The 57,428-nt window shown below is 64.8% G+C and carries 53 protein-coding genes (2 of these 53 running past the window's edge); 30 read left to right on the top strand and 23 right to left on the bottom strand.

What is annotated here, in order from left to right:
* The 7 genes from WI560_RS10470 to WI560_RS10440 all read right to left on the bottom strand — a co-directional run.
* Positions 1–779, bottom strand: partial view of a YeiH family protein gene (locus tag WI560_RS10470; RefSeq protein WP_375307930.1) — the 5' portion only. Its footprint begins 280 nt before the window's first position; only the first 779 of its 1,059 coding nucleotides appear in the window; it begins with the start codon at positions 777–779; the stop codon falls past the left edge of the window.
* A gap of 110 nt (positions 780–889) precedes the next feature.
* Positions 890–1,108 carry a hypothetical protein gene (locus WI560_RS10465; RefSeq protein ID WP_028135498.1) on the bottom strand — a complete coding sequence of 73 codons (219 nt, stop codon included), beginning with the start codon at positions 1,106–1,108 and terminating at the stop codon, positions 890–892.
* A gap of 163 nt (positions 1,109–1,271) precedes the next feature.
* The gene (locus WI560_RS10460; RefSeq protein ID WP_375307929.1) at positions 1,272–1,985 is read right to left on the bottom strand and encodes an ABC transporter ATP-binding protein; all 714 of its coding nucleotides are present in this window, start codon (positions 1,983–1,985) and stop codon (positions 1,272–1,274) included.
* A complete protein-coding gene (locus WI560_RS10455) occupies positions 1,982–2,737 on the bottom strand; it encodes an ABC transporter ATP-binding protein (protein ID WP_257177608.1) in 756 nt (251 codons plus the stop codon). The genes WI560_RS10460 and WI560_RS10455 overlap by 4 nt, the downstream gene beginning before the upstream one ends.
* 2 nt (positions 2,738–2,739) lie before the next feature.
* Positions 2,740–3,759, bottom strand: a complete 1,020-nt coding sequence (locus tag WI560_RS10450) for a branched-chain amino acid ABC transporter permease (RefSeq protein ID WP_375307928.1) — start codon at positions 3,757–3,759, stop codon at positions 2,740–2,742.
* On the bottom strand, positions 3,756–4,658 hold the full coding sequence (locus tag WI560_RS10445) for a branched-chain amino acid ABC transporter permease (protein WP_375307927.1): 903 nt from the start codon (positions 4,656–4,658) through the stop codon (positions 3,756–3,758). The genes WI560_RS10450 and WI560_RS10445 overlap by 4 nt, the downstream gene beginning before the upstream one ends.
* A gap of 90 nt (positions 4,659–4,748) precedes the next feature.
* On the bottom strand, positions 4,749–6,008 hold the full coding sequence (locus tag WI560_RS10440; protein WP_257193846.1) for an ABC transporter substrate-binding protein: 1,260 nt from the start codon (positions 6,006–6,008) through the stop codon (positions 4,749–4,751).
* Between the two features lie 171 nt (positions 6,009–6,179).
* Here WI560_RS10440 and WI560_RS10435 point away from each other — a divergent pair, with 171 nt between their 5' ends.
* The 3 genes from WI560_RS10435 to WI560_RS10425 are packed head-to-tail and all read left to right on the top strand — an operon-like array spanning position 6,180 to position 10,227.
* Positions 6,180–7,673 (top strand): AMP-binding protein, encoded by a 1,494-nt coding sequence (locus WI560_RS10435; RefSeq protein WP_375308810.1) that lies wholly within the window; start codon positions 6,180–6,182, stop codon positions 7,671–7,673.
* The gene (locus WI560_RS10430; protein ID WP_375307926.1) at positions 7,670–8,311 is read left to right on the top strand and encodes a TetR/AcrR family transcriptional regulator; all 642 of its coding nucleotides are present in this window, start codon (positions 7,670–7,672) and stop codon (positions 8,309–8,311) included. The genes WI560_RS10435 and WI560_RS10430 overlap by 4 nt, the downstream gene beginning before the upstream one ends.
* On the top strand, positions 8,308–10,227 hold the full coding sequence (locus WI560_RS10425) for a flavin-containing monooxygenase (protein ID WP_375307925.1): 1,920 nt from the start codon (positions 8,308–8,310) through the stop codon (positions 10,225–10,227). Before WI560_RS10430 ends, WI560_RS10425 begins: the two co-directional genes overlap by 4 nt.
* A 169-nt stretch (positions 10,228–10,396) precedes the next feature.
* Here WI560_RS10425 and ald read toward each other — a convergent pair whose 3' ends face one another.
* Positions 10,397–11,512, bottom strand: a complete 1,116-nt coding sequence (gene ald / locus WI560_RS10420; RefSeq protein WP_375307924.1) for an alanine dehydrogenase — start codon at positions 11,510–11,512, stop codon at positions 10,397–10,399.
* A gap of 143 nt (positions 11,513–11,655) precedes the next feature.
* Between ald and WI560_RS10415 the strand changes: the two genes are divergently transcribed.
* The gene (locus WI560_RS10415) at positions 11,656–12,135 is read left to right on the top strand and encodes an Lrp/AsnC family transcriptional regulator (RefSeq protein WP_375307923.1); all 480 of its coding nucleotides are present in this window, start codon (positions 11,656–11,658) and stop codon (positions 12,133–12,135) included.
* 121 nt (positions 12,136–12,256) lie between these two features.
* Here WI560_RS10415 and WI560_RS10410 read toward each other — a convergent pair whose 3' ends face one another.
* Positions 12,257–12,469: a hypothetical protein gene (locus WI560_RS10410; protein ID WP_375161095.1), complete on the bottom strand. Its 213-nt coding sequence runs from the start codon at positions 12,467–12,469 to the stop codon at positions 12,257–12,259.
* 133 nt (positions 12,470–12,602) lie between these two features.
* The gene (locus WI560_RS10405) at positions 12,603–13,652 is read right to left on the bottom strand and encodes a hydroxyacid dehydrogenase (protein ID WP_375307922.1); all 1,050 of its coding nucleotides are present in this window, start codon (positions 13,650–13,652) and stop codon (positions 12,603–12,605) included.
* 259 nt (positions 13,653–13,911) lie between these two features.
* Here WI560_RS10405 and WI560_RS10400 point away from each other — a divergent pair, with 259 nt between their 5' ends.
* The 3 genes from WI560_RS10400 to WI560_RS10390 all read left to right on the top strand — a co-directional run bounded on the left by WI560_RS10400 (position 13,912) and on the right by WI560_RS10390 (position 15,540).
* Entirely contained in the window at positions 13,912–14,481 is a 570-nt protein-coding gene (locus tag WI560_RS10400) for a decarboxylase (protein ID WP_375307921.1), read from the top strand.
* Between the two features lie 8 nt (positions 14,482–14,489).
* Positions 14,490–15,086, top strand: coding sequence for a thiamine pyrophosphate-dependent enzyme (locus WI560_RS10395; protein ID WP_375307920.1), 597 nt, complete (start codon positions 14,490–14,492; stop codon positions 15,084–15,086).
* A gap of 76 nt (positions 15,087–15,162) precedes the next feature.
* On the top strand, positions 15,163–15,540 hold the full coding sequence (locus tag WI560_RS10390; RefSeq protein ID WP_375307919.1) for a VanZ family protein: 378 nt from the start codon (positions 15,163–15,165) through the stop codon (positions 15,538–15,540).
* A gap of 46 nt (positions 15,541–15,586) precedes the next feature.
* Here WI560_RS10390 and WI560_RS10385 read toward each other — a convergent pair whose 3' ends face one another.
* From WI560_RS10385 to WI560_RS10335, 11 genes are all read right to left on the bottom strand, one after another.
* Positions 15,587–15,970: a DUF1236 domain-containing protein gene (locus WI560_RS10385; RefSeq protein WP_375307918.1), complete on the bottom strand. Its 384-nt coding sequence runs from the start codon at positions 15,968–15,970 to the stop codon at positions 15,587–15,589.
* Between the two features lie 114 nt (positions 15,971–16,084).
* Positions 16,085–16,972, bottom strand: a complete 888-nt coding sequence (locus tag WI560_RS10380; RefSeq protein ID WP_375307917.1) for a 2-hydroxy-3-oxopropionate reductase — start codon at positions 16,970–16,972, stop codon at positions 16,085–16,087.
* A gap of 99 nt (positions 16,973–17,071) precedes the next feature.
* Entirely contained in the window at positions 17,072–17,857 is a 786-nt protein-coding gene (gene hyi, locus WI560_RS10375; RefSeq protein WP_375307916.1) for a hydroxypyruvate isomerase, read from the bottom strand.
* Between the two features lie 10 nt (positions 17,858–17,867).
* Positions 17,868–19,658: a glyoxylate carboligase gene (gene gcl, locus WI560_RS10370; RefSeq protein WP_375307915.1), complete on the bottom strand. Its 1,791-nt coding sequence runs from the start codon at positions 19,656–19,658 to the stop codon at positions 17,868–17,870.
* Positions 19,659–19,810: 152 nt separating this feature from the next.
* Entirely contained in the window at positions 19,811–21,613 is a 1,803-nt protein-coding gene (locus WI560_RS10365; protein ID WP_375307914.1) for an adenine deaminase C-terminal domain-containing protein, read from the bottom strand.
* A 91-nt stretch (positions 21,614–21,704) separates the two neighbouring features.
* The gene (locus WI560_RS10360; protein ID WP_375307913.1) at positions 21,705–22,505 is read right to left on the bottom strand and encodes an NYN domain-containing protein; all 801 of its coding nucleotides are present in this window, start codon (positions 22,503–22,505) and stop codon (positions 21,705–21,707) included.
* Positions 22,506–22,658: 153 nt separating this feature from the next.
* On the bottom strand, positions 22,659–24,158 hold the full coding sequence (locus tag WI560_RS10355) for a tripartite tricarboxylate transporter permease (RefSeq protein WP_375307912.1): 1,500 nt from the start codon (positions 24,156–24,158) through the stop codon (positions 22,659–22,661).
* Positions 24,158–24,643 (bottom strand): tripartite tricarboxylate transporter TctB family protein, encoded by a 486-nt coding sequence (locus WI560_RS10350; protein WP_375307911.1) that lies wholly within the window; start codon positions 24,641–24,643, stop codon positions 24,158–24,160. The genes WI560_RS10355 and WI560_RS10350 overlap by 1 nt, the downstream gene beginning before the upstream one ends.
* Positions 24,640–25,608, bottom strand: coding sequence for a Bug family tripartite tricarboxylate transporter substrate binding protein (locus WI560_RS10345; RefSeq protein WP_375307910.1), 969 nt, complete (start codon positions 25,606–25,608; stop codon positions 24,640–24,642). Before WI560_RS10345 ends, WI560_RS10350 begins: the two co-directional genes overlap by 4 nt.
* A gap of 108 nt (positions 25,609–25,716) precedes the next feature.
* Positions 25,717–26,559: an IclR family transcriptional regulator gene (locus WI560_RS10340; RefSeq protein WP_375308809.1), complete on the bottom strand. Its 843-nt coding sequence runs from the start codon at positions 26,557–26,559 to the stop codon at positions 25,717–25,719.
* Between the two features lie 167 nt (positions 26,560–26,726).
* Positions 26,727–28,856 (bottom strand): acetate--CoA ligase family protein, encoded by a 2,130-nt coding sequence (locus WI560_RS10335; protein ID WP_257177583.1) that lies wholly within the window; start codon positions 28,854–28,856, stop codon positions 26,727–26,729.
* 351 nt (positions 28,857–29,207) lie between these two features.
* Between WI560_RS10335 and WI560_RS10330 the strand changes: the two genes are divergently transcribed.
* The 6 genes from WI560_RS10330 (at position 29,208) to WI560_RS10305 (ending at position 35,387) form a co-directional block, all read left to right on the top strand.
* Positions 29,208–29,903, top strand: a complete 696-nt coding sequence (locus tag WI560_RS10330; protein ID WP_167380903.1) for a GntR family transcriptional regulator — start codon at positions 29,208–29,210, stop codon at positions 29,901–29,903.
* Between the two features lie 73 nt (positions 29,904–29,976).
* A complete protein-coding gene (gene oxc / locus WI560_RS10325) occupies positions 29,977–31,710 on the top strand; it encodes an oxalyl-CoA decarboxylase (protein ID WP_257177582.1) in 1,734 nt (577 codons plus the stop codon).
* 65 nt (positions 31,711–31,775) lie between these two features.
* A complete protein-coding gene (gene frc / locus WI560_RS10320; RefSeq protein ID WP_375307909.1) occupies positions 31,776–33,053 on the top strand; it encodes a formyl-CoA transferase in 1,278 nt (425 codons plus the stop codon).
* Positions 33,054–33,402: 349 nt separating this feature from the next.
* On the top strand, positions 33,403–34,092 hold the full coding sequence (locus WI560_RS10315) for a hypothetical protein (RefSeq protein WP_375307908.1): 690 nt from the start codon (positions 33,403–33,405) through the stop codon (positions 34,090–34,092).
* A gap of 132 nt (positions 34,093–34,224) precedes the next feature.
* Entirely contained in the window at positions 34,225–34,668 is a 444-nt protein-coding gene (locus WI560_RS10310) for an SRPBCC family protein (RefSeq protein ID WP_375307907.1), read from the top strand.
* Between the two features lie 293 nt (positions 34,669–34,961).
* On the top strand, positions 34,962–35,387 hold the full coding sequence (locus WI560_RS10305; RefSeq protein ID WP_257177578.1) for a cytochrome c: 426 nt from the start codon (positions 34,962–34,964) through the stop codon (positions 35,385–35,387).
* 40 nt (positions 35,388–35,427) lie between these two features.
* On the opposite strand, the gene WI560_RS10300 is transcribed toward WI560_RS10305, so the two are convergent.
* Positions 35,428–36,753 carry an Hsp70 family protein gene (locus tag WI560_RS10300; RefSeq protein WP_375307906.1) on the bottom strand — a complete coding sequence of 442 codons (1,326 nt, stop codon included), beginning with the start codon at positions 36,751–36,753 and terminating at the stop codon, positions 35,428–35,430.
* A 306-nt stretch (positions 36,754–37,059) separates the two neighbouring features.
* Between WI560_RS10300 and WI560_RS10295 the strand changes: the two genes are divergently transcribed.
* The 16 genes from WI560_RS10295 to WI560_RS10220 all read left to right on the top strand — a co-directional run bounded on the left by WI560_RS10295 (position 37,060) and on the right by WI560_RS10220 (position 56,047).
* Positions 37,060–37,197 (top strand): hypothetical protein, encoded by a 138-nt coding sequence (locus tag WI560_RS10295; RefSeq protein ID WP_194388353.1) that lies wholly within the window; start codon positions 37,060–37,062, stop codon positions 37,195–37,197.
* Positions 37,198–37,654: 457 nt separating this feature from the next.
* Positions 37,655–38,662, top strand: coding sequence for a Bug family tripartite tricarboxylate transporter substrate binding protein (locus tag WI560_RS10290; protein WP_375307905.1), 1,008 nt, complete (start codon positions 37,655–37,657; stop codon positions 38,660–38,662).
* Positions 38,663–38,748: 86 nt separating this feature from the next.
* Positions 38,749–39,246, top strand: coding sequence for a tripartite tricarboxylate transporter TctB family protein (locus WI560_RS10285; protein ID WP_375307904.1), 498 nt, complete (start codon positions 38,749–38,751; stop codon positions 39,244–39,246).
* Positions 39,247–39,289: 43 nt separating this feature from the next.
* Complete coding sequence (locus WI560_RS10280) at positions 39,290–40,789, top strand: tripartite tricarboxylate transporter permease (protein ID WP_375161116.1); 1,500 nt, start codon at positions 39,290–39,292, stop codon at positions 40,787–40,789.
* A gap of 410 nt (positions 40,790–41,199) precedes the next feature.
* Complete coding sequence (oxlT, locus tag WI560_RS10275) at positions 41,200–42,492, top strand: oxalate/formate MFS antiporter (protein ID WP_375307903.1); 1,293 nt, start codon at positions 41,200–41,202, stop codon at positions 42,490–42,492.
* Positions 42,493–42,744: 252 nt separating this feature from the next.
* Positions 42,745–44,067, top strand: coding sequence for an oxalate/formate MFS antiporter (gene oxlT, locus WI560_RS10270; protein WP_375307902.1), 1,323 nt, complete (start codon positions 42,745–42,747; stop codon positions 44,065–44,067).
* 178 nt (positions 44,068–44,245) lie between these two features.
* The gene (locus WI560_RS10265; RefSeq protein WP_257177572.1) at positions 44,246–44,674 is read left to right on the top strand and encodes a CBS domain-containing protein; all 429 of its coding nucleotides are present in this window, start codon (positions 44,246–44,248) and stop codon (positions 44,672–44,674) included.
* A gap of 104 nt (positions 44,675–44,778) precedes the next feature.
* Positions 44,779–45,798 (top strand): 2-dehydropantoate 2-reductase, encoded by a 1,020-nt coding sequence (locus tag WI560_RS10260; RefSeq protein ID WP_375307901.1) that lies wholly within the window; start codon positions 44,779–44,781, stop codon positions 45,796–45,798.
* A complete protein-coding gene (locus tag WI560_RS10255; protein WP_375307900.1) occupies positions 45,798–46,583 on the top strand; it encodes a fumarylacetoacetate hydrolase family protein in 786 nt (261 codons plus the stop codon). Before WI560_RS10260 ends, WI560_RS10255 begins: the two co-directional genes overlap by 1 nt.
* 482 nt (positions 46,584–47,065) lie before the next feature.
* Positions 47,066–48,472, top strand: a complete 1,407-nt coding sequence (locus WI560_RS10250; RefSeq protein ID WP_375307899.1) for a hypothetical protein — start codon at positions 47,066–47,068, stop codon at positions 48,470–48,472.
* A gap of 183 nt (positions 48,473–48,655) precedes the next feature.
* Positions 48,656–48,856, top strand: coding sequence for a hypothetical protein (locus WI560_RS10245; protein ID WP_049820038.1), 201 nt, complete (start codon positions 48,656–48,658; stop codon positions 48,854–48,856).
* Positions 48,857–48,914: 58 nt separating this feature from the next.
* A complete protein-coding gene (locus WI560_RS10240; RefSeq protein ID WP_375307898.1) occupies positions 48,915–49,565 on the top strand; it encodes a hypothetical protein in 651 nt (216 codons plus the stop codon).
* Positions 49,566–49,914: 349 nt separating this feature from the next.
* On the top strand, positions 49,915–50,910 hold the full coding sequence (locus WI560_RS10235) for an NAD(P)H-dependent flavin oxidoreductase (RefSeq protein ID WP_375307897.1): 996 nt from the start codon (positions 49,915–49,917) through the stop codon (positions 50,908–50,910).
* Positions 50,911–50,935: 25 nt separating this feature from the next.
* Positions 50,936–51,907, top strand: coding sequence for a zinc-binding dehydrogenase (locus WI560_RS10230; RefSeq protein WP_375307896.1), 972 nt, complete (start codon positions 50,936–50,938; stop codon positions 51,905–51,907).
* Positions 51,908–52,116: 209 nt separating this feature from the next.
* Entirely contained in the window at positions 52,117–53,490 is a 1,374-nt protein-coding gene (locus tag WI560_RS10225) for a cation-efflux pump (protein WP_375307895.1), read from the top strand.
* Positions 53,491–53,716: 226 nt separating this feature from the next.
* Positions 53,717–56,047, top strand: coding sequence for a PAS domain-containing sensor histidine kinase (locus WI560_RS10220; RefSeq protein WP_375307894.1), 2,331 nt, complete (start codon positions 53,717–53,719; stop codon positions 56,045–56,047).
* Between the two features lie 170 nt (positions 56,048–56,217).
* Here the strand turns inward: WI560_RS10220 and WI560_RS10215 are convergent, their stop codons facing one another.
* Positions 56,218–57,111: a LysR family transcriptional regulator gene (locus tag WI560_RS10215; protein WP_028135446.1), complete on the bottom strand. Its 894-nt coding sequence runs from the start codon at positions 57,109–57,111 to the stop codon at positions 56,218–56,220.
* Positions 57,112–57,335: 224 nt separating this feature from the next.
* Here WI560_RS10215 and WI560_RS10210 point away from each other — a divergent pair, with 224 nt between their 5' ends.
* Positions 57,336–57,428, top strand: partial view of a formate dehydrogenase subunit gamma gene (locus WI560_RS10210; protein WP_375307893.1) — the 5' end (the start) only. The gene runs 384 nt beyond the window's last position; only the first 93 of its 477 coding nucleotides appear in the window; its start codon is at positions 57,336–57,338; the stop codon falls past the right edge of the window.

Below are 57,428 nucleotides of genomic sequence, written 5' to 3'. Positions count from 1 at the left end.
GCGTCGCTCTGCCAGCGCGAGGCGACCAGCGACAGGCCGACGACGACCGGCCCGAGCATCAGGACGCGCATCAGCTTCACCAGCGTGCCGATCTGCGTCGAGACGAGGCCGGCCGGGACCGTCGCGGCCAGCACCTGCGGCACCGCATAGACGGTGAGACCCGCGAGGATACCGTATTGCGTCGCCGACAATTGCAGCAGCGGGATCAGCAGCGGAAGTCCGAGCACCATCATCACGCCGAGGATGGCCGTGAAGGAGATCGAGGACGCGATCTCATCGTTGTTGGCGCCGATGATCGGCGCCACCGCCGCGATCGCCGAATTGCCGCAGATCGAGTTGCCGCAGGCGATCAGGATCGACAGCCGCGTCGACAGGCCGAGCAGCCGGCTGATGCCGAAAGAGATGCCGAGTGCGACCACGACGACCGCGGCGATCGAGGCCAGCAGCGCGATGCCAGAGGCGGCGATGGCGGCGAAGCTGATGGAGGCGCCCAGCAGCATCACCGCGACTTCAAGCAGCTGTTTGGCGCTGAAGGCAATGCCGGCCTGCCAGCGCGGCGCAGGCTTCCAGAAGCTGCGAAGGGCCATGCCGAGCAGAATCGCCATCACCAGCGCTTCGACATAGGGATGTTCGAAAAAGCCCAGTTCCGCCCGCTCCAGCAGGGCCGAGACACCGGCGACGGCGACGCAGAGGAGGATACCCGGGATCAGCGCCGCGATACGGCTTGCGGCGGTGGCCGGCTTGGCATCGACCGGACTGGATGCTTGATTCTGCGACACAAATCTCTCCCAGAGGAGAAATATTTATACGCAGCGTCAGCTCGATGGGGAATAAGTTTTCGACATATCAGGGCCGAGGGAAGTTCTGTCCTCAGACCGGATGTTCTGGGTCAGAAGATCAAGCTCTTGGCCAGCGAGGCGACCCGGCTGAAGCCGTCATAGATGCCCGGCTCGAAGAAGGCCGCACGCGCCAGCACGATGCCGGCGACCAGCGACCAGAACAGACCAGTGCCGACCCGCAACAGCATCTTTGACGCACGCGACCGCGGCTGGGTGTCCGTCGCGGACACCAGCTGCTCGCCGAAGGGCTCAAATCCAGTGCGTTCCATAGCTGCCGATCCATCAATTCCTGGTGGGAATGTCGTCGTTTCCCGTCCAAACGGCAATGGAAGCGATTGGCGTTTTTGTCGCGCAGGGAAAAAACTCCTTCCGTCAAGCAGGCTCCGGACAATGGTTTTCTTCTCCCGGCCTACTTAGGCACCGGCGCGCGACCTACAGGGCCAGATAACGCCGCCGGATGGCATCGTTGGCCTTCAGCTCGTCGATTCCGGCGGCATAGACGATCTGACCCTTATCGATGACCGTGGCGTGGCTCGCAAGGCCGAGGCAAAAATGCATGTTCTGCTCGGCGATCAACACGGTCGATCCGATGCTTCGCAGCTGGCGCAACAGCTCGCCAATCCGCTGCACGATGATCGGCGCGAGCCCCTCGCTCGGCTCGTCCAGCAGCAACAGCGCCGGGTTTCCCATCAGCGTGCGTGCGATCGCCAGCATCTGCTGCTCGCCGCCCGACAGGCGTCCGGCGATGCGATGGCGCAGCGGCTCCAGCAGCGGGAAGACGTCGTAGATGCGCTTGATCGGCCATTCGTCCTGGCCTTCCGGCCCCTTCTTGCGACCGATGACGAGATTGTCCTCGACACTGTGCTCCGGAAAGATCTGACGATCCTCCGGCACGAAGCCGAGGCCGGCGCGCGCGATATAGTGCGGCTTCCGGCCGGAAATCACCGCGCCGCGCAGGCTCACTCGGCCCCGCCGCGGCGGTGCAAGACCCATGATCGCTTTCATGGTGGTGGATTTGCCGGCGCCGTTGCGGCCGAGCAGCGCCATGGTCTCCCCCTGCCGCACCGAGAGGCCAACGCCGAACAGGATCTGGCTGGTGCCGTAATAGACGTCGAGATCGGCGACTTCGATGACGACGGCACTCATGCAGCCGCTCCCGCATGCTCGGTGCCGAGATAAGCGTCGATCACGGCGCTGTTGTTGCGGATCTCGTCAGGCGTGCCGGTCGCCAGGATGCGGCCGTAGCAGAGCACGACAATTTTTGGGGCGATCTTGAACACGATGTCCATGTCGTGCTCGATGAAGACGACCGTGATCTTCTGGCTCTCCCAGAGCTCGCGCACCTTGTCGATCATGCGCCAGCGCTCTTCCGGGCCCATGCCGGCAGTCGGCTCGTCGAGCAGAAGCACCTTTGGCTCGAGCACGAGCGCCAGCGCGATATCAAGCAGCTTCTGATCGCCATGCGACAGCGTCGCCGCCGTGCGATGACGCTTGCTCGCCAACCCCAGCAGCTCCATCACATGCTCGGCGCGGTCGCGCGTCTCAGGCAAGGGAAAGCGCTTGTGCAGCACCGCGGAAGTGCGCTGGTCGGCACTGACGGCGGCGAGCATGGTTTCCTCTACCGTCAGCGACTTGAAGATGCTCGCGACCTGGAAGGCGCGGCCGATGCCGTGCCGCACGATCTCGGGCGGCGAACGGCCGGCAAGTTCGACCCCGTCGAGCAAAACCTGGCCGGAATCCGGCTTCAAGGCACCGGTGATCAGGTTGAAGAAGGTACTCTTGCCGGCGCCGTTCGGACCGATCACCGCCGTGAGCGAGCCGTCAGGGAAATCGAGCGAGACGTCGTTCGTCGCCTTCACGCCACCGAAGGATTTTGCGAGGTTGCGGATCTCGAGCATGGCTAGCGCCCCTTGCCTGCATCGCGCCGATCCCAAAGCCATTCGGCGACGAAATCGAGCAGGCCTTTGCGCAGGCCCAGCGCGAAGAACAGGATAACCACGCCGAGCACGATGCCGTGATACTCGGTGAACCGCGTCACCGTGTCGTTGAGCAGGAGCAGCAACACGGTGCCGACCATCGGACCGAGGAACGTCGAGACGCCGCCGAGCATATTGATGAAGATGCCCTCCCCCGAGATCGTCCAATAGGCGAATTCCGGATAGGCGCCGGAGACGAACAGCGCCATCACCATGCCGCCCATCGCGGCGAACAGTGCGGCCAGCACGAACACGGTGAGCTTGGCGCGCCAGACGTCGATGCCGAGGAAACTCGCGCGCGCGGCGTTGTCGCGGATCATGCGCAGCGTGTAGCCGAACGGCGATTGCGCGATCTGGCGCATCGCAAGCAGGCCGAGGATGAGCAGCGCGCAGCTCGTGACATAGAGATGAACATGATTGGACAGATCCACGCCGAGGAAAACCGGCCGTGGAATGCCGCCGCGCAGCCCCTGATCGCCGCCAGTGAACGAAGCCCAGGACAATATGGTCGAGTGGATCAGCATCTGGAAGGCGAGCGTGACGAAGGCGAAATAGATTTCCTTCAGCCGCACGCAAATCGCGCCGATGATCGCGGCAACCATTGCGGTGATCGCTAGCGTCGCGATGAAGGCGACAGGAATCGGCACGGCGATCTTCTGCATGATCAGGCCGAAGCCGTAGGCGCCAAGGCCGAAGAACATGCCATGACCGAACGAGGTTAACCCGGTGTAGCCGACCAAGAGATTGAGCGAAGTCGCGAACAGGCCGTAAGCCGAGCAGCGGATGACGAAATCAAGCAGCGCCTTGCTGCCCGTGACCAGCGGAAGGCTCGCCAGCACCGCGAAGGCGATCAGCGCAATCAGGATGTCGCGATAGCGCCCAAGCGCGACGCCGCCGCGTACGGGCACCGACCTCTCGGCGCGTCCGGCCTCGAGCTCGGTCATGCCGCCTCCTTGCCGAACAGGCCGGTGGGTTTCGAGACCAGCACGATCACCATGAACAGATACATCAGGCCCTCGGTGAACAGGGGAAAGCCGAGCGAGCCGAACGACCTGATGAGGCCGAGCAACAGCGCGCCGATCAGCGCGCCCAGGATCGAGCCCATGCCGCCGATCACGGTGACGATGAAGGATTCGATCAGCACCGAGAATCCCATGCCGGGGGTCAGCGAGCGCACTGGCGCGGCCAGCGCGCCCGCAAGGCCCGCCAGCATACCGCCGAGCGCGAATACGCCGCCATAGATCAGGCCGGTATTGATGCCGAGCGCGGAGACCATGCCCGGATTATGCGCGGCGGCGCGGATCACCTTGCCGATGCGGCTGCGCGCGAGCCCGAGGCCGAGCACGATCGCCGCGACGAGCGCGACACCAATCAGCAGCAGATAATAGGGCGGCACCACGCCGCCGGCGATGAACAGCGGCATCACCTGGAACGCCGCCGGCATGCCCATCGCCTTGAATTCAGGTCCCCAGATGATGCGTACCACATCGTCGAAGATCAGCACGAAGGCATAGCAGACCAGCAGCTGCATCAAGACGTCCGCGCCATAAACGCGGCTCATGAAGACGCGCTCGAAGATCAGGCCGAGAGCCGCGGTACCGGCCGCCCCCGCCAGCATCGCAAGTGCAAAACTGCCGGTGAGCTGATAGGCGGTCATCGCAAAATAGGCGCCGAACATATAGAAGGCGCCGTGGCTGAAATTGACCACCTTCAGGACGCCGAAGATCAGGGTCAGTCCGACCGCGACCAGGAACAGCAGCATGCCGATAATGAGGCCGCTGGTGGTCTGCGTCACCAGGCAGGCGGAGCTGGAAAGGCAGCCGGCAAGGGCATCGAGATCCACGGAAGCACTTTCATTGTCGCGCGCCTGAGACGGCGCGGAGGACCAAACGAAAGCGGCGGAGGCGGTCGCCCGCCTCTGCCGCGCATCACATCAGGTGTAGCCCTTGCTCTTCTTCCACTCCGCCTCGAGCTCGAAGATGGTCTTCCAGTCGCCGGCCTTGACCTCGGGCACATAAGGCTCCTGCGGGATCGTGGTACCCCAGCCGATGGCGTAGCCGACCAAGGTGTGGTCGTCGCCGCGCATCGTCACGGTCCCGTCGGCGCCGAACGGGCACTTGATGGTGAGGCCCTTCAGCACCTCCGCGATCTTCTTGCCGTCGGCCGAGTTCGCCTTCTTGGCGGCCTCGGCCAGGAACATCACCGCGGTCGCGTTCTGCCACGACCAGTTGGTCGGATATTCGTTGTACTTGGCCTTGTAGGCATCGCCCCAGGCGGCGTTCTCCGGCGTGGTCGGGAAGGTCTTGATGTAGCGATTGCCGGAGTGGATGCCCTTCGGCAGGTTCTTCACCACCGTGAGTGCGGTGTAGTCGGCCATGTTGACCGCGAACACCTCCATCTGGCTGAACATCGCGTAGATGTTGGCCTGGTCGATGTAGGAGGTGAGATCGCCGCCCCACAGGCAGGAATACAGCGCCTGCGGCTTGGCTTGCAGGATCTTGGTCACGACTTCGGTGTAGTCGGGCTGGAACAGCTTTGGCCAGGACTCGCTGATGACCTCGACGTCGGGCGCGAAGCGCTTCAGGTACAGCGTGAACTCGCCGGTGGTGTCGCGGCCATAGGCATAGTCGGGCGAGCAGGTCGCCCATTTCTTCAAGCCCTTGGTCTTCGCGATTCCAGCGGCGTAGCTGCCACCGACGATGGAATCGTGGATGCCCTGACGCACGCAGCGGAACGCGTTGGGGATGTGCTGCTTCGGATCGGCCGTGAGCGAGGATGCTTCCGAGCAAGTGTGGATGCAGAGCACGCCGAGATCGCGTGCGACCTCGTGCACCGCGAACGATCCGGACGACGCCTCACCGTCGAGCAGCAGCTCGCAGCCGTCGGTGTTGACGAGCTCGCGTGCGACGCGCGCGGCTTCCTGCGGCTGGCCCTTGGAGTCGCGGATCACCATCTCGATCTGACGGCCGGCGAGGCCGCCGGCAGCATTGACCTTCTCCACCTCGAGCATCACCGCATTGCGCGAGGACGTGCCGAGCTGCGCCACGCGGCCCGACAGGATGGTCGGCATTCCGATCTTGACGGTCTTGGCTTGCGCGCGTGCCACCCACGGCGCGGCGAAAGTCATCGCACCGGCGCCCATCAGCGCCAATGTTGAACGGCGGCTGATGCCCGGCGTGCGGGTTCTCTTCATTTTCCCCTCCCTCTTGCGGGTCGGCGTTTCAATCCCTTGTCGGAGATCGTGTCGTCTCCGTATTTCCGAGAATTTCAGAGGGTGGGGGGTGACGTCAAGCCAAAGATGAATTACGAGTCAGAATTCATCGAAGGAGGAAATGAGGCCGCCAACCGGCTCAAAACTAGCGCAATGATCAACCTGTCGAGCTTCATCGCCTTTCATGCCCGCCGCACGCCGGACCGGCCTGCGCTGAAATATCGCGGCGAGGAGATCTCCTACGCGGCCTTCGACGCCCGGGTCCGCAAGGCCGCCGGCTGGTTGGCGACACAGGGCATTGGCGCAGGCGATGTCGTCGCCGTGCTGATGAAGAACAGCGCGGCATTCCTGGAGCTTGTGTTTGCGACCAGCCATCTCGGCGCGGTGTTCCTGCCGATCAATTTCCGTCTTTCCCGCGACGAGGTCGGCTACATCACCGGCAATTCCGGCGCGCGGCTTCTGATCGTCGACGAGGAATTGGCCGCGAATGCAGCAGGCGCCAAGACGGTCGTGCTGAACGAGATCGCGCAGCAGAGCATCACGCATCTGGCTGGCGACACCCCGCCCGCAGCGATGCACGTCCGTCGGCCATCGGACCTGATGCGGCTGATGTACACCTCCGGCACGACCGATCGCCCCAAGGGGGTGATGCTCACTTACGACAATTTCTACTGGAAGTCGGCGGACCAGACTGTCGCACTAGGCCTCAGTGCCGAGACGCGACTTCTCGTGGTCGGTCCGCTCTATCACGTCGGCGCGCTCGATTTGCCCGGCATCGCGGTGCTCTGGCATGGCGGGTTCCTTCGCATCGAGCGCAGCTTCGAGCCGGAAACGGCGCTTGCGGCGATCGCAGAGGACAAGCTCACCGCCGCCTGGTTCGCCCCTGTGATGACCACGGCGATGCTCACCTGCCCGACGCGGGACCGTTATGACGTCTCCAGCCTGCAATGGGCGATCGGCGGCGGCGAGAAGACGCCGGAAGTGCGGATCCGCGCCTTCTCCGAATATTTCCGCAATGCGCGCTACATCGATGCCTACGGCCTGACCGAGACCGTCGGCGGCGACACCTTCATGGAAGCCGGCCGCGAGATCGAGAAGATCGGCTCGACCGGGCGAGCCATCGCTCATGTCGAAATCGAGATTCGCGACGAGAACGGCAAGACCTTGCCGCCGAACGTCGATGGCGAGATCTGCCTGCGGGGACCCAAGATCACGCGCGGCTACTGGAAGGATCCCGAGAAGACGGCGTCCGCCTTCTTCGGTGACTGGTTCCGCAGCGGCGATGTCGGCTATCTCGACGACGAGGGCTTCCTGTACCTGACCGACCGCAAGAAGGACATGATCATCTCGGGCGGCGAGAACATCGCCTCCTCCGAGGTCGAACGCGTCATCTACGATCTGCCTGAGGTGCGCGAAGTCGCGGTAATTGGCCTCTCCGACGCACGCTGGGGCGAGCGCCCCGTCGCTGTCGTCGTGCTCGCCGAAGGGGCGCGCCTCGAGCTCCCTGCCCTCACCGAGCACTGCCGTACTCGGCTGGCGAGCTTCAAAGTGCCGAAACAGCTGATCTTCCGCGACAGCCTGCCGCGCAACCCATCTGGAAAGGTTCTCAAGCGCGTGCTGCGCGCCGAGCTGGAGACGTCTGAATGACGCAAGCCAATGCCAAGGTGACAAAGCTCAACCGCGTCGAGCGCAACGCCTGGACCAAGCAGAAGATCTTTGACGCCGCCACCAAGGTCGTCGGCAAGCACGGTTATGCCGAGGCCTCCGTCGCCCGTATCACGGAACAAGCCGGCGTCGCGCAAGGCACCTTCTACAATCATTTCGGGAACCGACAGGAGCTGCTCGACCAGTTGCTGCCGAAGATCGGCCTCGACATGGTCCAGTTCATCCGCGCCCGCACCGGCAACGCGCACGCCGCGCGGCAGGAGATCGAGCGCTTTGCCGCCTTCTTCGATTTCATCCGCGAGGTGCCGGAATTCCTGCGCATCCTCAACGAGGCCGAGTTCTTCGCGCCGATCGGCTATCAGAAGCATCTCGACAACATCTCGGTCGCCTATGTCCGCATCCTGCGACGGGCTCGTCTTGCCGGCGCGATCGAGCATTACAGCGATGAAGAATTCGAGGCGATCGTCCACATGCTGATGGGCGCACGCGGCTATCTCAGCCGCCGCTACTCCTATTCGGCCGGCGGCGTCACCGCCGTGCCCGACCACGTCATCTCCGCCTATCGCAAGCTGATGACGCGCGGCCTCTTCAATCCGTCCGAAGACCAGGACACGCCATGAACATCGACTCTCCGCACAGGCTCGACCTTGCTTCGACCATCGCAGAAGGCGACATCCGCTGCCTGCTGATGGTGCTGGTGCACATGACCGGCGACGAAAAATGGCTCGCACCGCCGTACCTGCCCAAGCGCGATATCCGCCTCATCCCCGACCCCGAGGCCGGCGTGCCGCCGGAGATCCAGGACGAGATCCGCGCCGCGGTGGTCAAGCTGTTCGCCAATGGCACGCCCAGGCCTGTCATCGCCGATCCCGGCGAGGAGCTGCTGCTGAGGATGATGCGCGCCTGTCTCGGCGAGAACGTCGCGCCGGAATACGCGCCCCTGATGCGCGAGGAAATGGGCTTTGCCTCACGCGAGGCGCGCTGGAGCAAGCAGCCCTCGAGCGACAAGCTCGCCCGGCAGCATGTGCTGATTGTCGGCGCCGGCGTCTGCGCCATTGCGCTCGGCGTCGCACTCGGCCATCTCGGCATCCCCTACACTATCGTCGAGAAGAACGCCGAGCTTGGCGGCACCTGGTGGATCAACCGCTATCCCGGCTGCGGCGTCGACACGCCGAACCATTCCTATTCCTACTCGTTCGGCTCCGGCAATGCATGGACCCGCTACTTCTGCCAGCGCGAGGAATTGCTTGGCTACCTCCAGAAGGTCGCGGACGAATACGGCATCCGCAAGCATCTGCGCGTCAACACCGAGCTGACCTCGTCGCGCTGGGACGAAGGCAAGCGGCGCTGGATCTCGACGCTGAGAACCAAGGACGGCGAAGAGGCGTTCGAATCCACCGCGCTGGTCAGCGCGATCGGCCAGCTCAATGACCCCTCCCGCGCCCGCTTCAAAGGCGAGGAGGGCTTCAGGGGGACGATCCTGCATTCGGCGCTGTGGTCAGACGAGATCAAGCTTGACGGCAAGCATGTCGCCGTGATCGGCACCGGGGCGACGTCGATGCAGCTGGTGCCGTCGATCGCAGGCCGCGTCGCCTCGGTCACGGTCTACCAGCGCAGCGCGCAATGGGCGCGGCCGGTGAAGGGCTATGCCGATCCGATCAGCGAGGGCGCGCGCTGGCTGCTGGCGCATCTACCGTTCTATGTGCAGTGGTACCGCTTCAACATGTTCTGGCGCTACGGCGACGGCCTGTTGCCTTTCCTGCGCAAGGATCCGGCCTGGCCGCATCCCGAGCGCGCCGTCAACAAAGGCAACGACCGGCACCGCCAGGAGCTGACGGACTTCATCCTGTCGGAGCTACAGGGCCGGCCCGACCTGATCGAGAAATGCGTGCCGACCTATCCGCCCTACGGCAAGCGCATCCTGCTCGACAACAATTGGTTCAAGACCTTGCGGCGGGACAACGTCGAGCTGGTGACCGATGCGATCGATCGTTTCGACGAAACGGGCATCGTCACCGCAGACGGCAAGCACCGTCCTGCCGACATCATCGTGGTGGCGACCGGCTTCAAGGTGACGGAAATGGCGGCCCGTCTCAACATCAGCGGCCGCGACGGCAAGGATTTGCGGCAGGCTTGGGCCAACGACAATCCAACGGCCTTTCTCGGCCTCACCGTGCCGGGCTTTCCGAACTTCTTCTGCATGCTCGGCCCCAACTCCGGCCCAGCCCATGGCGGTAGCGTCATCTTCCAGTCGGAGTGCCAGAGCCGCTACATCTCGGCCTGCCTGATCGACATGATCGAGCAGGACGTCGCGGCGATCGACGTCCGTCAGGACGTGCTCGACGATTACGTCCGCAAAGTCGATGCCGAGCACGAGACGATGATCTGGACGCATCCGGGCATGAGCACCTATTACCGCAATGCGAGCGGCCGCGTGTTCTCGGCGATGCCGTGGCGGTTCGTCGATTATTGGCGCATGACGCATGACCCCGATTTGGGGCAGTACAGGCTGACGAAGGCGTCAGAGTTGGGGTGATATAAACCCCCGGCACCGCTGCAACCTCGCCCGCTTGCGGAAGAGGTCGGCGCGAAGCGCCGGGAGAGGGCTTTCTCCTCTAGGGGACTTCCTCGGCATCGCGGCGACAAACCCACTGCGGAGACACCCTCTCCCCTACCCTCTCCCGCGAGCGGAAGAGGGCGCGCAGCTACGCCGCCAGCCCACTCCCGACCGGAGCGAAATCCAGCCCGAGGCTTTCCGCCACCGCCTTGTTGGTGATCCGCCCGCGATGCACGTTCAGGCCGTTGCGCAGATGCGGGTTCTCCAGCACCGCGGCAAAACCCTTATCGGCCAGCATCAGGCCGAACGGCAACGTCGCGTTGTTCAGGGCCTGGCTCGACGTCACCGGCACTGCGCCCGGCATGTTGGCGACGCAATAGTGCACGACGCCGTCCACCTCATAGGTCGGATCGCTATGGGTGGTCGGATGCGACGTCTCGAAGCAGCCGCCCTGGTCGATCGCGACATCGACCAGCACGGCGCCGGGCCGCATCGATGTCAGCATCGCACGTGTGACCAGCTTCGGCGCGCTGGCACCCGGCACCAGCACCGCGCCGATCACGACGTCGGCGGCGAACACCTCCTCCTCGACCGACTCGATGGTCGAGAAGCGGGTGCGCACGCGTCCGGCAAAGAGATCGTCGAGTTCGCGCAAGCGCGGGATCGAGCGGTCGATCACGGTGACTTCGGCGCCGAGACCCGCGGCCATGCGCGCCGCCTGCGTGCCAACCACACCGCCGCCGAGCACGACGACGCGCGCCGGCTGCACGCCGGGCACGCCGCCGAGCAGCAGGCCGCGGCCGCCGGCTGATCGCTTGAGCGCGGCGCCGGCGGCCTCGATGGCGAGGCGGCCGGCGACTTCGCTCATCGGCGCAAGCAGCGGGAGGTGACCGCTCGCGTCCGTGACGGTTTCATAGGCGATCGCGGTGCAGCCGGAAGCAAGCAGGCCCTTGGCCTGCTCCGGATCCGGCGCAAGATGAAGATAAGTAAACAGAATCTGGCTTTCCCGGAGCTGGGCCCACTCGCTTTTCTGCGGCTCCTTCACCTTCACGATCATCTCGGACTTGGCAAAGACGTCGCGGGCGCTGTCGGCGATATCGGCCCCTGCCCGCCGATACACCTCGTCGGACGCGCCGATGCCGGCGCCGGCCCCGGTCTCGACCGCGACCTGATGACCGGCCGCGACATATTCACGGACCGCGCCCGGGGTGAGCCCGACGCGATATTCCTGCACCTTGATCTCCTTGGGAACACCGACGCGCATCTTGAGCTCCTTCGCCAACGGATCGATTCCGATCTTCATCGTAGCGATGGGGCCGGTTTGGTTTCGTGCAAATATCCGCTAGTTTCGGCGCGTCCGCGCCGGTTTCCGGCGCCGAAATGCTCTTTCACGCTGGAAACGAAACCTTGGCCCTCGACCGGAAAGACCTCGCGATCCTCGCGGAACTCACGACCAATGCGCGCGCCAGTCACGCCGAGCTCGCCAGCAAGATCGGCCTGTCGAGCACGGCATTGGCACGGCGACAGAAGACGCTTGAAGATGACGGCTACATCCAGGCCTACCAGGCCACGCTCGACCTCGCCCAGTTCGGCCTCACCACGACTGTGCTGGTTCGCATCGCGTTGGAGAGCCAGAGCGACGATGCGCTGAAGGCCTTCGAGGCGGAGGTGGTGAAATGCCCCTCCGTCGTGCGCTGCTTCCTGATGTCGGGCACCGATGATTACATCCTCATCGTGCTGGCCCGCGACATCCAGGATTTCGAGCGCATTCACCGGACCGAGTTGTCCCGGCTGCCGCGCGTTGCGCGCGTGCAATCGAGCTTCGCGCTGCGCGAGATCGTCAACCGCGCGGTGCCGACGGTGGTGTTCGGCGAGGCCAAACGCTAAAGCGCGATACGATCAGGATGAATCGTCATCGCGCTCCAGGTTGTTGCATAAGCATGACCTTTCGGAAAACCGCTACGCACTTTTCCGGATCATGCCTGGGCTGCGCCGCAGGCAGCGACCCTCACGACGGAAAGTCGGCCGGCTTCACATGGATGCGGTCGGCATGCAGCGACCAGTGATGCAGTGCCTGATCCTTGCAGAATCTCGCTTTCGCCTGCTCCCTGGCCTCGTTCTCGTCGGCGGCGTCGATTTCCAGCGTGCCCTGGCAAACCTCGCTCTGCCGGCCGTACTCGCCGAGCACGTTCTTCATGAACTTGACGACATAGGTTGACATGGGACCTCCCTGCTGCCCCGACAGCACTCTAGTCCCATTTAGGCCGGGCCGGAAAAGGAGATTTTGACGCGGATCAAGGTCGGGCGGCGATTCCCCGCCGCGCCTTCTTCCCGGAACGGCAATCTGGCTGCCCCTATCCCGGCGTCACGCCGAAAGCCCGCTTGAAGCGCTCCGCATAGCGCGGCCAGACCTCGGGATTGATGATGCGCGGCGGGCGCTTGCCGTCGAGCGTGTCCAGCACCTGCTCGGCCGCGATCCGGCCCATGTTCCGGCGCGCCTCGACCGTCACGCCCGCGGTATGGGGGCTTGCCAGCACGTTGTCGAACTGGAGCAGCGGATGCTCCGGCGGCGGGGGCTCCTTGGACCAGACGTCGAGACCGGCACCGGCGATGCGCTTGTCGCGCAGCGCCTGAAGCAGCGCATCCTCGTCGTGGATGAAGCCGCGCGCCGTGGTGATGAAGTAGGCATGCGGCTGCATCAGCGCAAACTCGCGCGTGCTGATCATGTTGCGGCTGCCCTTGTCGAGCGGACAGGAAATCGAGACGAAATCGGCGCGGCGCAGTAGCTCCTCGAGTTCGACTTTTTCCCCACCCCGCTCGGCCATCACCTCGGCCGAGAGATAGGGGTCGTAGGCCAGCACCTTCATGCCGAGCAGGCCCTTGCACAGTGCGGCGATGCGGCGGCCGACATTGCCGAGGCCGATGATGCCGACGGTCTTGTGCTCGACCTCGTTGCCGACGAGCTCGTTGCGGTTGACGTCGCGCTCGCGGCGCAGGCGGCGATCCGACTGGATGATGCGCTTGGACAGCGTCAGCATCATCGCCAGCGCGTGCTCGGCGACCGAATGGGCATTGCCGCCGGACTGATTGACGACCAGCACCCCCGCATCGGTACAGGCCTCGACATCGACCGGATCGAAGCCCGCGCCGTTGCTGGAGACGAGCAGCAGGTTCGGGGTGCGCTTCAGGAAGGCGGCATCGACATGGAAATGCGGGGCGAGCTCGTCGCGGGCGGCGCCGATCTGGTAGACATGCGCCGCGCTCAGGATCGGCGCGTAGAAGTCTTCAGGACTCTCGTTCTCGATGCGGTCGAGCCGGACGTCGGACCGTGCCTTCAGGATGTCGACATAAATCGGATTGGCCAGATATTTGACGTAGAAGACACGCTTGTTGTTGACGGACATCAGGACCCTTCCGGCTCTCTCAAAGGGCTGCGCAAGGTCAGCGCGATGCGCCCGTCCCTGCCTCCCTCCCATTTTCCAATCGTCGCCGCTTATGACACGGCGGTGCCGGCCACGGCAGGCGGTCTGGCGCAGATCACGGTGCCGGCCCGGACATGTTGACAATCCCGCCCGCTCCGTCAAGTTCGGCAGACTGCCGCGACGGCCAACGCAAAAGCGATGGCAAAGACCAAGAAGCAGGCGCGGCGCGAGGGAGATCGCCATGGCGATTGCGGAACAGCGGACTTCGCCTCCTCAGGGGCCACAGGGGGCCAGCGACGGGAGCTGGCACGGCATCGTCCTGCAAACCCTGAAACGAAACGAGATCAGCCTCGTCCCTTACGTGCCCGACCGCGTGCTGACTCCATTGATCAAGAACCTGCACGCCGATCCGTTCTTCACCACCTTTGCCACCGCGCGCGAAGAAGAGGCGGTCGGGATCGTTTCGGGCGCCTGGATGGGCGGCCGGCGCGGCGCGGTGCTGATGCAGACCTCCGGCTTCGCGACGCTCGCCAACGTGCTGGCCTCGCTCGCGGTGCCCTACCAGATCCCCCTGATCATGTTCGTGTCCGAACGCGGCACGCTTGGCGAGTTCAATTACGGGCAATCGCTGGTCTGCCGCACCATGCGGCCGGTGCTGGATTCATTGGCGCTCGAGCATCACACCATCACCCGGCTCGACGAGCTCGAATTCATCGCCGACCGCTCGATCAAGCAGGCCGTCACCACGCAGGCGCCGGTGGCGCTGATCCTCAACCCGCTGCTCACCGGCGGCAAGGTTTTCGACAAGTGAGCGCCACCATGAACACGCGCAACACCAAGGTCATGAGCCGCTTCGACGTGACTTCGCGGCTGATCGCAAAGCTCGAGCGCGAGGAAGCCGTGATCGGCGGCATCGGCAACACCAATTTCGACCTCTGGGCCGCCGGCCACCGTCCGCAGAATTTCTACATGCTGGGCAGCATGGGGCTCGCCTTTCCGATCGCGCTGGGCGTGGCGCTGGCGCAGCCGGATCGGCGCGTCTTCGCACTCGAAGGCGACGGCTCGCTCTTGATGCAGCTCGGCGCGCTCTCGACCATTGCGACATTGAAGCCGAAGAACCTCGTCATGGTCGTGATGGACAACGGCATCTACCAAATCACGGGCGCCCAGCCGACACCCGCGGCAGGCGTCGCCGACATCGTGGCCATCGCCATCGGCTCCGGCCTTGCCAACAGCGCCTGGGCCGCGGACGAGGAGGATTTCGAACGGCTGGTCGACGCGGCGATGTCCGCCGCCGAACCACACCTGATCGCCGTCCGGATCGACGAAAAGCCCGGGGTCGGGACCACGAGGCGTGATCCCGTGCAGATCCGGGAACGCTTCATGCACGGGCTCGGCGTGCGCGAGCCACTTTAACGTTTGGTCATTAACTACACGGCGATCTGATGGATGGAAGGTACCGGCCCGCTGCCATGTGTGCTAAGCGGAGCGAATGTCCATTTTGGTACGTTCATTTGCCTGGCTGCTCGCAGCCGCCGTGACTTTCGCCACACTCGGTCCCCCCGGCCTGCGGCCTCATTCCGACCTCGGTCAAGACGGCGAACATGCACTCGCATTCATCCTGGTGGGGCTGGCCTTCGGCCTTGGCTATCGGCGCCGGCGCCTACTGATCGCGGCGGCCGCCGTGGTCCTGATCGCCGTGCTCGAGCTGATGCAATTTTGGGCACCCGGCCGCCACGCCCGGCTGGTGGATTTTCTGGTCGACGCGCTCACCGCCTGCATCGGCTTTGCGCTCGCGGCCGCGGTCGATTGGCTGCTCATGCGCTTTCGTGCAAGGCCCGTCGCGACAAGCGAAGGCCCCGCGGAGTGAGACGCTCCGCAGGGCCCATTCTTTCAACTCATAGGATTGTCGCCGATCAGTCGATGATCTTGACGACGCGGCGCGTGCGCGGCTCGACGATCACCCGGCGGTCGTTCACGACAGCATAGCGGTACTCAGTGTAGTTCGGCACGGGACGGAGCACCACGGTCGGCGGCAACGGCTCCCCGACCACGACGCGCTCCTGGATCACCACGGAATCGCTGCGCGGGATTCCGCCCAGCACCGCATTCGGAATTTCGAGGCCGGCACCAACGGCTGCACCGACGGTGCCGCCAACCATTGCGCCGATCGGTCCGCCGATTTCACCACCTGCACGCGCGCCGTCCCTGGCGCCTTGTTCGGTCGTCGACTGGGCAAAGGCCGCGCTCGACGCCAGCAACGAAGCGGCAGCCAACGTAATCGCAAAACGGGTCTTCATGTTCTTGAGCCTCCAGTGATTGCTATGCGCCTTCAACCGCCGGGCCGGAACGTTGTTCCGGTTCCCCGCGGTGAAAGACTCACCAGATCCGGAAAACTGTTACGGCGTAACAGTTCAGGCAGCGGCAATCTCGTGGCCCGCCATCAGTTCCAGCGCCCGCACCATCGCCGAATGATCCCAGCCCTTGCCGCCGTGGGCGGTGCAGGCCGAGAACAATTGCTGCGCCACCGCCGTGCTCGGCAGCGACAGGCCAAGCGAGCGCGCGCCCTCGAGCGCGAGATTGAGATCCTTCTGGTGCAGCTCGATGCGGAAGCCGGCATCGAAATTGCGCTTCACCATCCGCTCGCCGTGCACTTCGAGAATCCGTGAGGAGGCAAAGCCGCCCATTAGCGCCTGCCGCACCAGCGCCGGATCGGCGCCGGCTTTCGACGCAAACAACAGCGCCTCGCTCACCGCCCCGATCGTCAGCGCGACGATGATCTGGTTGGCGACCTTGGTGGTCTGCCCGTCGCCGTTGCCGCCGACGCGGGTGACGTTTCTGCCCATCTTGTCGAAGATCGGCTTCATGGTGACGAAAGCCCGCTCCGGGCCGCCGACCATGATGGTGAGGCTCGCTGCCTTGGCCCCGACCTCCCCGCCCGACACCGGCGCGTCGAGATAGTCGGCACCCAACGCTTCGATCTTCTTCGCGAACTCCTTCGTCGCCAGCGGCGAGATCGAGCTCATGTCGACCACGATCTTGCCCTTGGAAATGCCGCTCGCGACCCCGTCCTTGCCGAACAGCACGGCCTCCACATGCGGGGTGTCGGGCACCATGATGATGACCGCATCCGCCTCCTCCGCGACCTCCTTGCCGGACTTGCAGGGAATGCCGCCGGCCGCGATCAGCTCCGGCGCAACGGGGACGACGTCATGCAGGAGAACGCGATGGCCCGCCACCAGGAGGTGGCCGGCCATCGGCCGTCCCATGGTGCCAAGTCCGATGAAGCCGATGTCGATCATGGTTTGATGTCTCACAGTTGGAGGAGCAAAATTCATCCGCGAACTCGGTGCACCTCTCCCGCTTGCGGGAGAGAGAGCGCACCGTCGTTGTGGCCGCGCTTACGTCTCGAACGTCTGCGCGGCGTGCCACGACAGGCCTTCCAGCGTCGTGGTGCGCGGCTTGTATTCGCAGCCGATCCAGCCGCGATAGCCGATCGCGTCGAGGTGGCGGAACAGGAAGGGATAGTTGATCTCGCCGGTGCCCGGCTCGTGCCGGCCGGGATTGTCGGCGAGCTGGATATGGGCGATCTCGGGCAGATATTCCTGCATGGTGCGGGCGAGATCGCCCTCCATGATCTGCATGTGGTAGATGTCGTACTGGATGAAAAGGTTGTTCGACCGCACCTCCGAGATCAGCTGCATCGCCTGCTCGGTGCCGTTGAGGAAGAAGCCGGGAATATCGAGCGTGTTGATCGGCTCGACCAGCAGCTTGATGTTCTCGCGTGCCAGCGTCGAGGCGGCAAAGCGCAGATTTCCGATCAGCGTCTCGTTCAGCTCGCGCGAATCGGCGTCATCGGGCGCGATCCCCACGAGGCAGTTGAGCTGCTCGCAGTCGAGCGCCTTGGCATAGTCGATGGCCCGAAACACGCCGTCACGGAACTCGGCGGTGCGATCGGGCAGGATCGCGATGCCGCGCTCGCCGCCCGCCCAGTTTCCGGCCGGCAGATTATGCAGCACCTGCGTCAGGCCATGGGCTTCGAGCTGCTCGCGCAGCTGCGCCTTGTCGAAATCGTAGGGGAAGAGATATTCGACCCCGGAGAAGCCCGCCGCCTTCGCCGCTGCGAAGCGGTCGAGGAACGGCATCTCGTTGAACAGCATGGTGAGGTTCGCGGCGAATTTCGGCATGATGCTCTCCCTATTCCGCCGGCTGCAGCACGCCGGGCCTGACGGTCCCGACTTCGTCGAGCGGCAGGTCCAGCACCTCCTCGAACTCGACGATATTGTCGATCTCGGTGCCCATGGCGATGTTGGTGACGCGTTCGAGGATGAACTCGACCACAACGGGCACGCGGTGCTTGGCCATCAGTTCGCGCGCGGTCGCGAACGCGGCCTGTGCGTCCTTCGGATCGGTGACGCGGATCGCCTTGCAGCCGAGGCCTTCGGCGACCGCGACATGGTCGACGCCGTAGACGCCGATCTCGGGCGCGTTGATGTTCTCGAAGGAGAGCTGGACGTGATAGTCCATCTCGAAGCCGCGCTGGGCCTGCCGGATCAGGCCGAGATAGGAATTGTTCACGACGACGTGGATGTAGGGCAGATTGAACTGCGCCCCGACCGCAAGCTCCTCGATCAGGAACTGGAAGTCGTAATCACCTGACAGCGCGACGATGTCGCGATCCGGACAGGCCGCGCGGACGCCGAGCGCGGCGGGCAAGGTCCAGCCGAGCGGCCCGGCCTGCCCCGCATTGATCCAGTTGCGAGGGCGATAGACGCCCAGGAATTGCGCGCCGGCGATCTGCGACAGGCCGATCACGGTGACGTAGCAGGTGTCACGACCGAAGGCCTTGGTCATCTCCTCATAGACGCGCTGCGGCTTGATCGGCACGTTGTCGAAATGACTCTTGCGCAGCATCGTCTTCTTGCGATCGCGGCAGGAATCAGGCCAGGCCTGGCGCTCGCGGAGCCTGCCCGCCCGCCGCCACTCCCTGGCGATGGTGACGAACAGCTCGAGCGCGGCCTTCGCGTCCGAGACGATGCCGAGATCGGGATTGAACACGCGCCCGATCTGCGTCGGCTCGATGTCGACATGCACGAATTTACGGCCCTTGGTGTAGGTCTCGACCGAGCCGGTGTGGCGATTGGCCCAGCGGTTGCCGATGCCGAGCACGAAGTCGGATTCCAGCATGGTGGCATTGCCGTAGCGATGGCTGGTCTGAAGCCCGACCATGCCGGCCATCAGCACGTGATCGTCGGGGATCGCGCCCCACCCCATCAACGTCGGCACCACGGGCACGTTGGCGATCTCGGCGAATTCCACCAGCAGGTCCGACGCGTCGGCGTTGATGATGCCGCCGCCCGCGACGATCAGCGGCCGCTCGGCGGCGTTGAGCATCTCCAGCGCCTTCTCGACCTGCTTGCGGGTCGCAGTGGGCTTGTAGACCGGCAGCGGCTCATAGGTCTCGTCGTCGAACTCGATCTCGGCGAGCTGCACGTCGAGCGGCATGTCGATCAGCACCGGCCCCGGCCGACCTGAGCGCATCACATGAAACGCCTGGCTGAACACCCGCGGCACCAGCGCCGGCTCCCGCACCGTCACCGCCCATTTTGTCACCGGTTTTGCGATCGATTCGATGTCGACGGCCTGGAAGTCCTCCTTGTAGAGCCGCGCGCGGGGCGCCTGTCCGGTGATGCAGAGGATCGGGATGGAATCGGCAATCGCCGAATACAGCCCGGTGATCATGTCGGTGCCCGCCGGCCCCGAGGTTCCGATGCAGACGCCGATATTGCCGGCCTTGGCGCGGGTATAGCCCTCCGCCATGTGCGAAGCGCCCTCGACGTGTCGTGCCAGGATATGGTGGATCGAGCCGCGCTTCTTCAGCGCCGAGTACAGCGGATTGATCGCAGCCCCGGGAACTCCGAAGGCGGTCGAGATGCCCTCTCTCTCCAGAATTCGAACGGCTGCATCGACGGCTCGCATTTTCGCCATATCGGACCTCGCTTGGTTCAAGTCAGCGAGCGAGATCATCGGTTGCGCGGGAGCCGATCTCAACGAGATCGATTTTATTTTCCACGATGCGGCAGCCGCAGAGATTTTGCGGCAAGCTCAATCGGTTAGATGCAGGAATGCGTGAAAGCGGCTCACTCGAACAGCGGCGCCAGCTCCATCTGCGGCACCAGCACGAGGCCCTTGTCGGTGATGCGAATTTCCGGAATGACCGATAGGGGAATCAAATTGAAGCCCATATAGGGGATGGTGCAGCCGGCCTCCGCCCATTCCGTTTTCAACGCCTTGACCTCGTCAGCCACCTCTGTGACGCGCTTGTCGGACAGCAGGCCCGCGATCGGCAGCGGAACCAGCGCCCTCACCTCGCCGTCCGCGACGACGCAAACCCCGCCCTGCTGCTCCTTGATGGCGGCAATCGCGACCTGCATGTCGGGCTCGTTGGTACCGGCGACGATGATGTTGTGGCTGTCGTGCCCGACGCTGGAGGCGACCGCGCCGCGCTTGAGGCCGAAATCCTTCAGGAGGCCGTGGGCGACATTGCCGGCCGATTTTCCGTGGCGCTCGACCACGGCGACGAAGCACAGGCCGTAGCGGGCAAATAGCGACGGCCAGTCGTTTGCGGGTTCGATCCTGACCTTCTCATGGATCAGCGTGATGCCGGGCAGCGCGGTCTTGATCGCGTTGACCGTACACGCTTTTGCCGGAAGCTCCGGCGTCAGCTTGACCTTCTCCGGCAGCTTCACGGTCGCGTAAGCCGCGTCAGGATATCGATAGCGCTGCGACAACGCCTGATCGAGACGTGACGTGATCTTGCCATGCTCGACCACGAGCTCACCGCCATACCAGGTGCATTGCGGCTTCAGCTGATCATCCATCAGCACGAGATCGGCGCGGCGGCCGCCGCCGAGCCCGCCGATGTCGCCATCCATGCCGAAGCGCGTCGCGCCATGCAGCGAGCCCATCGACCAGGCCTGCTCCGGCGACATCCCCGCCTTCACGGCTTCGCGCACCACCCAGTCGAGACCGAACAGCAGCAGATCGTCGGCGTCGCGGTCGTCGGTGCAGACCGCCGTGCGCTTGTGCGAGGCCCCGAGCTCGGTGATGGTCCGGATCGCCTGCGGCAGCGAATGCCAGGGCGTCGTCGGCGGCCCGCCGCGCAGGAACACCCAGACGCCGGCATCGAGCAGGTCGTCGGCGATGTCGCGGTCGATCGCTTCATGCGTGTCGGTGACGCCGCTCGCCGCATAAGCCGCCACGAATTCGCGCCCGTAGACGTGGCCGGACACCGGACGTCCGCGCTTCAGGGCGGCCGCGAGGATCGCATGGCTGCGCTCGTCGCCCATCGTCACCGGCACGAAGTCCATCTTCTCGCCGAGCGCCACGGCTTCGGGCCAGCGATCGAACAGACCCGCGATCTTGTCCGGCGTGAGATCACCGCCGGCCGTCTCGAGTTCAGCCGATGTCGCAGGAACGGTCGAAGGCACCGTCAAGAAGATCGAGAGCGGCGCCTCGCGCGCGTCCTCCAGCATCGCCTCGACGCCGGCGACATCCATGACGTTGCCGATCTCGTGGCTATCGCAGAAGATCGTGGTCGTGCCGTTGAGCAGCGCGGCCTCGGCATAGGCGCAGGCCGTCACCATCGAGGATTCGATGTGGATGTGCGGATCGACCAGGCCCGGCGCGATGATGCCGCCGGCGGCATCATAGGTCGCAACGCCGCTCCACGCCTTCTTCGCTGCTCCGCTCGGCTTCACGGCGGCGATGCGGCCGCCGGCGATCCAGATCTCGCGGTTCGCGTGGATGCGCTCCGAATAGGTCGAAAGCACCCGGGCGCCAGTGATGACGAGATCGGGCGCAAGGCGCGCGGAAGCGACGTCGGCAAGGCGGCGCGTCATGCTGTGCAGCGGCGCGACGGCAAAGCGGGTGAGTTTTGTCATGGGGCTCTCGGGGCTCGCGCGTGATGGAAACAGCCCGGCAATGGTTGCGCCCGGAGGCCGCCTCGGCAATTCAAATAAGCGGCACCCGTGCTTACCCCTTAGGTGCCGAACCTCCTGGCGTCCCCGCTCCCGAAGACCTGCGCGGGTTCCGCCTTCTCGGGGGCGGCGCTGCGGCGGCCTTGACCCGAATTCGCATCGACCGGCCCTTGGACTCGTCGATCTCGAAGGAATTTGTCTTTCGCACGAGATCGCTGAGCTTGCGGAAGCCAAACGTCCTCGGATCGAAATCGGACGCGAGATTGGCAAGCTGGCGGCCGACCTCACCGAGCGTAACCCAGCCGTCCTCGCTCTCCATCTGGGTGATCACCTTCTTGATGATCGGCGTGGCCGCTTCGGGGGGCTGAAGCGATGCCGACCTCGAGGTGGCGTCCTGCGTATTCACCGGTCCGGCAACGAGGTTCTCCGTGTAAACGAATCTCCGGCAGGCCTGCCTGAAGCTTTCCGGCGTCTTCTGCTCGCCGAACCCAAAGACGTCGATGCCCTGCTCCCGGATGCGCGCCGCCAGGCGGGTGAAGTCGCTATCGGACGACACCAGGCAAAAGCCGTCGAACCGGCCGCTGTGAAGCAGGTCCATCGCATCGATGACCAGCGTGATGTCGGAGGCGTTCTTTCCGGTCGTATAGGCAAACTGCTGCTGCGGGATGATGGCGTGCTTCGACAGGATGTCGGCCCAGCCCCTCGACCGTGCGTTGGAGAAGTCACCATAGATGCGCCGGACGCTGGCCTCGCCGATCTTGGCAATCTCCTCGAACAATCCGTCCGCGATCTTGGCGGAAGCATTGTCGGCGTCGATCAGAACCGCCAGACGCGGCGAGCGGAGCTCGGAAGGCATGACAGTTCCCCACCAATGGACGCGACACGGGAAGATAAGTGCATTGGGACGGCTAAAGCATGATCCGGAAAAGTGCGCAGCGGTTTTCCGAAAAGATCATGCTTAAACAACAACCTAAAGCGCGATGACGATTCATCCTAATCGCATCGCGCTTTAGTCCTCGTTCGCCTTGAACCGCCCCAGCCCCTTCAGCACAAACGGGGCCAATAGCGCAAGCAGCGCGATGCCGAGCAGCGTCGCCGAGATCGGGCTCTGAACCAGCGTCATGGGATCGCCGAGGCTGATCGCGAGCGCGCGGCGCAGCTGGCTTTCGGCGATCGGGCCGAGGATCAGGCCGACCACGACCGGCGCGATCGGAAAATCGAACCGGCGCATCAGAAAGCCGAGCACGCCGAAGCTGGCCAGCATCGACAATTCCACCACCGACGGCTTGGCAGCGATGGTGCCCATGGTCGCGAACACGAGGATGCCGGCATAGAGCCAGGGCTGCGGGATCGCGAGCAGCCGCACCCACAGGCCGACCAGCGGCAAATTGAGCACCAGCAGCATGCAATTGGCAATAAACAGGCTGGCGATCAGGCCCCATACCAGGTCCGGCCGTTCGGCAAACAGCAGCGGCCCCGGGTTGAGGCCGTATTGCTGGAAGCCCGCCAGCATCATCGCGGCCGTCGCCGAGGTCGGCAGGCCCAGCGTCAGCAACGGCACCAGCGTGCCGGCAGCAGAGGCGTTGTTGGCGGCCTCCGGCCCCGCGACGCCTTCGATCGCGCCCTTGCCGAACTCTTCGGGATGTCTGGTGAGACGCTTCTCGGTCGAATAGGAGAGGAAGGTCGGGATCTCCGCGCCGCCCGCGGGCAGCGCGCCGATCGGAAAACCGAACATGGTGCCGCGCAGCCAGGGCTTCCACGAGCGCTTCCAGTCTTCTTTTGTCATCCACAGCGAGCCGCGCACCGGCTCCAGCTTCTCCTCGCTGTGGTGGCGGCGGGATGCGACGTAGAGCGCCTCGCCGACCGCGAACAGGCCGACCGCAAGCGTCGTCACCTCGACGCCGTCGAGCAGCTCAGGCACGCCGAACGCGAGCCGCGCCTGACCCGTCAGCTTGTCGATGCCGACGAGGCCAAGCGTCAGGCCGATGAACAGGCTGGTCAGGCCGCGGATCGGGGAATCGCCGAAGGTCGCCGACACCGTGACGAAGGCGACGCACATCAGCGCGAAATAGTCCTCGGGGCCGAAGCGCACGGCGAAATCGACCAACCAGGGCGCGAGAAAGGCGAGACCGATGGTGGCGATGGTGCCGGCCACGAACGAGCCGATCGCGGAGGTCGCGAGCGCCGGCCCGCCGCGGCCGGCCTTGGCCATCTTGTTGCCTTCGAGCGCTGTGGCCATCGAGGCGCTCTCGCCGGGCGTGTTGATCAGGATCGCGGTCGTCGAGCCGCCATACATGCCGCCGTAATAGATGCCGGCGAACATGATCAGCGAGCCGCCGGGATCGAGCTTGTAGGTGACCGGCAGCAGCAGCGCGACCGTCAGCGCCGGGCCGATGCCGGGCAGCACGCCAACGGCGGTGCCGAGGAACACGCCGATCAGCGCATAGAGCAGGTTCATCGGCTGGACGGCAACCGCCATGCCGTGAGCCAGCGCCGCAAAAGTGTCCATCACAGCAAACGCTCCAGCGGGCCGGCCGGCAGGCTCAGCGTCAACAGCCGGTCGAACGCGAGATAGATGAGCGTCGACATCACCAGCGCGATGATGCTGTCGACGAGGATGGCGCGGCGCCCGAACGCCGCCGATGTCGTCACGAACAGCGCCGAGGTCGCCAGGATGAAGCCGCCACCAAAGCCGATGATCGCGATCAGCAGCGCCAGGCCGGCCAGGATCAGAAGCACCGGAACCGGATCGGCGCTCTCCCGCGCGGGCAGATGGCCGCGCAGCGCGTCGATCAAATTGCCGATCGCGAGCAGCCCAAGGCCGCTGGCGACCACGACCGGCATCGCCTCCGGCCCCATGCCGTACATCGCGGTTGATGACAGGCCCCGCGCGTCAAGGACCAGCACGGCGGCGAGACCTGCGAGCAGCGCAGCGATGACGACGCCGGCGCGATCGACGCGCCGCGGCGGCCGGGCAGGATCACCCGAGGTCATGATTTGACCAGGCCGACCGACTTCAGCACGTCGGTGACCCGCACGGTTTCCTTCTTCAGGAAGTCGGCGAAGGCATCGCCCCCGAGATAGGCATCCTCCCAGCCCTTCTGCTTGAGGATTTCCTTCCAGGCATCCGACTTCACCATCTTCTCGACCGCATCGCTCAAGGTCTTGCGCTGCTCCGGCGTGATGCCGGGAGGCGCGACGACCGAACGCCAATTGGCGATCACGAGGTCGATGCCTTGCTCCCTAAAGGTCGGGATGTCGCTGCCGGCGATGCGCTTCTCCGAGGTCACGCCGATCGCGCGCAGCTTGCCGGACTTGATCTGCCCTTCATATTCGCTGAGGCCCGAAATACCCGCGGTGACCTTGCCGCCGAGGATCGCGGCGAGCGACTCGCCGCCGCCGGAGAACGGGATGTAGTTGATCTTCTTCGCGTCCGCGCCGACCGCGCCGGCGAACAGCGCCGCCATCACATGGTCGACGCCGCCGGCCGAGCCGCCGGCAAAAGTCACCTTGGCGATGTCGGCCTTCACCGCGGCGGCGAGATCCTGCGCCGTCTTGATCGGCGAGTTCGCGGGCACCACGATCACCTGGATCTCCTCGGTGAGGCGCGCGATCGGCGTCACCTGTTCCAGCGTCACCGGCGACTTGTTCATGGCAAGGGCCCCCACCATGACGAAGCCGTTGACCATCATCTGGTTGCCGTCGCCCTTGGCACCATTGACGAACTGGGCGATGCCGACACTGCCGCCGGCCCCGGGAACGTTGGTGACCTGCACGCTGCGCGCCACACCGGAGGCCACCAGCGCCTGCTGCATCGAGCGCGCGGTCTGGTCCCAGCCGCCACCCGGGGCCGCCGGCGCCATCAGCTTGAGCTCGAGCTGCTGGGCAAGGGATGGCGTCGCTGCTGCGAGGGTCAGCGCGACGGCTGCACCGGCAAGGCGCGCGGAAAATTGGAACATGAGGACGCTCTCCAGGCTCATGCGGACGTTTGCCGCATTGTGTCGTTTGGTCGCATATCAGCCAAAACGGCCGATGCTGTCCAGCGACAGCGCCCAGATTCCTGCGTTTTAGCGAGGCGTCGGCATCACCCCACCCAGCGCGACGGTCAGCTCGCCGGCGACCTCGCGCACGATCTGGCCCACATCCGACAATCTGTCGTCGGTCAGGCGGCTGGTCATGCCGGAGACGGAAATCGCCGCGAGCGGCTCGGCACAGTCGTTGTATACCACCGCAGCAATGCAGCGCAGGCCCATGCAGGCTTCTTCATCGTCGAGCGCAAAACCCTGCCTGCGGATCTTTTCGAGCTCCTTGAACAGATCGCTCGGCCGCACGATCGACTTCTCGGTCAGGCGCGGCATGCCGTGATGGCGGATGACGGCGCCGACATCATCGTCCGAATAGGTCGCAAGCACCGCCTTGCCGACGCCCGATGTCACCATGGGGACCCGGCCGCCGACCTGGGTCAGCGAGCGCATGATCTCGCGGCTCTCCATGCGGGTCAGAACGATGATGAATTCGTCGTCGACAACGGCGAGATTGGCGGTCTCGCGGGTTAGATCGCGCAGCTTGCGCAAGTATGGAATCGCCTGCGTCGAGAAGTTGCGCCGCCGCGCAAAGCTCGCGCCGACCGTGAAGGCGCGCGAGCCGACGTGCCATTTGGATTCGGCGCGATCGAACTGCACGAAGCGACGGCTTTCCAGCGTCGCGAGCAAGCGATGCACCGTCGAGGCCGACAGGCCGGTGCGGATCGCGAGATCGCTGAGGCGGTAGCCTTCGTCGTCCTCGGCCAGCGTTTCCAGGATGGAGAGCGCACGGTCGACGGACTGCACGCCGCCGTCGCGGATCTCATGATCGGCCTCCGCAGCCGATTTGGGCTCGAGCGATTTGCGCCGGATCACGTTCTTGTTCATCGCGACCTGCATTCGTTCTTTCCCTCGCCCCGCTTGCGGGGAGAGGGTCAGGGAGAGGGGGAGTCTCCGCGGGGACGGTGACAGTTACACTCGCGGAGAGTCCCCCTCACCCGGATTTGCTGCGCAAATTCCGGCCTCTCCCCGCAAGCGGGGAGAGGCGAAGATCGTCAGAGCAGCCCTGCCCCGCGCGCCCATTTGTACTTGGCACCCAACACCTCGACCGGAAGCTCGGTCGAATAGGCATAGGCCGGGATGCCGTTCTGGTAGAGATATTCGGCGGCTTCCTCGACCTCGACGTCGCCGGCGAGCGAGGCGACCATCGGCTTCACGAAGCCCTTGGCCTCCATCTCCTTCTTCACCTCGACCATGTTGCGAGCGAACACCATCGGCGGGGTGACGATGGTGTGCCAATAGCCAAGGATCAGCGAATGGATGCGCTCGTCCGACAGGCCGAGCTTCACGGTGTTGACGTAGGTGATCGGCGGCTCGCCGCCGGTGATATCCACAGGATTTCCGGCAGCACCAAACGGCGGGATGAACTTGCGGAAGGCCGCATCCAGATCCGGCGGCATCGACATCAGCGACAGGCCGTTGTCGACGCAGGAATCCGACAGCAGCACGCCCGAGCCGCCCGCACCTGTGATGATCAGGACGTTCTCGCCCTTCGGCGTCGGCAGCACCGGCACGCCCCGGGCGAATTCGAGCAATTGCCGCAAGCTGCGGGCCCGGATCACGCCCGATTGTGCCAGAACGTCCTCGTAGATCTTGTCGTTGCCGGCGAGCGCGCCGGTGTGCGAGGACGCCGCCTTCGCGCCCGCCGAGGTGCGGCCGGCCTTGAGCACGACGACCGGCTTCTTCTTGGAGACGCGCTTTGCAGCCTCCGCAAAGGCACGGCCGTCCTTGAGGTCTTCGCAGTGCTGCGCGATCAGGTTCGTGTTCGGATCCTGCTCGAAGAAGGCGAGCAGATCGTCCTCGTCGATATCGGACTTGTTGCCGAGGCCGACGATGGCCGAGACGCCCATCTTCGCCGAACGCGAGAAGCCGATGATGGCCATGCCGATGCCGCCCGACTGCGACGACAGCGCGGCGTGGCCCTTGACGTCGTAAGCCGTGCAGAAGGTCGCGCAGAGATTGGCCGGCGTATAATAGAAGCCGTAGATGTTCGGCCCCATCAGGCGGATGTCGTACTTCTTGCCGACCTCGACGATCTCGGCCTGCAGCTCCGGCGCGCCGGCTTCAGCGAAGCCCGACGGAATCAGAACCGCGCCGGGGATTTTTTTCTCGCCGCATTCGGTCAGCGCCGCCGCCACGAACTTGGCGGGGATCGCGAACACCGCGACGTCGATCACGCCGGGCACGTCCTTGACGCTCTTATAGGCCTTGTAGCCGAGGATCTCGGCGGCCTTGGGATGGATCGGATAGATGTCGCCCTTGTAGCCGCCGTTGATGAGGTTCTTCATCACGGAATTGCCGATCTTGCCATCCTCGGCGGAGGCGCCGACCACGGCGACCGCCTTGGGCTGCATGATGCGGTTCATCGCCGCGACGATCTCCTCGGTCGGGCGGGGCTTCGGCTTCGGCACATAGGCGAAGTCGACGACGATGCGCACGTCGGCAGCGGTGGCGCCCTTAGGCGTCGCGAATACCGGATTGAGGTCGAGCTCGACGATCTCAGGGAAATCGGTGACGAGCTGCGAGACCTTGACGATGACGTCGGCGAGCGCCGAGCGGTTCACCGGCTCCCCGCCGCGCACGCCCTTCAGGATCTCATGCGCCTGGATGCCGTCGAGCATCGACAGCGCGTCTTCCTTGGTCGCCGGCGCGAGGCGGAAGGTGATGTCCTTGAGCACCTCGACCAGCACGCCGCCGAGGCCGAAGGCCACCAGCTTGCCGAACGAGCCGTCGGTGATCGAGCCGACAATGACCTCGGTGCCGCCGGCCAGCATCTGCTGCACCTGGACGCCTTCGATCTTGGCATCGGCCTTGTACTTCTTGGCGTTGGACAGAATGGTCTCGTAGGCCTTCTCGGCCTCGTCCGCCGTCTTGAGGCCGACGATGACGCCGCCGGCTTCGGTCTTGTGGAGAATGTCCGGCGAGACGATCTTCATCACGACCGGGAAGCCCATCGAAGAGGCCATCTTGCCGGCTTCGCCCGCCGACTTCGCCACGCCTTCCTTCGGCACCGGAATGCCGTAGGCGTCGCAGACCAGCTTGCCTTCCGGGGCCGTCAGGCTGGTGCGGTTGTCCGCCTTGACCTGGTCAAGCACCTTGCGGACGGCATCTTTGGAATTGGACATGTGGCTTCTCCCTTGACCTCAGTTCGTTCTTTTCAAAGCGCGCGCGTGGTTGCGGCTGCCCGTGATGCTTGCCATTCGCCGCGCTCTGTTCCATGTCGCGGGCCGGAGCGGCATCAAGCCTGAGATTACTCCACCGCCCTGGATCAAAAATGGCTGGCGATGGCATTTGGTATGCCAGAAGCCAACTTGTCAAGCTGCTGCATCACTTAGAACGCCGCAAAAAATCGCCGCCTTGACATTCTGGCATGTGGTATGCCAAAAACTTTCCTGTCAATATTCCTGTAAAAGACGACTCCCCACTGGAGGAGATTCGTCGTGTCACTACGGAAACCAACCAAGGCGTTGCCGAACATGGCCGAGGCAGACATCGCAATCGTTCGTATTGCCCCGGAGAGCAGCTTCAAGAACAAGGCGTATGACGCCTTGAAGGAAGCCATCCTCAAGATGGACATCTACTCGACGCCCGAGCCGGTGATGCTCGACGAGCGCGCGCTGTCCGAACGCCTGGGCGTCAGCCGCACCCCAATCCGCGAAGCGATCGCGATGCTCGAGCAGGACGGTTTCGTGAAGACCGTGCCACGGCGCGGCATCATGGTGGTGCGAAGGACCAAGAGCGAGATCGTCGACATGATCCGCGCCTGGGCAGCGCTCGAGAGCATGGCCGCGCGCCTCATCACCACCACCGCGCGCAAGAAGGACATCACCGCGCTACGCGACTTCTTCAAGGATTTCGGCAAGGACCGCCTGCCCGAGGACCACGTCGAGGAATATTCGCGCGCCAACATCGCCTTCCACCAGGCTCTGATCTCGCTGTCGGAATCGCCGGTGCTGGTCGATCTCACCAACGACCTGCTGCTGCACGTGCGCGGTTATCGCCAATTGACGATCGGACGCAAGGACCGCACCGCGACCTCGCTGCCCGAGCATCTTGCGATGATCGAAGCGCTGGAAGCCCGCGACACCGAGCTCGCCGAGAAGCGCGCCCGGGACCACACCCTCGGCCTTGCCGCTTACGTCGAGGCGCACGGCCAGGAATTGTTCACGTAGCTGTAAATTTGCCACCATTCACCAGAAGGGCGAACAACTCGCCCCACCACTTGAGACCAGGGAGACAAGGCCCATGCTGAATACCGCGACCAAGTCCGAGGCACCGGGCACCGAGCAGGAGCTGACCGATGGCTTCCATCTCGTCATCGACGCGCTCAAGCTGAACGGCATCAACACCATCTATAATGTGCCGGGCATCCCGATCACGGATTTGGGCCGCATGGCGCAAGCCGCCGGTATTCGCGTGATCTCCTTCCGCCACGAGCAGAACGCCGGCTATGCCGCGGGCATCGCCGGCTATCTCACCAAGAAACCCGGCGTCTGCCTCACCGTCTCGGCGCCCGGCTTCCTCAACGGTCTCACCGCGCTCGCGCACGCCACCACCAATTGCTACCCGATGATCCTGGTCTCGGGCTCCTCCGAGCGCGAGATCGTCGACCTCCAGCAGGGCGATTACGAGGAGATGGACCAGCTCGCGATCGCAAAGCCGCTGTGCAAGGCGGCCTATCGCGTGCTGCACGCCCAGGACATCGGCATCGGCTTCGCCCGCGCCATCCGCGCCGCGGTCTCGGGCCGTCCGGGCGGCGTCTATCTCGACCTGCCGGCAAAGCTGTTCGGCCAGGTGATGAACGCCGAGGCCGGCCGGAAATCGCTGGTCAAGGTGATCGATGCTGCGCCCGCGCAGATCCCCTCGCCCGCTTCGGTGAAGCGCGCGCTCGACGTGCTCAAGAGCGCCAAGCGTCCGCTCATCATCCTCGGCAAGGGCGCGGCCTACGCCCAGGCGGATGAGGAGATCAAGAGCTTCGTCGAGAAGAGCGGCGTGCCGTTCCTCCCCATGAGCATGGCCAAGGGCCTCCTTCCCGACACCCATCCGCAATGCGCCGGCGCGGCCCGCTCGACCGTGCTGAAGGACTCCGACGTCGTCATGCTGATCGGCGCGCGGCTGAACTGGCTGCTGTCGCACGGCAAGGGCAAGAGCTGGGGCGAAGCGCCGAAGAAGTTCATCCAGGTCGACATCGAGCCGAAGGAGATGGACTCCAACGTCGAGATCGTCGCGCCCGTGGTCGGCGACATCGGCTCGGTCGTCTCCGCCTTCAATCAGGCGATGGCAACGGGCTGGACCGCCCCGCCCGCCGAATGGACCAAGGCGATCTCGTCCAAGCGCGAAGAGAACGTCGCCAAGATGGCGCCGAAGCTGATGAACAACAAATCGCCGATGGACTATCACGGCGCGCTCGGCGTCTTGAAGAACGTCATCAAGGACTATCCCGAGGCGATCCTCGTCAACGAAGGCGCCAACACGCTCGACCTCGCCCGCGGCGTCATCGACATGTACCGCCCGCGCAAACGTCTCGACGTCGGCACCTGGGGCGTGATGGGCATCGGCATGGGCCAGGCGATCGCGGCCGCGCTCGAGACCGGCCACCCCGTGCTGGCGGTGGAAGGCGACTCGGCGTTCGGCTTCTCCGGCATGGAGGTCGAGACCATCTGCCGCTACAATCTGCCGATCTGCGTCGTCATCTTCAACAATGACGGCATCTATCGCGGCACCGACGTCAACGGCGCGAATTCCGATCCGGCGACCACCGTGTTCGTCAAGGGCGCGCGCTACGACAAGATGATGGAGGCCTTCGGCGGCGTCGGCGTGAATGCGACCTCGCCCGACGAGCTGAAGCGCGCCGTGAACGACGCGATGAAGTCCGGCAAGCCGACGCTCATCAACGCGGTGATCGATCCGGCCGCGGGCTCGGAGAGCGGCCGCATCGGCAACCTCAATCCGCAGAGCGTTCTGCAGAAGAAGAAGTAAGTCCACCCCTCAACCCTTATTCCCTGCCGGGTGCAGGGGCAGACACAAGAGTACGGAGCAACACGATGACCAAAGCGCTCGAGGGCGTTCGCATTCTCGACTTCACCCACGTCCAGTCCGGACCGACCTGCACGCAGCTGCTGGCCTGGTTCGGCGCCGACGTGATCAAGGTGGAACGCCCGGGCGTGGGTGACATCACCCGCGGCCAGCTGCAGGACATCCCGAACGTGGACAGCCTGTATTTCACCATGCTCAACCACAACAAGCGTTCGATCACGCTCGACACCAAGAACCCCAAGGGCAAGGAAGTCCTCACCGAGCTGATCAAGAAGTGCGACGTGCTGGTGGAGAACTTCGGCCCCGGCGTGCTCGACCGCATGGGCTTCCCCTGGGAGAAGATTCAGGCGATCAACCCGAAGATGATCGTCGCCTCGATCAAGGGTTTCGGCCCCGGACCGTACGAAGACTGCAAGGTCTACGAGAACGTCGCGCAGTGCACCGGCGGCGCCGCCTCGACCACCGGCTTCCGCGACGGCCTGCCGCTCGTGACCGGCGCGCAGATCGGCGATAGCGGCACCGGCCTGCACCTGGCGCTCGGCATCGTCACCGCGCTCTATCAGCGCACCAACACCGGCAAGGGCCAGCGCGTCACCGCCGCGATGCAGGACGGCGTGCTCAACCTCTGCCGCGTCAAGCTGCGCGACCAGCAGCGCCTCGCCCACGGCCCGCTCAAGGAGTACAGCCAGTTCGGCGAAGGCGTGCCGTTCGGCGACGCCGTGCCGCGCGCCGGCAACGATTCCGGCGGCGGCCAGCCCGGCCGCATCCTGAAGTGCAAGGGCTGGGAGACCGATCCCAACGCCTACATCTACTTCATCACCCAGGCCCCGGTCTGGGAGAAGATCTGCGACGTGATCGGCGAGCCCACCTGGAAGACCGATCCGAACTACGCCAAGCCGGCCGCCCGCCTGCCGCGCCTCAACGAGATCTTCGCCCGCATCGAGCAATGGACGATGACCAAGACCAAGTTCGAGGCGATGGAGATCCTCAACAAGGACGATATCCCCTGCGGCCCGATCCTGTCGATGAAGGAGATCGCCGAGGACCAGTCGCTGCGCGCGACCGGCACGGTGGTCGAGGTCGACCACCCCACCCGCGGCAAGTACATCTCGGTCGGCAACCCGATCAAGCTGTCGGACAGCCCGAGCGACGTGCAGCGCTCCCCGCTGCTCGGCGAGCACACCGACGAGGTCCTGCGCTCGGTGCTCGGCTTCTCGGATCACCAGGTCGCCGAGATCCACAAGTCCGGCGCGCTCGACCCGCCGCAGAAGCAGGCCGCGGAGTAAGCGACAGCGCCTCAACCAAAACGAAAGGGCCGCCCGAAGGGGCGGCCCTTATTCATGAGGAGATCGGCGGGCGCAGGCCCAAGCTCAAGCTCAAAAACTGAAAAACAACCCCATGCACAGTAGCCAAGTCCTTGGCTTCAAACACGATTTCTGATGCGCCGAAAACTATTCGAGGCGTCGGGCAAAACAGGGGCGTGCCCTCCGAAATACAGTACCACCGCCGCGTTGAGCTCGCGATGAAACCCTGCCGGTCGAATCCCGCCGGCACGTCGGCTCCGGCCCGTCATGCGCGAACACCTTGCCGTCATCGTTGGCTTCGAGGCAAAGTGCTCCGAAAAGGGAGCTCTCCATGTCACTGCTGGGCAAGGCCGCCGTCGCGATGTGGTGGAACGTTCGGCCGGAGCAGCGGGCCGAGTTCGGCGACTGGCATTCGCATGAGCACTTTCCGGAGCGGATGAGCATTCCCGGCTTCCGGCGCGGATCGCGCTGGACCAGCACGACGGACGCGGAAGGTTTCTTCGTGCTCTACGAGCTCGCAGAGTATGAGGTGCTCACCTCGAAGGGATATCTCGACCGGCTCAACGCGCCGACGCCGTGGTCGGCGAAAATGATGCCGCATCATCTCGGCATGATTCGCAGCCAGTGCCGCCTCGTCGAAAGCTTCGGTGGTGGCGTTGCGACTTCGCTCGCGACGATCAGGCTGTCACCGCAGGCCGGACGCGAGGCGGACTTGCAGGCACAGCTTTCGAACACGCTCGGCACATTGGCGCAGCAACCGGGGCTGACCGGCGCTCACCTCCTGCGCACCGATACCCCGCGGACGAGCGCGCCCACCACCGAACAGCAGATCCGCGGCAAGGACGGCGCCGCCGACTGGATCGTGCTGCTGTCAGGCTACGATGCCGATGTCGTTGAGGCCGTGATCGCAGGCCCGCTTTCGCCCGGGTCGCTTGGCGCCCTGGGCGCGCAGAACAATCCGACCATCGGCCGCTACGAGCTGGCGTTCACGATGACGCCGCAGGATGTCGCGGCCGTCTAGAATACCGGCGGAACACCCGCGAAAAGAATCCGCCGCGCCTTGTCGGATCGGCGGCTTCCCGGTCGTCCTCGTGACATGAATGGGCCATAGACGCCAATCTCGGGCCCATCAAGACAAAAGAGGATAACAACCATGCCCAGCACTGTCCGCCTGCACCGCGTTCTCGCCACCAGCCCCCAGAAGGTCTATCGCGCCTTCCTGGAGGCGGATGCGATGGCGAAATGGCTTCCGCCGAACGGCTTCACCTGCACCGTGCATCATTTCGAACCGAAGGTCGGCGGCACGTTCAAGATGTCGTTCCGGAATTTCACCACGGGCAACAGCCATTCGTTCGGCGGAGAATATGTCGAGCTCGTCCCCGGCGAACGGCTGCGCTACACCGACAAGTTCGACGACCCCAACCTGCCCGGCGAAATTCAGGTGAGCGTGAACCTGAAGAAGGTCTCGGTCGGCACCGAGATCGAGATCACGCAGGCCGGCATTCCCGACGTCATTCCGCCGGAGGCTTGCTATCTCGGCTGGCAGGAATCGCTGCGCAATCTGGCGAAGCTGGTCGAGCCGGAGATCAATCAGTAGCGGCGACATCAGCATCGTAGGGTGGGCAAAGGCGCAAAGCGCCGTGCCCACGCTCGTTCCGATACGGCGACAGACGCGTGGGCACTGCGCGCGAAGAGCGCGCCTTTGCCCACCCTACGGCACTCTCTCAACCCGCAAAAGATGCCGGGCGCGCCTGCTGCGGGCCTTTGCCCAGGCGACGGCACTGGTGTGCGGTCTTGATATGCGTCAAACTGTTGAGATGGCGAAGCGGCTAGGAGCACGAGTCTTCCCTGCCGATCGGAGGCGAGATGATGAGATCTGCTGTCGAATGCTTGATCATTGCCGGTCTTGCCGCCGGTTTCGCCGCCTCCGCTCACGCCGAAGACGTCGACATTGGCAAGGCTGAATTCCAGTCTTCGTGCGCGAGTTGTCACGGCCCTCAGGCAAAGGGCAACGGACCGGTCAGCGGCCAGCTCAAGACCCCGCCGTCCGACCTGACCATGTTGGCCAAGAACAACAACGGGGTGTTTCCCACCAACGCCGTCTACGAAACCATCTATGGGTCGAAATCGGTCCCCGCGCACGGCACGCGTGAAATGCCGATCTGGGGCGAGCGGTTCAACCCGATCGTCAACCTGCCTCACGCCGTCGATCCCTATTATTGGCAGAAGGCCGGGCCGCAGCAAAACCCGGAGGTCGTGGTGCGGACTCGCATTCTCGCGGTGATCGACTACCTGAACCGAATTCAGCAGAAATAGCGCCGAACAGCCTCCCGCAAGGGACGCTGCGCGCAGCCTGCTATGCCTTCGCGGCCAGCCCGCCACCTGCGGTCCAGCGATCCGGATCCGGACTGTGCCCGATCAGCGCGAGCCCGTAGGCGATCGACTCGAACTGGTCGCCCGACATCAGCCGCTCGTTGCCGAAGCGTTCGGCGAACAGCTTTCGCACTGCCGGCACGAACGAGCTGCCGCCGGTCAGGAAGACCCTCTCGATCTCGCGCGCGGCGATGCCGGCTTCGGCCAGCACCTTGTCGACGGTGGCACCTAACCGGGCGATGTCGTCGGCAATCCAGGATTCGAAATTCTTCCGCGTGATGGCCGCGCCGATGTCGACGCCGCCGCCTTTGAAACGGAAGTCGACCTCGTCCTGCGCCGACAGCGCGACCTTGGCGTCGGACACCGCGCGGTACAGCGCAAAGCCGAGGTCGAGATCGACGATGGTGATGAAGTCCTCGAGTAGCTCAGGCTTGAGCGCGGTGCGCTGGAGCTCCCGGAGCTCGCGCAGGTCGCCGTTGCTCTTCATCATCGCCAGCTGATGCCAGCGCGCCAGATTGGTGTAATGGCCGCTCGGGATCGGCAGCACCTTGTCGAAGGAGCGGAAGCTGGACCCTTTGCCGAGCCGCGGCGAGACCACGTGGTCGACGATCCGGTAATCGAACGTGTCGCCGGCGATCCCGATGCCGGCATGGCCGAGCGGCTCGGCACGAAGGACACCGCCTTTGCGCGAGAAGCGCATCACGGAGAAATCGCTGGTGCCGCCGCCAAAATCCGCAACCAGCACGGTGGCATCGCGCTCCAGCCTGCGGGCGAACGAGAACGCCGCGCCCACGGGCTCGTAGACATAGCGGGCATGGCCGGCGCCCAGGCGCTCGAACGCGGCGCGGTAGCGCTCCATCGCCAGCGCCTCGTCGGGATTGCCGCCGGCAAAGCGCACCGGGCGGCCGACCGTGATGGTCGAGGTCTCGAAGCCGAACTTCTCGCCGCCGTGGCGCGCCAATGTCCGCAGGAACGCCGCCAGGATGTCCTCGAACTTGAAGCGCTGCCGGAACACCTGCGTGGTGTTGAAGCTGCTGCTCGCCGCAAAGGTCTTGAACGACTGCAGGAAGCGGTAGACGTGACGGCCTTCGAGGAATGTCTCGATCGCCCACGGGCCACCCTCGGCCTGGGCGCCGGCGCCGGGCCGGTCCTCCCAGAAGCACAGCGCCGACACGTAGACGCTGTGGCGCTGTCCGCCGTGGTCGAACCGGATGGCCTCGACCCGGCGATCGTCCGCCGCAAGCGCGACGACCGTATTGCTGGTTCCAAAATCGATGCCGATCGAGACGGCGGGCGAGGCGCTCGACATGAACCACTCTGACAGATGATTGGAAGGGGGCAGACCACTAGCGGCTTTGACTTGCCCTGCCAAGGCCCGTCCGCTGCAGTGCGGCCAGAACCTGGCGCCCATCGCCATCGGAATCCCGCCTCGGAGCGAACGATTTGGCCACCCTCCGGCTCCACAATCCCGCATTATGCTGCAATGCAGTGCATCGAATGCTGCTATGCAAACAAGAGCGTAGACACTGGCATCTGGTATACATAAATTCCCCTTCGCCATGAGACGCCAAGACTGACTGGCTTAAGACTGGCCGTCTCGAGAAAGGGAATTCCGATGTCCAAGACCGCTTCCGTCGCTCTCGCCCCGTCCGCCTCGCTGTTCGCCCGCCTGATGGCCGCGATCGACAGCTTTCTGATGGCAAGCGCCGAGATCTCGAACCATAACGGCGATCTGCCGCGTTTCGGCCTGTAATCGCCGCGCCCGCCCGTCAAACGGCGGGATGGCAGCCTCGCAAACACGAAGTTTGTTCAAATGGCCCCGCATGCCGGGGCCATTTTCTGTTCGCGCCGCCTCCCGCGGGCCGGGCCCCAGCTGCGACAATTAGTCCACTGCGTGACGCCCCGAGCCGATTGTTTGTCTACTGGCATCTCGCATACCATGCATTCAATCAATCTAAAACAATTGCACAATCAAAGGTAGCAGGCGGAGGACTCAACGCAGCGAAGGTACGTCCCAGGGACAGATGTGCCGCGCCCCTGGCCAAGCCTTAGCCGAAAGGACCGGATGCCGGGCGGTGTCCCCGCTCATAGAATTTCGATTGGGACTTGGGAAATCAACCGCTAGGTTGCCCCGGGCACATGACTTGAGATGGGCTGACGCAAGCCGACAAAGAGCGGCTGCGGTGAGGGTTCGACAGGGAGAGAAACAGATGAAGCCACTCGTTCTGAATGTCGCTGTGGCGGCAATCGCGATGTCATGCGCCAGCAGCACGGCAAGCCGTGCAGCCTGGGAGCCGGTCCGCCCGGTCGAGTTCATCGTGCCCGCGGGCACCGGCGGCGGCGCCGATCAGATGGCGCGCACCATCCAGGGCATCGTCACCAAGCACAATCTGATGAAGCAGCCGCTGGTCGTCATCAACAAGGCCGGCGGCGCGGGCGGCGAAGGCTTCCTCGACGTGAAGACGTCGGCGAACAATCCGCACAAGATCATCATCACGCTGTCGAACCTGTTCACCACGCCGCTGGCGACGGGAATTCCTTTCAACTGGAAGGATCTGACGCCTGTTGCGATGCTGGCGCTCGACGAGTTCGTGCTCTGGGTCAATGCCGAGAAGCCGTACGCCACCGTCAAGGATTACGTCGATGCGGCGAAAAAGGCGCCCAGCGGCTCCTTCAAGATGGGCGGCACAGGATCGAAGCAGGAAGACCAGATCATCACGGTCGGCATCGAGAAGGCGATCGAGGCCAAGTTCACCTACATCCCCTATAAGGGCGGCGGCGAAGTCGCGGTGCAGTTGGTGGGAAATCACATCGATTCGACCGTCAACAATCCGATCGAGGCCGTCGCGCAATGGCGCGGCGGCAAGCTGCGTCCGCTCTGCGTCTTCGACGCCCAGCCGATGGCCTATGACGAGCCGATCGCCGACGGCAAGGCCTGGAAGGATATTCCGACCTGCAAGTCGCAGGGCCTTGCGATGGAATATCTCATGCTGCGCGGCGTGTTCATGGCGCCCAAGGCCACGAAGGACCAGGTCGAATATTACGTCGAGCTGTTCAAGAAGGTCCGCGCCACGCCGGAATGGCAGGAGTTCATGAAGAGCGGCGCCTTCAACACGACCTTCCTGGCGGGCGCCGACTACGCCAAGTGGGTCGAGGCGGAGGAGAAGCGCCACGAAACCCTGATGAAGGAAGCCGGCTTCCTCGCAAACGCGAATTGACCCGCGACATCGACGGCGGCTGAGGGCGCCGATCGCCCTCCCGCCGGCCGCGGCCGCGAAAGACTGCAATTCTGCCTGGAGGTCCCATGACTGAACGATCCAGATCCGCATCTGGCCCGGCACACAAGACGCTGGAAATCGGCATGGCGCTGCTGATCGGCGTGTTCGGCCTGATCGTGATCTTCGGCAGCCTGAAGGCCGGCATCAACTGGGGCGCGGAGGGCCCGCGTGCCGGCTTCTTCCCCTTCTACATCGGCGCCGCGATCGTCGGCGCGAGCGCAATCAACCTCTGGCATGCGCAACGCGACGACGACGGCCGGCTGTTCGCTGAATGGGGACAGCTGCGCCAGGTCATGAGCGTCGTCGTGCCAACCGCGATCTATGTCGGCTCGATGCCGTTCATCGGCCTCTACGTCGCCTCCATGGTCTTCATCGCCTGGTTCATGCGCTGGCTCGGCAATTATCGCTGGGTGACGACCATCGCGATCGCGGTCGGCATGCCGGTCCTGACCTATCTCGTTTTCGAGCGCTGGTTCCTGGTCCCGCTTCCCAAGGGTCCGTTCGAGGAATGGCTCGGCCTGTAAGAGCCGAGCCGTCATTTCCGTCACTGCTGCAGGACGTATCGATATGGAAGAGTTGGCCAATCTGTTTCACGGCTTCGCGGTCGCCCTGCAGCCCTACAACATCATGCTGATGATCATCGGCATCACGCTCGGGGTCATCATCGGCGTGCTGCCGGGGCTCGGGGGCGCCAACGGCGTCGCGATCCTGCTTCCCCTCACCTTCAGCATGCCGCCGACATCGGCGATCATCATGCTGTCCTGCATCTATTGGGGCGCATTGTTTGGCGGCGCCATCACCTCGATCCTGTTCAACATACCCGGCGAGCCCTGGTCGGTGGCGACCACCTTCGACGGCTATCCGATGGCGCAGCAGGGCAAGCCCGGCGAAGCCCTGACCGCCGCCTTCACCTCCTCCTTCGTGGGCGCGCTGTTTGCCGTCATCATGATCACGCTGGTTGCGCCGCTGGTCGCGGGCTTCGCGCTCAGATTCGGCCCAGCGGAGAAATTCGCGGTGTATTTCCTCGCCTTCTGCAGCTTCGTCGGCCTCAGCAAGGAGCCGCCGTTCAAGACCATCGCGGCGATGATGATGGGCTTTGCGCTGGCGGCGGTCGGCCTCGATTCCATCACGGGACAATTGCGGCTGACCTTCGGCGTCACCGAGTTGCTCAACGGCTTCGACTTCCTGATCGCCGTGATCGGCCTGTTCGGCATCGGCGAGATCCTGCTGACCATGGAGGAAGGGCTGGCGTTCCGCGGCGGCAAGGCCAGCATCAATCTCAGGGTCGTGCTGCAGACCTGGCGCGAATTGCCGGCCTATTGGATGACCTCGCTGCGCTCCTGCCTGATCGGCTGCTGGATGGGCGTCACGCCCGCCGGCGCGACGCCGGCCTCCTTCATGAGCTACGGCATCGCCAAGCGCCTGGCGCGGCGCGGCAACAATTTCGGCAAGGGCGAGATCGAAGGCGTGATCGCGCCCGAGACGGCCGCGCATGCCGCGGGCACCGCGGCGCTGCTGCCGATGCTGTCGCTCGGCGTGCCCGGCTCCCCGACCGCCGCCGTCCTGCTCGGCGGATTGCTGATCTGGGGCCTGCAGCCCGGCCCCATGCTGTTCGTCGAGCAGAAAGAGTTCGTCTGGGGCCTGATCGCCTCGATGTATCTCGGCAATCTCGCCGGCCTCATCGTCGTGCTCACCTGCGTGCCGGTCTTCGCCGCGATCCTCCGCGTGCCCTTCGGCATCATCGCGCCGCTCATCCTGGTGCTCTGTGCGATCGGCGCCTATTCGGTGCACAACAGCACCTTCGACGTGATGCTGATGCTGGTGTTCGGCGTGCTCGGCTATCTCCTGAAGAAGTGCAACTACCCGCTCGCACCGCTTGTGCTCGCCATCGTGCTCGGCGACAAGGCGGAGGAAGCCTTCCGGCAATCGCTGCTGGGATCGCAGGGATCGCTCGGCATCTTCTTCTCCAACGGCCTCGTCAGCACGATCATGGCGCTCGGCCTGGTCGCCCTGTTCTGGTCCGCAATCCAGGAAGGCTACAGCCGGCTGCGCACCTCGATGGCCTGAGGCGCCGCGAGCCGGCGCTAGCGTACTGCTTCCCTCGCCAAATTGCCGCAGGCCGGACTTCTGGAATATAGAATTCCACGATACTGAGCGGTCTCTCCGCCCATCGTGCACCGGCGGCGCAGGCGCGACTGCGTGGAAAATCCCCAGCGGACAGGCGTTCGACGGCGCGTCCGCGGCTTCGCCGCAACGCTGAAAATGTTATCTATATCAATAATTTGCATTCGTGCGCCCGCGCCGCCGCCGCACGCCGCCAACAATTCGGGCTTTACAAGCCGGCGCTCTTGACGCATGTGAACAGAGCCGCGTTATTTTGCCGCACCTCCCCGTCCTCAGCTTGAATCTTGGCATAATGCATACCAGGATGCCCGCCAGCGCATGCATAAAAATGAGCGCGTTCGGGAGGGTTATTAATGACGGATATGGTGCAGTCGGCAGCAGCGGCCCCTGGTGCCGCCCGTGTGAGCGATGCTTATCGCTGGGCACAATTGGCCATCGGCGTCGGCGCGATGGTGATGATCGCCAACTATCAATACGGCTGGACGTTCTTCGTCCCTGACATCCAGAAGACGTTCGGCTGGGATCGCGCCTCGATCCAATGGGCCTTCACTCTGTTCGTGCTGTTCGAGACCTGGCTGGTGCCGATCGAAGGATGGTTCGTCGACAAATACGGTCCGCGAATCGTCGTGCTGGTCGGCGGCGTGCTCTGCGCCATCGGCTGGGCGATCAACGCGCAGGCCACCACCCTCAACGGCTATTATCTCGGCATGATCATCGCGGGCATCGGCGCCGGCGGCGTCTACGGCACCTGCGTCGGCAATGCGCTGAAGTGGTTTCCGGACAAGCGCGGTCTTGCCGCGGGCATCACCGCCGCGGGCTTCGGTGCAGGCTCCGCCCTCACCGTCGCGCCGATCCAGGCCATGATCAAGGACAGCGGCTTCCAGGCCACCTTCCTCTATTTCGGTCTCGGCCAGGGCATCATCATCTGCATCCTCGCTTTCTTCCTGCTGTCGCCGAAGGCGGGCCAGGTGCCGAACGTGGTGCCGAACGCCAATCTGCTGCAGACCCGGCGCAACTACCAGCCGACCGAGGTTTTGCGTCAGCCGATCTTCTGGCTGATGTACTTCATGTTCGTGATCGTCGGTGCCGGCGGCCTGATGGTAACGGCCAATCTGAAGCCGATCGCGGCCGACTGGAAGGTCGACAACGTGCCGGTCACGCTGATGGCGGTGACGATGACGGCGGTGACGTTCGCGGCCACGATCGACCGCGTGCTCAACGGCCTGACGCGCCCGTTCTTCGGCTGGATCTCCGACATGATCGGCCGCGAGAACACGATGTTCATCGCCTTCGGCATGGAAGGCTTCGGCATCTGGATGCTCTACCTCTGGGGCCACGATCCGATCTGGTTCGTGCTGCTCTCCGGCTTCGTGTTCTTTGCCTGGGGTGAGATCTACTCGCTGTTCCCCTCGACTTGCACCGACACGTTCGGCGCCAAGTTCGCGACCACCAATGCCGGCCTGCTCTACACCGCCAAGGGCACCGCCGCGCTGCTGGTGCCGATCGCCAACTACATGCAGCAATCGTCGGGCACCTGGGACAGCGTGTTCATCATCGCAGCCGGCGCCAACATCCTGGCCTCGCTGCTGGCGATCGCGGTGCTCAAGCCCTGGCGCAAGGTCGTGGTCGCAAACTCGACCGTCTGACCCGCTCCCCACAGCTCTTCATCGAGCAGACGCCCGGCCTCGCGGCCGGGCGTTTTCGTTTGCTGGGAAGCTCGGAGGGATCGCGGCTGGAACTCGGCCCTATGCCGAAGACGGACAAGTTTGGGCTTGCAATCTGGAATATTGCATACCAATCTCCGGATCAGCGCCTGCGACGATAAGCCACAATATTTGCGACATCAGGTCATCTTGCCATCCTGCATCGCAATCAATCGGGCGCGTTGGGAGGTTCTGATGATTTCCAGCTCGGACGGCGCCGTCACGGCCGCGCCTCTTCGCACCGGTTTCCGCTGGCTCCAGCTCGGCATGGGCATCGTCTGCATGGCGATGATCGCCAATCTGCAATATGGCTGGACGCTGTTCGTCGATCCGATCGATGCGGCCCATCATTGGGGACGCGCCGCGATCCAGCTCGCTTTCACCATCTTCGTCGTCACCGAGACCTGGCTGGTGCCGGTCGAAGCCTGGTTCGTGGACAAATACGGCCCGCGCATCGTCGTCATGTTCGGCGGCGCGATGATCGCGCTGTCCTGGATCCTCAACTCCTGGGCCGATTCCCTCACCCTGCTCTACACAGCCGCGATCATCGGCGGCATGGGCGCAGGCGCGGTGTACGGCACCTGCGTCGGCAACGCGCTGAAATGGTTTCCCGATCGTCGCGGCCTCGCGGCCGGTGCGACCGCTGCGGGCTTCGGCGCCGGCGCCGCGCTCACCGTGGTGCCGATCGCAAGCATGATCGCGGCGAGCGGCTACCAGCACGCCTTCCTCACCTTCGGCATCGGCCAGGGCGTGATCGTGTTTGTGCTCGCCTTCTTCATCCAACCGCCGCGGCTGTCGATCCCGCCGAAGAAGAAGCAGCTCAATCTGCCGCAGACCAGGATCGACTTCACGCCGCCGCAGGTGCTGCGCACTCCTGTTTTCTGGGTGATGTACCTCGTCTTCGTCATGGTCGCCTCGGGCGGGCTGATGACGGCGGCGCAGATCGCCCCGATCGCGCACGACTTCAAGATCGCCGACACGCCGGTCACGCTCGCCGGCTTCCAGATGGCGGCCCTGACCTTCGCGATCTCGCTCGACCGCATCCTGGACGGTTTCGGCCGCCCGTTCTTCGGCTTCGTCTCCGACACGATCGGCCGCGAGCACACCATGTTCATCGCTTTCGGCACCGCCGCGTTGATGCTCCTGACGCTGTCGGCCTACGGTCACATCCCGTCGGTTTTCGTGCTGGCGACCGCGATCTATTTCGGCGTATTCGGCGAGATCTATTCGCTGTTCCCGGCGACTTGCGGCGACACCTTCGGCTCGACATTCGCGACCACCAACAACGGCATGCTCTACACCGCGAAGGGCACCGCCTCCCTGCTCGTCCCGCTCGCCAGCGTGATCTCGGCGGCCTATGGCTGGAAGGCCGTGTTCGTGGTCGCGGTGGCCCTGAACGCGACGGCGGCGCTGATGGCGCTGGTCGTGATCAAGCCGCTGCGCCGCGCCTTCATCCTCGGCAACGAAGCCGAGAGCACCGAAGCTGCGACCGGCAGCGCCAAGACCGAGACGGCGTAACCGCCACACGCGTTTGCTCGACAAGACAGGGGGCGCAGCGCTGCGCCCCTTTCTTTTTGTCGCGGCGACAAACGTCAGGACCGCTGTCGCAAGATTTTTCGGATCGGCCAAATCCCGCGCTTGACGATTGGCATTATGTATACCACACTTCTCCCAACATTCACCCAGGGAGGTTGCAATGCTGGTCGGAGACATTCTGCGCAAGAAGACGCCGCGCGTTGTCACGGTGCGAATGAACGAGACGGTGGGCATCGCCGCCAAGCTGATGCGCGCCAACAACATCAGCGCGCTGGTGGTCAAGGACGTGGTCCGCTCGGAAGGAAACACCGCGGTCGGCATGTTCACCGAGCGCGACGTGGTGCGCGCCGTCGCCGAGCACGGCGCGAACGCCGTCAACGTCAAGGTCTCGCAGCTCGTCTCGGTGCAGCAGCTGGTGTCCTGCAGCTCGAGCGACACGATCGAGCACGTCCGGCATCTGATGAACCGGCACCACATCCGCCACTTGCCGGTGATCGACGATTACAGCCTCGTCTCCGTCATCAGCATGCGCGACATCGCCGCTGCCGTTGACGAGGCCCTCAACGGCACGCCGCAAGCGGCCGCCTGAACGACGCACACTTCCCCTGCGACTGCCGGCCCCGGCTCGGATCCGTCCGAGCCGGACCGGATCTTTCGTCCCAAATTCCGGCTTCTGCTCCCCGCGAGGAATTCATGAAGATCTGCATCTACGGCGCCGGCGCGATCGGCGGATATCTCGGGGTTCAGCTCGCGCGCGCAGGGGCCGATGTCAGCCTCATCGCACGCGGCGCGCACCTTGCCGCAATGCGCGAGAGCGGCCTGACGCTGCTGGCGGGCGAGGAGAAGCACGTCGTGCATCCGCGCTGCACCGACGATCCAACCGAGCTCGGCGTGCAGGACTACATCATCATCACGCTGAAGGCGCATTCGATCACCGGCGTGATCGAGACGATGCAGCCGCTGCTCGGGCCCCACACCCGCATCGTCACCGCGGTCAACGGCATTCCCTATTGGTACTTCTACAAGCACGGCGGCCAATACGAGAACGCGACGCTGGAGAGCATTGATCCCGGCGGCCGGCAGTGGCGCGAGCTGGGCGCCGAGCGCGCCATCGGCTGCATCGTCTATCCCGCCACCGAGATCGAGGCGCCCGGCGTGATCCGCCACGTCTACGGCAACAATTTCCCGCTCGGCGAGCCCTCCGGCGAGATCACCGATGACGTGCAGCGCCTCGCCGATCTGTTCGTCGCCGCCGGGCTGAAGGCTCCGGTGCTCGACCGCATCCGCGACGAGATCTGGCTGAAGCTCTGGGGCAATGTCTGCTTCAACCCGATCAGCGCGCTTACGCACGCGACGCTCGACGTGATCTGCACCGACCCGTCCACGCGTGCGCTGTCGCGCGCGATCATGATGGAGACGCAAGCGATCGCCGAGACCTTCGGGGTCAAATTCCGCGTCGACGTCGAGCGCCGCATCGAGGGCGCCCGCAAGGTCGGTGCGCACAAGACCTCGATGCTCCAGGACCTCGAGCGCGGCCGCCCGATGGAGATCGATCCGCTCGTCACCGTCGTGCAGGAGATGGGTCGCCTCACCGGCATCCCGACTCCCGCGCTCGATTCGGTGCTGGCGATGGTGACCCAGCGCGCCCGCATCGCCGGCCTCTATGACGGCGTCTCGGCGCCGGCGGATCCGCGCGCATTGGCGGTGGCGTGATGGCCGGCGAGAGCAAGAGGTGGCTGCGCTTCCGCCACGCCGGCACGACCGGTTTCGGCACGCTGACCCCGTCAGGCATCAGCGTGCATGAGGGCGAGATGTTCGGCCGCAACGCCGCCACGGCTAAGACGCTGGCTTTGTCGGAGGTCGAGCTGCTCGCGCCATGCGCCCCCAGCAAGATCGTCGCGCTCTGGAACAACTTTCACGCGCTCGCCGCCAAGCTGAACCAGCCCGAGCCGCCGGAGCCGCTCTATCTGCTCAAGGCCACCACCAGCATCACGACGCCGGGCGCCGTGATCCGCCGGCCTTCGTATTACGACGGCAAGACCACCTATGAGGGCGAGCTCGGCATCGTCATCGGCAGGACCTGCGCCCGCGTCTCGCCTGACGAAGCCGACAGCTTCATCTTCGGCTACACCTGCGTCAACGACATCACCGCCAACGACATCCTGACCAGCGATCCCACTTTCCCGCAATGGGCCCGCGCCAAGGGCATCGACGATTACGGTCCGTTCGGTCCCGTCATCGCCACCGGCCTCGATCCGGCCAAGCTCACCGTCCGCACCATCCTCAACGGCGCGGAGCGGCAGAACTACCCGATCTCCGACATGATCTTCTCGGCGCAGGAGCTGGTCAGCAGGATCTCACACGACATGACCCTGCTTCCCGGCGATCTCATCGCCGTCGGCACCTCGGTCGGCGTCGGCGTGATGAAGGAGCAGTTGAACACGGTGACCGTCGCGATCGACGGCATCGGCGAGCTCACCAACGAGTTTCGGCTGTAGCCTGTTTTTGGCAGGCCCGCTCCCGAAAGACGCGCTATCCTTGCTGCAGCGCGGCAAAATTGATCCTGCGCAAATCACGCCGTCGCGGCTGCCACTATCCTTACCGGCAAAAGACCGAGTTCTGATGCAAGGGAGGAAGCCATGACGACTGCCGGTAATGCCCTTCTGTGGACGGCTCTGTACTTTGCCCTCGCGTTCGCTGCGATCTTCGTCGTCTGGTTCGCCGACAAGATACGCTCGAGCTTCCTAGGGAAATAAGGCGCGCCGATTCGGGTCGGCGACTGCCGCGACAGCCAGGTCCAATCCAGGGATTTCCACTTCCGGAAGTCCCTGCAGCCTTTCATCGTCCCCGGCCCATCGGCTGATGCGGCCCAGTTGGGGATTTGCGCCCCGACGCGCGGCCGGTGCCCCGCCGGCCCCTTGCGCCCGGTTCCGCTGTTGGCAATCATGGCGGAAATGTGTGCCGGCGTGAGGAATTCACGATGTGGCTGTTTTTCCTGGTTGCCTGGTTCGGCCTGCTGGCCGTCGCCGCGATCTTCGCCCAGCAGGCGTTCGGATACGATGTCAGTCAGCTGCCCGCCTGGTTCGCCAGCCTGCCCACGCCGCAGCGCGTCGCAGCCGGCGCGATCGCCGCGCTGGCACTGACGCTGATCGGCGCTTCCGTCTGGCGGCTGTCGCGCCAGGACCGGCGCCTCGACACCCTGCGCGAGCGCCTCAAGAAGACCCGCGAGGACGTCGTCGTCGCGCACGCCCTGCAAAGCCACCTCGACGCCACGGTCCAGCACCTGATCGAGAGCGATCCCCGGGAGGCGGTCTCCGCCCTTCACGACAAGCTCGGCGAGACCGAGCAGCGCGCGCTGCTGCAGCAGGGCCGCAACGAATCCGCCGACATGCACGACCAGCTCGCCGAGATCCGCCGTCGCCAGCAGCATCTGCGCGAGATGGTCGGCAAGGTCGCCGAGCAGCGCCGCGCGGTCGAGCCCGTCTTCACCGAGATCCGCGACCGCCAGAACCAGCTCGAACGCTCGCTGCACGACCTCGAAACCGACGACCGCAGGAACAACCTCGCCGACCGGCAGAGGGACATCGCGCGCGACGTCTCGGCGCTGCTGGGGCGGGTGAACGCGGTCCAGGAAACCTTCGCGACTCTCAATCAGTATCGGGAGGATCTGGCGAAATCCCACGCCGAGCTGGCGCCGCTGCGATCCTCGGACACCGGCATCGACGCCCTGATCGGCGAGCTCAGTCTCAGCCATGATCGTCTCGCCAAGACCATCGACGAACTCGAAACCGGCGGCGAGACGCCGCTTGCAACGCGTGTCGAGACGCTGTCGAAGAGCAAGATCGAGATCGAGCAGCGCCTCGCCCGCATCGACGACAGCTTCAACATTCTCAAGGGCATTAGGCTCGACTTCGAGGAGCTCGGCCAACGCCGGGCCCAGATCGAGCGCGCGCTCGGCGAGGCCGAGACGGACGCCGACGGCACGTCCCTCGCAGACCGCCAGAACGCGCTGAACGAATTCGTCCTCCAGTCGCGCCAGCGCCTCGGCGCCTTGCAGGAGACGCTGGCGACGCTGAACGCTTTCAAGACAGAGCTGTCGAAGGCGCAAGCCGACCTCGTCCCGCTCAAGGCGCCGGTATTCGGCATCGAGGCCATGATCGCGGAGGTCGGGGCCACCCGCGATCTCCTCGCCAGAACCGTCGGCGAGATCGAGGCGAACGCCGGAGTGACGCTCGCATCGCGCGTCGACGCGCTCACCAAGAGCAAGCGCGAGGTCGAAGACCGCCTCGCGCGCGTCTTCGACAATTTCAACGCGCTCGATGCGCTGCGCAAGGACATCGGCGGCATCTTCGCGACGATCAGGAATAATCTGAACCGGATCGGGTGAGGCGTTGCGTGGAAACCTGCATCGCGCCCTTCGAAACATCCGGACAAATCACATCTGCGCGCGTCAGACATAAGCCGCCAACATGTCCCGCGTGCGCCGCAACTTGGACGCATTCGGCCGCCCTTCTGTAACGCGTGTCTGGGGGCACGGCATGGCCGTGTTTGGGCCAAACCTTCTAGGGGTATCACTGTGAAGAAGATTGTAATTGCTCTGGGTGCCACGCTTGCTCTGGTGACGGCTGCGAACGCTGCGGACCTGCCGCGCCGCCAGCCCGTGCCGGTCTATTCTGAGCAGGCGCCGATCGGAAAGATGCCGATTGGCAAGAGCCCGGTTGGAAAGGCCCCGATCGGCAAGGCGCCCGGCCCGGTCGCGGCGCGCTACTGACGCGCCGGCGCGATGCGCGCAAGACCAGCGTAAGCGGCCGGCAGTCGAGGGGCACAGCGTGACGAACAAACCTGATCGATCGGGATCCTGCATTCTTGCCGGGCTCGCGCTCGCGGCGATGATCGCGTGCCTGATGCCCGCGGCTTCGGCGCACGAAGCGAACAAGCGCGTTGGCGATGCCAATGCGCTTGCCACGACCGAGTCCACGTCGCGGCCGGCACCGCAACCGACGCGGCGCTCCGTCGCGCGCGTGGAGAAAGGTCCCTATTACGTCGACTTCCGCGCCCGCACGGCCGCGAGCTGGGGTCATGCCTTCGTCTGGTACGGCAAGACCAGCGAGAAGGCGGTCGAGGTCGCAGGCCTCACGCCCGCCGGCGACACGCTGGCCTACGTGCTCGGCCACATAACCTTCGTGCCGTCCGAGACCGGCGCGAGCTATGGCGATCTCGATCCGGAATATCTGACCGCGAGCTATCGCGTCTATCTGAACGAGGCCGACGCCAAGCGTGTGTTCGCCTATATCAAGAAATTGCAGGCGAACTCGCCGGTGTGGAACGCCGAGACCGCCAACTGCACCGGCTTCATCGGCGACATCGCCGAGTTCATGGGACTCGAGGTCCCCAATCGCTGGCAACGCCCGGAAAACTTCGTCAACCGCCTCAAGGAAATGAACGGCGGCCGCCAGATGGTGCGGCTGTCGGCGCAGTAGGCGAAGTCCGGCAGCGCGCCATTACCTTGCTACAGACTACTTGTCCGTGCCCCGGACGCAGCGCAGCGTCGGGGCCCATCTCTCAGAGCATCCGCGGATGCGTGGGTCCCGGCTCGGCGCCGCAACGTGAAGAACGTTGCAGCGCGTCCGGGACACGAGCTCGAGTGGCGTCGTCACATACGATCGTTGCGCCCCAAATTATCCGCCCCGCGGAATCTCCCTTCATCCCCGCATGCCACCCCGCCTCCATTGCGCGCCCCACTGATAGACTTTTCCCACCCCGGGCGGCATATCCTTGCAGCATCAACCAACAACAGAGCCTGCGGGCCATCCCAGGGGGAAACAGACGATGCTGCAGACACGGTTCACTAAACTCGTCGGGGTCGAGCACCCGATCGTCCAGGGCGGCATGCAATGGGTCGGCCGCGCCGAGCTGGTCGCCGCCGTCGCCAATGCCGGCGCGCTCGGCTTCATCACGGCGCTGACCCAGCCGACGCCGGAGGATCTCGCCAAGGAGATCGCGCGCTGCCGCGACCTCACCGACAAGCCGTTCGGCGTCAACCTCACCATCCTGCCCGCGATCAAGCCGCCGCCCTATGCCGAATACCGCGCCGCCATCATCGAAGCCGGCATCAAGGTGGTCGAGACCGCCGGCAACAAGCCGCAGGAGCATGTCGACGAGTTCAAGAAGCATGGCGTCAAGGTCGTGCACAAATGCACGAGCGTGCGCCACGCGCTCTCGGCCGAGCGCATGGGCGTCGACGCCATCTCGATCGACGGCTTCGAATGCGCCGGCCATCCCGGCGAGGACGACACGCCCGGCCTGATCCTGATCCCGGCCGCCGCCAACAAGGTCAAGATCCCGATGATCGCTTCGGGCGGCTTTGCCGATGCCCGCGGCCTCGTCGCGGCGCTGGCGCTGGGCGCCGACGGCATCAACATGGGTACCCGCTTCATGGCGACCAAGGAGAGTCCGATCCACCAGCTCATCAAGGAGAAGATCGTCGCCAATGACGAACGCGAGACCGAGCTGATCTTCCGCACCATGCGCAACACCTCGCGCGTCGCCAAGAACGCGATCTCGACCAAGGTCGTCGCGATGGAGAAGGAAGGCGCCAGGTTCGAGGACATCCGCGAGCTCGTCGCGGGTGCCCGCGGCAAGATGGTCTACGCCACAGGCAATTCCGACGAAGGCATCTGGTCGGCTGGCCAGGTCCAGGGCCTGATTCAGGACATCCCGAGCTGCGCCGAGCTCGTCTCCCGCATCGTGCGCGAGGCGGAAGCGATCATTCGCGGCCGGCTGGAGGGAATGATCGTTGAGCCGCAACGCGAGGCGGCCGAATAGTCACCGCAAGAGACGAGAGCAATTCATGAAGGCCTATGTCTACGGCTCTGACGGCGCTCGGATTTCCGACGTCCCTCAACCCAAGCCCAAGGGCACGCAGGTGCTCGTCAAGGTCCGCGCTTGCGGGCTCAACCGCGCCGACACCGGCATGCGCAGGGGTCACGCCCATGGCGCGGCTGGCGGTGTCGGCACCGTGCTCGGCATGGAATGGGCCGGCGAGGTCGCCGAGCTCGGACCCAATGCGAAGGGCGTCAAGATCGGCGACCGCGTCATGGGCTCGGGCAGCGCCGCCTTCGCCGAATACACGCTGGCCGATCACGGCCGGCTGTTCCACGCGCCCTCGAACATGAATTTCGAGGAGGCCGCCACGCTCCCGGTGGCCCTCGCGACCATGCACAACGCCGTCGCCACTGTCGGCGGCGTGCAGCCAGGCCAGAGCGTACTGATCCAGGGTGCGAGCTCCGGCGTCGGCCTGATGGCAATGCAGATCGCCAGGCTCAAGGACGCCAAGCTCGTGATCGGCTCCTCCACCGATGCCACCCGCCGTGGCCGGCTGAAGGAGTACGGCGCCGATCTCGCAGTCGACAGCTCCGATCCGAAGTGGGTCGACGAGGTCCTGAAGGCGACGGGCGGCGAAGGCGTCGATCTGATCGTCGACCAGGTCTCGGGCAAGGTCGCCAATCAGAACCTCGCCGCGACCAAGGTCAAGGGCCGCATCGTCAATGTCGGCCGGCTCGGCGGCACCCATGCCGATTTCAACTTCGACCTGCATGCGGCGCGCCGGATCGACTATGTCGGCGTCACCTTCCGCACCCGCACCATCGAGGAGGTCCGCGAGATTTTCGAGGAGGTCCGCAAGGACATCTGGGGCGCGGTGGAGTCGCGCAAGCTGCAGCTGCCGATCGACAAGGTGTTTTCGTTCAACGATATCGACCGGGCGTTCGAGCACATGGAGGCGAATAGGCATCTGGGGAAGATCGTGGTCACGGTGCCGTAGCCGTCGATCCAGCCTCGGTCTCGTAGGGTGGGCAAAGGCGCATTTGCGCCGTGCCCACCACCTCTCTCGGTCGCGAAGGATACGTGGGCACGCTTCGCTTTGCCCACCCTACAGCGCGGTGCACGAGTTAGATCGCTCCTGCAACTCACTTGCGACTACTTCTGTGGATCGCCGCTTGATGTTCACCCCCGCCCTGCTAAATCCCCGCCATGACCTCCCAGCACAACAAGACCTCGGTCGCCGCGATCTCGATCTTCGCCAGCGGCGGCATGGCGGCGGCCAAGTTCGCGGTCGGGATCGCGATCGGCTCGCTCGCCCTGATCTCCGAGGCCTTGCACTCCTCGATCGACCTGGTCGCGACCATCATCACCTGGGCGGTGGTGCGGGTGTCCGACAAGCCCGCGGACGAGGAGCACCATTACGGCCACGGCAAGCTGGAGAGCATCTCGGCGCTGGGCGTCACCGCCCTGCTCTACGTGCTGGCCGGCGGCATCCTGGTCGAGGCCTATAGCCGGCTGAGCGAGGGGACCCCGCCGCCGACCATTTCGGCCGTGCCCTTCGTCGTGCTGGTGATCGACATCATCGTCAATCTCTGGCGCGCCCGCGCCCTGCACCGCGCCGCGCGCGAGACGCGGAGCCAGGCGCTGGCCGCCGACGCACTGCATTTCGCCTCCGACGTGATGGGCTCGTTCGCCGTGATCGTAGGCCTGATCCTCGCCGGCCTCGGCTTCTGGTGGGGCGACGCCGCGGCGGCTGCTGCGGTCGCCGTGATGATCGCAGCGCTCGGCCTGCGCATGGCCGGCTCGACGGTGCAGACGCTGGTCGACCGCGCTCCCGAGGGCGCGCAGGAGAAGGCCACGGCCGCGATCCGCAGCGTGCCAGGGGTGATCGACGTTGAACGCTTGCGCGTGCGTATGGTCGGGGCGACCACCTTCATCGACACCATCGCCAAGGTGCCGAGAACCTATCCGATCGACCGGGTCGAGGAGATCAAGCGCAAGGCGCATGCCGCCGTCGACCAGGCGTTCGGGGATGCCGACCTTTCCTTCACCCCCGTCCCGGTCGCGCGCGACAACGAGACCGTGCGCGACCGCATCATGGTGATCGCGCGCAATTCGGGGCTCGCGGTCCACCATGTCACGGTGCACGATCTCGGCGCCAAGCTGATCGTCAGCATCGACCTCGAGGTCGATGGCGGAATGCACTTGGAGGCCGCCCACGAGATCGCCAACACGCTGGAGCGCAATATCCAGGAGGAGTTCGGCGAGGACGTCGAGGTCGACGTCCATATCGAGCCATTGGAACCGGAACTTCCGTTCGGGGTCGACGCCACGCCGGAGAGGGTGCGGACGATCGCCGCCGCGCTGGCGGAATTTGCCGGCGGCGGCGAGATCCACGACATCCACAATGTCCGGGTCCGCAACACCGATGCCGGCGAGATCGTCAACTTCCATTGCCGCGCCACGCCGTCGATGAGCGTGATCAAGGTCCACGAGCAGGTCGACGCGATCGAGCGGGCACTACGGCACGCATTCCCGAGCGTGAAGCGCGTGATCAGCCACGCCGAACCGCCGCGCGCGTGACGAGAAACGTGCGAAGAGTCACGCGTTCTCGTTTCGGACTCCTTCCGCCCGTGACTTTGCGGACGCGCGGCGCACAAACTGCGTGTTGGATAAGAATAATTTCGCGTTAACGATTCGTTGACTCTCGACAGCCCGCGAAAACTGGATTCAAATCGTTTTGATTCGGAAGCGATGTGGGGCTGCTTCCGGAGTTCAGTTGCAAGCTGGTTTTCAGGGGGCCGAAGGCATGCCGCGTGCAGACGCCGCGAACGCGTGCGTCCAATCCGATTCGATCAAGGGATTGGCGCAATCGATCGCGAAACCTGCCTATCATCGGCTCTTGATCGCCGAGCCCGCGCTTCGTCGCGCCGTGCCGACGCTCATCATCGCCTTCCTGATCACGATCTGCCTCGGCGCGTTCGTCCAGGTGGTCGACCAGACCCGTCAGAAGCGGCTGGTGATCCGCCACGACATCTCGGCGCTTGCCGATCTCTTGGCCGACCGCATCGACCGCCTCACCTCGGTGCGGCAGGAGCGTCTCAAGAACATCGACGGCCTGCCGACGCTGCTGCCGGACCTGATCCCGTCCTGGGGCATGGCCTCGGGCCGCCACGTCATCGTCACCTCGGCCGGGATCGACCGCCGCGTCCTCGCCCGCGTCCCGGTCGACAGCGATCCTTCCGGCAACGACCGCCTGCTCGACGCCATCACGACGGCACAATTGCTCGCGGCGCCGACCCGCGACGGCAACATCTCCGACATGACGCTGCCGAGCGGCAATGCCGCGATGGCGACCTCGCGGCAGATCAAGTCGCTGCCTGGCTTCGTCACCGTGATCCAGGAGCGCAACGAGCCGATCTGGGGCTCGGACGCCGCGCTCTCGGTGACGCTGTCGGCGACCACGGGATTCGTCGTCCTGATCCTCGGCTTCGCCTTCCACTGGCAGTCCACCCGCGCCCGTGAGGGCGACCTCATCAACGACGCCGTGCGCGGCCGCATCGACACCGCGCTCAACCGCGGCCGCTGCGGCCTCTGGGACTGGGACCTGTCGCGCGGCCGGATCTTCTGGTCGCAATCGATGTTCTCGATGCTCGGCCTCGACGGCCGCCACGAGCTCCTCACCTTCGGCGAGGTCAACGCGCTGGTGAAGTCCGACGACATCGACCTGTTCGCAATCGCCGATCAGCTCATCTCGGAGAAGATCGACCACATCGACCAGACCTTCCGCATGCAGCACGTCGACGGCCACTGGATCTGGCTCCGCGTCCGCTGCGAGAAGACCCGCGGCGCGACCGATTCCAGCGTGCACCTGATCGGCATCGCCGTCGACATCACCGAGCAGAAGAGCCTCGCCGAGAGAACGGTGGAAGCCGACCTTCGCCTGCGCGACGCCATCGAGACGATTCCGGAAGCCTTCGTGCTGTGGGATGCGAGCGACCGCCTCGTGCTCTGCAACTCGCACTTCCAGCGCCTGCACAAGCTGCCCGAGACCGCCGTCATCCCCGGCACCTCCTATGAGACCGTGCTCGAGGTCGGACGCATGCCGGAGGTGCGGACCCGCCACAACGAGACCGCGGCCCAAGGCCCGGGCGCGCGCACCTTCGAGGCGCAGCTCGACGACGGCAGCTGGCTGCACATCAGCGAGCGCCGCACCAAGGACGGCGGCTACGTCTCGGTCGGCACCGACATCACCCGCATCAAGGAACACGAGCAGAAGCTGGTCGACAACGATCTGCGCCTGCGCGCCACCGTCATCGACCTGAAGCGCTCGCAGGCGGCGCTGGAGCGCCAAGCCGTCGAGCTCGCCGATCTCGCCGAGAAGTACCAGCGCGAGAAGACCCGCGCCGAGGAGGCCAACCAGACCAAGTCGAAATTCCTCGCCAATATGAGCCACGAGCTGCGCACGCCGCTCAACGCCATCATCGGCTTCTCCGAGATCATGGGCTCCGGCATGTTCGGCGACCTCGGCAGCGAAAAGTACCAGGAATATTGCCAGGACATCCTGACCAGCGGCCATTACCTGCTCGAGGTCATCAACGACATCCTCGACATGTCCAAGATCGAGGCCGGCCGCATGAAGCTCGACCTGGAACAGCTCGACCTGTCGCGGACGCTGGCGGAATCCCTGCGGGTCGTCACCGGACGGGCCCAGGACAAGCACATCACGCTCGACGCCGACATCGCAAAATCGATCTCCGTCGTCGCCGACCGCCGCGCCACCAAGCAGATCATCGTCAACCTGCTCTCGAATGCCGTCAAGTTCACGCCCGACGGCGGCCGCGTGGTGGTGCGCAGCCGGCAGCTCGACGACCGCATCGTGCTGATGATCGCCGACACCGGCATCGGCATCGCGCCGCATTCGCTGGCACGGCTCGGCCGTCCGTTCGAGCAGGTCGAGAGCCAGCTCACCAAGACCTATCACGGCTCGGGCCTCGGCCTCGCCATCGCCCGCTCGCTGGCACAGCTCCACGGCGGCTCGATGCGGCTGCGCTCCAAGCTCGAGGTCGGCACCGTCGTCCGCGTCACCCTGCCGCGCGACGCGATCAAGGCGGCGTCCGGGATTTCGGCCGCGGCTTAACGCATGGCGGGACGCTCGCCTGCGGCCATCCTTCGAGACGCCCGCCTCCGGCGCCCTCAGGATGAGGTCTGCGTACGCGGCAGCAGCTTCAGCGAACACCGATGCAACGGAGCCTCATCCTGAGGAGCCCGCCAAGCGGGCGTCTCGAAGGACGAGGCGCTTGCTCGAATCTACAATTGCAGCGTCGGCGCGACTTCGCGCGCGACATTGACCAGCGCCGCGATCAGCGGCGTCATCGGGTCGCGCTGCGGGATCACCATGCCGATGCTGTAATTGACGTCGGGCTCGACGATCGGGATCGAGCGCACCGTGTCGGAAAGACCGAGCGTCTCGGCAAGCTTGGCCGGCATCACGCTCGCCCAGCGTCCCGTCTTGACATGCGTGAACAGGACCAGCAGCGAGTTCGAGGTCAGTGTCGGCGTCGCCTCCGCACCGACCGAGCGCAGCGCGCGGTCGATGATGCGGCGGTTCTGCATGTCTGGCGTCAAGAGGCATAGCGGCACCTGCCCGACCTCGGTCCAGGTCACCGTCTCGCGGTCACCGAACATCGCGTCCGGCGCGGTCAGGAGCCGATAGCTCTCGTTGTAGAGCGGAATGGTCCGCACCTTGCCGATCGGCTCGTTCTCGATATAGGTCAGCCCCGCATCGACCTCGAGATTTTCGAGCAGTCCTAGCACCTCCGACGAGGTCGTCGAGCGGATGCTGAAGCGCACCTCGGGATGCCGGGCGCGGAACGGCGTCGTCAGCGACGCCACCATGCCGAGCACGGTCGGGATCGCCGCGATGCGGATCTCGCCGGAGAGCTGGTGCTTCAGCCCGTTGATCTCGTCGCGCATCGCGCGGGCATCGCCCACGATCCGCCGCGCCCAGTCGAGCGCCCGCTCGCCTTCGGGCGTAAAACCCTGGAAGCGCGACCCGCGCTGCACCAGCATCACGCCGAGGATCTCCTCGAGCTGCTTGAGCCCGGTCGACATCGTCGGTTGCGTGACGCCGCAGACCTCCGCCGCGCGTCCGAAATGCCGCTCCTTCGCCAGCGCCAGCAACAGTTCAAGCTTGTCGATCAAACGGTCGTCCCCTCGAATTCAGTCTTGGCATGCAAGCTAGCACGCCTGCTCCCTCCCAACACACAAAAACCGGCCGGCGGAACGGCTTTAATTGCTGCTTCGGATCGAGCGATAGCGTTTGCAAATCGATCCGAATCCGCAATCGCAGCATGGGACAGCTTTATTGATCTTCGAATGATTCCAACTAGTTTGCCCCGAAGGAAACCTCAGGTTGAGAACGAAGAATGACAGCGGTTTTTGAGCCTTGGAACAAGATGCGCGGCGGCGAAATCATCGCCGAACATGCCAACCAGGAGGGCGCGACGCTGGTCATCCTG

The sequence above is a fragment of the Bradyrhizobium sp. A11 genome (genome assembly GCF_042077125.1).
GTDB classification, from domain to species: Bacteria; Pseudomonadota; Alphaproteobacteria; order Rhizobiales; family Xanthobacteraceae; genus Bradyrhizobium; species Bradyrhizobium japonicum_B.
The sequence above is the reverse complement of the archived record's forward strand: the minus strand, read 5'-3'. Positions and strand labels throughout refer to the sequence as shown.

Excerpts from the sequence above, each read along its gene's own strand:
- WI560_RS10400 (WP_375307921.1), top strand. The coding sequence starts at position 13,912 with ATGGCGATTGCGGAACAGCGGACTTCGCCTCCTCAGGGGCCACAGGGG.
- WI560_RS10225 (WP_375307895.1), top strand. The coding sequence starts at position 52,117 with ATGACCTCCCAGCACAACAAGACCTCGGTCGCCGCGATCTCGATCTTC.
- WI560_RS10235 (WP_375307897.1), top strand. The coding sequence starts at position 49,915 with ATGCTGCAGACACGGTTCACTAAACTCGTCGGGGTCGAGCACCCGATC.
- oxlT (WP_375307902.1), top strand. The coding sequence starts at position 42,745 with ATGATTTCCAGCTCGGACGGCGCCGTCACGGCCGCGCCTCTTCGCACC.
- WI560_RS10290 (WP_375307905.1), top strand. The coding sequence starts at position 37,655 with ATGAAGCCACTCGTTCTGAATGTCGCTGTGGCGGCAATCGCGATGTCA.
- WI560_RS10250 (WP_375307899.1), top strand. The coding sequence starts at position 47,066 with ATGTGGCTGTTTTTCCTGGTTGCCTGGTTCGGCCTGCTGGCCGTCGCC.
- WI560_RS10365 (WP_375307914.1), bottom strand. The coding sequence starts at position 21,613 with ATGACAAAACTCACCCGCTTTGCCGTCGCGCCGCTGCACAGCATGACG.
- WI560_RS10385 (WP_375307918.1), bottom strand. The coding sequence starts at position 15,970 with ATGAAGACCCGTTTTGCGATTACGTTGGCTGCCGCTTCGTTGCTGGCG.
- WI560_RS10425 (WP_375307925.1), top strand. The coding sequence starts at position 8,308 with ATGAACATCGACTCTCCGCACAGGCTCGACCTTGCTTCGACCATCGCA.
- WI560_RS10315 (WP_375307908.1), top strand. The coding sequence starts at position 33,403 with ATGTCACTGCTGGGCAAGGCCGCCGTCGCGATGTGGTGGAACGTTCGG.
- WI560_RS10430 (WP_375307926.1), top strand. The coding sequence starts at position 7,670 with ATGACGCAAGCCAATGCCAAGGTGACAAAGCTCAACCGCGTCGAGCGC.
- WI560_RS10340 (WP_375308809.1), bottom strand. The coding sequence starts at position 26,559 with ATGAACAAGAACGTGATCCGGCGCAAATCGCTCGAGCCCAAATCGGCT.
- WI560_RS10230 (WP_375307896.1), top strand. The coding sequence starts at position 50,936 with ATGAAGGCCTATGTCTACGGCTCTGACGGCGCTCGGATTTCCGACGTC.
- WI560_RS10280 (WP_375161116.1), top strand. The coding sequence starts at position 39,290 with ATGGAAGAGTTGGCCAATCTGTTTCACGGCTTCGCGGTCGCCCTGCAG.
- WI560_RS10380 (WP_375307917.1), bottom strand. The coding sequence starts at position 16,972 with ATGATCGACATCGGCTTCATCGGACTTGGCACCATGGGACGGCCGATG.
- WI560_RS10455 (WP_257177608.1), bottom strand. The coding sequence starts at position 2,737 with ATGCTCGAGATCCGCAACCTCGCAAAATCCTTCGGTGGCGTGAAGGCG.
- oxc (WP_257177582.1), top strand. The coding sequence starts at position 29,977 with ATGCTGAATACCGCGACCAAGTCCGAGGCACCGGGCACCGAGCAGGAG.
- WI560_RS10220 (WP_375307894.1), top strand. The coding sequence starts at position 53,717 with ATGCCGCGTGCAGACGCCGCGAACGCGTGCGTCCAATCCGATTCGATC.
- WI560_RS10405 (WP_375307922.1), bottom strand. The coding sequence starts at position 13,652 with ATGTCCGTCAACAACAAGCGTGTCTTCTACGTCAAATATCTGGCCAAT.
- frc (WP_375307909.1), top strand. The coding sequence starts at position 31,776 with ATGACCAAAGCGCTCGAGGGCGTTCGCATTCTCGACTTCACCCACGTC.
- WI560_RS10285 (WP_375307904.1), top strand. The coding sequence starts at position 38,749 with ATGACTGAACGATCCAGATCCGCATCTGGCCCGGCACACAAGACGCTG.
- WI560_RS10265 (WP_257177572.1), top strand. The coding sequence starts at position 44,246 with ATGCTGGTCGGAGACATTCTGCGCAAGAAGACGCCGCGCGTTGTCACG.
- WI560_RS10355 (WP_375307912.1), bottom strand. The coding sequence starts at position 24,158 with ATGGACACTTTTGCGGCGCTGGCTCACGGCATGGCGGTTGCCGTCCAG.
- WI560_RS10255 (WP_375307900.1), top strand. The coding sequence starts at position 45,798 with ATGGCCGGCGAGAGCAAGAGGTGGCTGCGCTTCCGCCACGCCGGCACG.
- WI560_RS10410 (WP_375161095.1), bottom strand. The coding sequence starts at position 12,469 with ATGTCAACCTATGTCGTCAAGTTCATGAAGAACGTGCTCGGCGAGTAC.
- WI560_RS10465 (WP_028135498.1), bottom strand. The coding sequence starts at position 1,108 with ATGGAACGCACTGGATTTGAGCCCTTCGGCGAGCAGCTGGTGTCCGCG.
- WI560_RS10335 (WP_257177583.1), bottom strand. The coding sequence starts at position 28,856 with ATGTCCAATTCCAAAGATGCCGTCCGCAAGGTGCTTGACCAGGTCAAG.
- hyi (WP_375307916.1), bottom strand. The coding sequence starts at position 17,857 with ATGCCGAAATTCGCCGCGAACCTCACCATGCTGTTCAACGAGATGCCG.
- WI560_RS10440 (WP_257193846.1), bottom strand. The coding sequence starts at position 6,008 with ATGAAGAGAACCCGCACGCCGGGCATCAGCCGCCGTTCAACATTGGCG.
- WI560_RS10350 (WP_375307911.1), bottom strand. The coding sequence starts at position 24,643 with ATGACCTCGGGTGATCCTGCCCGGCCGCCGCGGCGCGTCGATCGCGCC.
- WI560_RS10360 (WP_375307913.1), bottom strand. The coding sequence starts at position 22,505 with ATGCCTTCCGAGCTCCGCTCGCCGCGTCTGGCGGTTCTGATCGACGCC.
- WI560_RS10295 (WP_194388353.1), top strand. The coding sequence starts at position 37,060 with ATGTCCAAGACCGCTTCCGTCGCTCTCGCCCCGTCCGCCTCGCTGTTC.
- WI560_RS10300 (WP_375307906.1), bottom strand. The coding sequence starts at position 36,753 with ATGTCGAGCGCCTCGCCCGCCGTCTCGATCGGCATCGATTTTGGAACC.
- WI560_RS10310 (WP_375307907.1), top strand. The coding sequence starts at position 34,225 with ATGCCCAGCACTGTCCGCCTGCACCGCGTTCTCGCCACCAGCCCCCAG.
- WI560_RS10390 (WP_375307919.1), top strand. The coding sequence starts at position 15,163 with ATGTCCATTTTGGTACGTTCATTTGCCTGGCTGCTCGCAGCCGCCGTG.
- WI560_RS10345 (WP_375307910.1), bottom strand. The coding sequence starts at position 25,608 with ATGTTCCAATTTTCCGCGCGCCTTGCCGGTGCAGCCGTCGCGCTGACC.
- WI560_RS10435 (WP_375308810.1), top strand. The coding sequence starts at position 6,180 with ATGATCAACCTGTCGAGCTTCATCGCCTTTCATGCCCGCCGCACGCCG.
- ald (WP_375307924.1), bottom strand. The coding sequence starts at position 11,512 with ATGCGCGTCGGTGTTCCCAAGGAGATCAAGGTGCAGGAATATCGCGTC.
- oxlT (WP_375307903.1), top strand. The coding sequence starts at position 41,200 with ATGACGGATATGGTGCAGTCGGCAGCAGCGGCCCCTGGTGCCGCCCGT.
- WI560_RS10460 (WP_375307929.1), bottom strand. The coding sequence starts at position 1,985 with ATGAGTGCCGTCGTCATCGAAGTCGCCGATCTCGACGTCTATTACGGC.
- WI560_RS10260 (WP_375307901.1), top strand. The coding sequence starts at position 44,779 with ATGAAGATCTGCATCTACGGCGCCGGCGCGATCGGCGGATATCTCGGG.
- gcl (WP_375307915.1), bottom strand. The coding sequence starts at position 19,658 with ATGGCGAAAATGCGAGCCGTCGATGCAGCCGTTCGAATTCTGGAGAGA.
- WI560_RS10330 (WP_167380903.1), top strand. The coding sequence starts at position 29,208 with ATGGCCGAGGCAGACATCGCAATCGTTCGTATTGCCCCGGAGAGCAGC.
- WI560_RS10450 (WP_375307928.1), bottom strand. The coding sequence starts at position 3,759 with ATGACCGAGCTCGAGGCCGGACGCGCCGAGAGGTCGGTGCCCGTACGC.
- WI560_RS10395 (WP_375307920.1), top strand. The coding sequence starts at position 14,490 with ATGAACACGCGCAACACCAAGGTCATGAGCCGCTTCGACGTGACTTCG.